The following is a 56887-nucleotide window of genomic DNA, read 5'->3' as shown; positions in this document are numbered from 1 at the left end:
TAGCTGTGTTCGATGAGGATGCCGACCAGCTTGCGGTCGCCGACGTAGATGTCGTTCGTCCACTTGATGCGGGTGTCGATGCCGAAGTCGGCGAAGGTGTCCGTGAGGGCCAGCGCCACGGCCTCGGAGAGCAGGAACTGTTCGCCGACGGGCAGGAAGCGGGGTTCGAGCACCAGCGAGAAGGTGAGGTTCTCGCCCTCGGCGCTCGTCCACGAATGGCCCCGCTGGCCGCGTCCGGCGGTCTGGCGTTCGGCCCAGACGATGTCGCCGTGGCGGTATTCGGGGCGCCGGGCGTCGTCGTTGGTCGAGGTGGTCTCCGTGATGCGGCGGATCATGCTGCCTGCGGTCATACCGGAACCCCGAAGTCGCGCAGGGCGTCGTTGAGCGAGGTCTTCTTGTCGGTGGACTCCTTGCGGCGGCCGATGATGAGGGCGCACGAGACGCTGTATTCGCCCGCTGGGAACTGCTTGCGGTAGCTGCCCGGCACGACTACCGAACGGGCCGGCACGTACCCTTTGTAAGTGACGGGTTCGGGCCCCGTGACGTCGATGATGTGCGTCGAACCGGTGATGACGGTGTTCGAGCCGAGCACCGCTTCGCGGCAGATGTGCGCCCCTTCGACCACGATCGAGCGCGAGCCGATGAAGCAGTTGTCCTCGACGATCACGGGAGCGGCCTGCACCGGTTCGAGCACGCCGCCGATGCCCGCGCCGCCCGAGAGATGGACGTGGCGTCCGATCTGGGCGCACGATCCCACGGTGGCCCACGTATCGACCATCGTGCCCGTATCGACGTAGGCGCCGATATTGACATAGGAAGGCATGAGGATCGCTCCCGGGGCGATGTAGGCTCCGTAGCGCGCCACGGCATGCGGCACGGCGCGCACGCCCAGCTCCTCGTAGCCGTGCTTGAGTTCCATCTTGTCGTACCACTCCAGCTCCCCGGCCTCCATGCGGCGCATGGGCTGCATCGGGAAGTAGAGGATCACGGCCTTCTTGACCCATTCGTTCACCCGCCATTCGCTCTTCTCGGGATCGACCGGCTCGGCCGTCCGCAGGAGGCCCTTGTCCACGAGCCCGATCACGTCGCGCACGGCCTGCTGCGTCGCTGCGTCGCGGAGCCGTTCGCGCTCCTCCCACGCCTTCTCTACGGCTGTTCTGAGTTCTTCGTACATGGTTTTCCGTTTTCTTGCGGTTCCGGCGGCTGGAACGGTCGGGCCTTCCCGGGGCCGGAGGATTGCGGAACCGGGTATCCGTACGGCGTCTCCGCGCGGTGTGCCGGTTCCCGGACAAAGGTACGAATAACTTTCGGATCGGCCGCACGGACCGGGAAAATAAATGCCCCCCCCTCCCGGAGCGCCTGCGGCGGGACTACTTTTTCTTCTTCCCGGACTGCAGGTCGGGAAGGCGGACGGCGATGATGCCCAGCAGGGGCAGCAGGGAGCTGATCCGGAAGACGAACCCGATGCTCGTCCGGTCGGCCAGCCAGCCGAAGAAGGCCGAGCCGATGCCGCCCAGCCCGAACATCAGTCCGAAAAAGACGCCCGAGATCATTCCGACCTTGTCCGGCTTGAGCTCGGTGGCATAGACCAGGATGGCGGAGAAGGCCGAGGCGATGATCAGGCCGCTGGCCACGGCCGTCGCCACGGTCCAGCCCAGACCGAGGTAGGGGAGCGCGAGGGTGAAGGGCGCCGCGCCGAGGATGGAGAAGAGGATGACGTACTTCCGTCCGTAGCGGTCGCCGAGGAATCCGCCGAGCAGCGTCCCCGTGGCGAAGGCCGCGAGGAAGGCGAAGAGGCAGAACTGCGACTGCCGGACGGAGATGCCGAACTTTTCGATCAGGAAGAAGGTGAAGTAGCTGGTCATGCACGCCGTGAAGAAGTACTTCGAGAAGAGCATCGTCACGAGGATCGCCAGCGCCCGGCGTGTCTGCCGGGCGGAGAGTCCGCAGCCCGTTTTCCGCAGGGTTTGCCGGAAATGCCGCGTGCGGTCGAGCATCAGGCTGTACCAGGCGCCCACGCGGACCAGGATGAGCGAGGCGGCGAGGGCCGCCGCCGCGAACCATCCCACCGCGTGCTGTCCGTAGGGGAGGATGACCAGCGCCGCCAGCAGCGGCCCGACGGCGCTTCCGCCGTTGCCTCCCACCTGGAAGATGGACTGCGCCAGGCTCTTCCGCCCGCCCGAGGCCATCTGCGCCACACGCGAGGCTTCGGGATGGAAGACCGACGAGCCGCCGCCGATCAGGGCCACCGTCAGCAGGATCGCCGCGTATCGCGTGGAGAAGGCCAGCCCCAGCAGTCCGGCCAGCGAGAGACACATGCCCATAGAGAGCGAATAGGGCTGCGGGTGGCGGTCGGCGTACGCCCCCACGAAGGGCTGGAAGATCGAGGAGGTGAGCTGGAACACCAGCGTGATGAGCCCTATCTGGGCGAAGGTGAATCCGTAGCTCTCCTTGAGAACCGGGTACATGGCCGGAATGACCGACTGGATCATGTCGTTGAGCAGGTGGCAGAAGCCGATCGTGAACAGAATCGGGTAGGCCGTCGCCTCCCCTGCGTGGGGGTGTCCCTGGAGCCTTTGCAGAATGCCTTTCATCGGAGTCGTTCGCTTGTCTGTCGTTTGGCCGCCGCGCGTCCGGCGGGTCGTCCCGCCGGGGCGGGCCCCGGAAGCGCGGTGCGGATCCGGGAGTGCAAAAATACCGTTTTTCCGGACAACGGGCAAACCGGATCCGGAAATTTCCGGGTGCGGAACGTGCCGTTGCGGTTCCGAATCTCCGGATTTTTTCTAACTTTGTCGCAGACATCATTCAAAACTCCGATTTATGAAGCGCGTATCGAGCGGAACCGTCGCGCTGCTGGGTGCGGCGGCGCTATTTGCAAGTTGTGACAATATGAAGCGGATCAAACTCCTGCCCTATCCCGAGACCGAGCGCGGCGGGGTCGTGGACGACTACTTCGGCACGAAGGTCGCCGATCCCTACCGCTGGCTCGAGGACGACCTCTCGGAGGCCACGGCCGCCTGGGTCGAGGCCGAAAACGCCGTGACGGACGACTACCTGTCGCAGATTCCCTTCCGCGACGCCATCCGCGAGCGGCTCACCGAGTTGTGGAACTACCCCAGGGAGGGGGCGCCGTCGAAGCACGGCGACTGGTGGTACTACTATTATAACGACGGGTTGCAGAACCAGTCGGTGCTCTACCGCACGCGGGAGCCGGGCGGGGCGGGCGAGGTGTTCCTCGATCCCAACCGCCTGTCGGAGGACGGCACGGTGGCCGTGGCCGCCGCCTCGTTCTCGAAGGACGGTCGCTATTTCGCCTATGCCGCCGCGGCGTCGGGATCGGACTGGGTGGAGATCCGCGTGATGGACACCGCCGACGGGACGCTCACGGAGGACCGGATCGAGTGGGTGAAGAACTCGGGGGCGCAGTGGTCGCCCGACTCGGAGGGATTTTATTACAGCGCCTACGACGCACCGGAGAAGGGCGTCTATTCGTCGCAGAACCAGTACCAGAAGATCTATTACCACCGCATCGGCACGCCGCAGTCGGCCGACCGGCTCATCTACGAGGACCGCGAGCATCCGCTGCGGTACTTCGGGGCCTGGCCTTCGGAGGACGGTGAATGGCTGTTCATCTACGCGTCGGACGGCACGTCGGGCTCGGAAATACTCTACCGGAAGACTTCGGAGACGAAGTTCCGCACGCTGCTGCCGGGCTTCGACGCCGACTACGGGCCGGTGACCGTCGAGGACGGCTGGCTCTACTACGTGACCAACCGCGACGCCTCGAACTACGCGCTGCGGCGCATCGACCTGAACGATCCGTCGAAGACGCAGACCGTGATTCCCGAAAGCCCGGAACACCTGCTCGAGGGCGTGGGCACGGCCGGCGGCTACCTCTTCGCGCAGTATCTGGAGGATGCGCAGAACAAGGTGGCGCAGTATGACCTCGACGGGAAGAAGGTGCGCGACGTCGAACTGCCCGCCATCGGCACGGTCGGCGGATTCGGCGGCGAGAAGGAGGACACGGAGCTGTACTACGTGCTGACGAACTACACGTCGCCCGCCACGATCTACCGGTACGACCTCGCGACGGGCGAATCGACGCTCTACAAGGCCCCGGAGGTGCGTTTCGATCCCTCGCTCTTCGTCACCGAGCAGATCTTCTACACCTCGAAGGACGGCACGCGGGTCCCGATGTTCGTCACGCACCGCAAGGACATGAAGCTCGACGGCGAGAACCCCTGCCTGCTCTACGGCTACGGCGGTTTCCAGATCAACATGACGCCCGGCTTCAACCCCTCGGCGCTGATGTTCGTCGAGCAGGGCGGCATCTACTGCGTGGCCAACCTGCGCGGCGGCTCGGAGTACGGCGAGGCCTGGCACAAGGCGGGAATGCTCGCCGACAAGCAGAACGTCTTCGACGATTTCATCGCGGCGGCCGAATACCTCATCGCCCGGAAGTACACCTCGAAGGAGCGGCTGGCGATCAACGGCGGCTCGAACGGCGGCCTGCTCGTGGGAGCCTGCGAGGTGCAGCGTCCGGACCTGTTCGCCGTCTGCCTGCCGCAGGTGGGCGTGATGGACATGCTGCGCTACCACAAGTTCACGATCGGCTGGGGCTGGGCCGTGGAGTACGGCACGTCGGAGGACGAGGAGCAGTTCGGCTATATCTACCGCTACTCGCCGCTGCACAACATCCGCGAGGGGGTCGAGTATCCCGCGACGCTCGTGATGACGGCCGATCACGACGACCGCGTCGTGCCGGCGCATTCGTTCAAGTTCGCCGCCACGATGCAGCACTGCCAGGCGGGCGACAAACCCGTGCTCATCCGCATCGAGTCGAAGGCGGGGCACGGAGCCGGGAAACCCACCTCGAAGCGGATCGACGAGGCGACGGACATGTACGCCTTCCTGTTCCAGAATATCGGTGTCCCGTACAGGCCCGTGACGGAGCGGAAGTAAGCGGCGGAAACGCGGTCCGGGCGAATAATCCGGACAAACAGGGAAAATGCGGCCTCCGGACAGTCGGAGAAGCCGCATTTTTCGTATCTTTGCCTCCGGATTCCGTTACGTAAAACCCTGACCCCACCGAACTCCGCATGTCCCGTATCTCCGCCGCCGCGTTCTCCGACACGAAACCCCACTACGATCTGCTCGACGGATTGCGCGGGGTCGCGGCCCTCACGGTGGTCTGTTTCCACCTGTTCGAAGCCTATGCCACGAGCCACCTGGACCAGCGCATCAACCACGGCTACCTGGCCGTCGATTTCTTCTTCATCCTCTCGGGTTTCGTCGTGGGGTACGCCTACGACGACCGCTGGACGAAGATGACCGTCAGGGAGTTCCTCACGAGGCGGCTCGTCCGCCTGCAACCGATGGTCGTCATCGGGGCGTTGATCGGCGCCGTCATGTTCTACACGCAGGGCTGTCCGGTCTGGGACGTTTCGGCGGTCCCGGTGGCGATGCTGCTCGTGGCGACGCTGATGAACGCCTTCATGATCCCTGCGACGCCCGGTGCGGAGATCCGCGGCGTGGGCGAGATGTATCCGCTCAACGGCCCCGCGTGGTCGCTCTTCTTCGAATATATAGGCAATGTGCTCTACGCGCTGTTCATTCGCCGGCTGTCCACCCGCGCGCTTGCCGTGCTGGTCGCCGCGGCGGGCTGCGGGCTTGCCGCCTTCTCCGTCTGGGGGCCGCTGGGGGACATCTGCGTCGGGTTCTCGCTGACCGGGGAGAACATCGTCGGCGGCTCGCTGCGGCTGCTGTTCGCCTTTCCGGCGGGCCTGCTGCTCTCCCGCGCGTTCCGTCCGGTCCGGGTCCGCGGGGCGTTCTGGATCGGCACGCTGGCCGTCGTCGCCCTCGCGTCCGTGCCGCGGATCGGAGGAAGCGAACACCTGTGGATGAACGGCGTGTACGACGCTTTGTGCGCCGTCGTCCTCTTCCCGCTGATCGTCTGGATCGGGGCTTCGGGAAAGACCACGGACCGCGTGACTTCGCGCATCTGCAAATTCCTGGGGGACATTTCCTATCCGCTCTACATGGTGCACTATCCCTTCATCTACCTCTACTACGCCTGGGTCAAGAACGAGAACCTGACCTTCGGACAATCGCTGCCCGGGGCCGCGGCGCTCGTCGCGGGTTCCGTCGCGCTGGCCTGGCTCTGCCTGAGGTTTTACGACGAACCCGTGCGGCGCTTCCTCTCGAAGCGGCTGCTGCGGCGATGACGGCCGGAGCGGTCACCTCCGTCCCGTGTACTCCATGGCATAGAGGTCGAATCCTTCGGCCCAGTAGTCCCTGCGCACCTCCCGCAGGACGAACCCCCGTTTTTCGTAGAACCGGTGGGCCTGTCGCGACGTCCGGACGGTGATGCGGCGTATGCCGCCGAGGGATTCGAGCTTTTCGATCCGGTATTCGAGCAGCCGGGTCCCCAGCGACCGGCCCTGCCAGGCGGGATGGACGATGTCCCAGCTGATCTTTGCGGTGGTTCCGCCGTCGGCGAAGTTGATTCCGCCGCATCCTGCGATCGTGCCGTTTGCGAGCAGGACGTAGTAGAGCTCCCTCCGGTGTTCGAGGTATTCGTCCAGATCGGCCTCTTCGGCCGGGGCGAAACTGGCGGGGGTGTTGAGCCGGATGAGGCGCAGTACGTCCGCTTTGTCTGCGGGCGTGTATTCCCGGATGACGACCGGGTCGGGCCGTCCGGCGGCGTGCGGATGATTCGGGGTTCGGGAGTCCATACGGCAAAGATACGGATAATCGGGGACGATCCGCCGTCGCGGGACGGATTTCCTGCGGAGGGGACCTTCCGGCCGCGTACCCGCCGCATGTCGCGCTCCGTCCGTCGGTTTCCGGGGCGGATTTCCGGACGGAACGTTCGGCGGGGCCGGTTCCGGGAGCAGACCCGGGCTGCCGCGGCGGCAAAAGGGGCCGCGGGGCGAAAAAATGCGGCGGCATGCTCCCGGTCCGCATTATTTTTCGTATTTTTGCACCGATTCGGAATGCCCGCCGGACCGTGTGCCGGGCGTTTTGCCCTCCGTGCGCGGCCGGGCGTTCCGGACACCGGATTTTCGAACGACAAAGCCCTTTTACAGATCATGAAAGTATATAAATTCGGCGGCGCTTCGGTCCGCAATGCCGACGGCGTGCGGAACCTGCGCAAGATCATCGACGACGAACAGAACCTCTTCATCATCGTTTCGGCGATGGGAAAGACGACCAACGCGCTGGAACGCGTGTTCGGTGCCGTGCAGCGGCACGATCCGCAGGCGGCCGGGGACGAGATCGCCTCGCTGCGCGAGTACCATGCCGCGATCATCGACGAATTGTGGCACGGTCCCAAACGGCTGGAGGCGGTCGAGCGGCTCTTCGGCGAGCTGGAGCGCGTGGCGGCCGGCGAGGGCTACGATCCCCGCGATGCGGAGTTGTGGTACGATACGATCGTGGCCTTCGGCGAGCTGGTCTCGACGACGATCATCTCCGAATACCTCAATTACGCCGGGGTGGCGAACCGCTGGATCGACATGCGTCGTTGCCTGCGCACCGAGCAGCGGCACAAGGACGCCGGCGTCGATCTGGCGGCGTCCGAAGCGTTGCTGAAAGGGGCGCTGGAGGGATGCGCGGAGCGGATTTTCGTCGGGCAGGGCTTCATCGGCGGCGCGCCCGACGGTACGACGACGACGCTCGGCCGCGAAGGCTCGGACTACTCGGCCGCCGTGGTGGCCAATCTGCTCGACGCCGAGTCGATGTCGGTGTGGAAGGATGTGGACGGCGTGCTGAACGCCGACCCGAAGATCTTCCCCGACGCCGTGCAGATCGCCGAACTGAACTACCTCGATACGATCGAACTGGCTTACAGCGGCGCGCAGATCATACACCCGAAGACGATCAAGCCGCTGCAAAACAAGAACATTCCGCTCTATGTGCGGCCTTTCGGCGACAAGCGCAAGCCGGGTACGGTCATCCGCGGCATGTCGGCGCCGGTGGACGTGCCGATCCTGATTCTCAAGAAAGACCAGGTGCTGCTGACGATCCGTTCGCGCGACTTCTCGTTCGTGCTCGAGGAGAAGTTCGCCACGATCTTCTCGCTGCTCGAGCGTTTTCGCGTGAAGACCAATCTGATCCACAATTCGGCGGTCAATCTGAGCCTCTGCGTCGATAATTCGTGGCATATCGACGAGGCGGTCGGGGCGCTGCGCGAGGCGGGTTTCGACGTGATGAAGGCCGAGCGGATGGAGCTGCTGACTGTGCGCGGTTACACTCCCGAATTGTGGCGGCGTTACGCCGTCGGGCCGCAGGTTTTCGTCCGGCAGGCTACGCAGGCCACGGTGCGCATCGTGCGGAAACGCGAATAGGCGGATTATGAAACGCGGGACGTTGCGCGGGCTGTTGCTTGCTTCGCTGATCCGGGCCTTTTCCCTTGCCGGCTGTTCGGACGGCGGCCGGACAGACGACGGGCGGACGGTGTACGCCTTCGCCGAGCGGGACACGATCGCCCTTTCCGAGCTTTTCGGGACGCGCGGGGTGCGGCGCGTGCGGCTGCAGGCGCCGGACAGCGTGCCGGCTGCCGCGGAGGGGTCGATCCTGCGCCTGGCCGGCGGCCGTCCGGTCGTGTGCGAACCGTTCGGAGCGGGACAGGGCGTCTGGCTCTTCGGCGAAGACGGCCGCTACATCGGCCCCGTGGGACGGGTCGGGCGCGGTCCGGGGGAGTATGTCGTTCCGATGAATGCGCTCGTAAGTCCCGGAGCGGATACCTTGTATGTCCTCGACGGTGCCACGCGCCGGATACTGACCTATTCGCTTCCCGAACGGACTTTTTGCGGAGAAAGCCCCTGTCCGTTCAACGCGCTGTTCACCCATATCGACCGTGCCGGAAACTTCGTGTGGTACGTCTCCGCGGCGGGCCGGAATGCGGAGCGGTTCGAAACGCTCGTTGTGACGCGTCCCGACGGGACGCTGCTCGGACAGGCGACGCCCGTGGAGCAACTGGACCGTTACAGCGGGGCGTGGCAGGTGCTGACCCTTTTCCATGATGCGCCCGGCGGGGTGATGGCCCACCACCAGTTCCAGCCCGAATTTTTCTCCGCTCCCGGAGGCGAACCCCGGATCGGCGAGCTGCGGTTCGAGAACCACGCCTTCGCTCCCGCCTCCTATGCGTGGGACCGGGCGGATTTCCGGGAGGCGTGGCGGAAATCCCCCTTCGTGCAGTATTACGACCTGCTCGAGACCGCCGACCGGATGTACGTGCGCTTCGGCGCCGGAGAGAAACGCTATTTCGGCGTTTACGACAAGTCGCGGGGCAGGGGCGTTTACTGCGAGGCGTCGCGCATCGGCGACGATCTGGGACTGGGCGGCGTTCCGTGGATGAGCGGCGTGGACGGCGACCGTTTCTTCGGCCGGGCGACCGATCCCGAAACGATGGCCTCGGAGGTGGTCTGGCTGTAAGCGGCGGTCTGCAACGACGCTGCTGCACGGGCGCTCTTCCTCAGGGAGGAGCGCCCGCCTCATTCCGGGAGAAGGAGACGATGCCGGCGATCCCGGCGTGTCCGGGTCCGGCGGGGCGTCACTGCCCCTGCCGCAGGTTGTGGAGAATGGCGACGACCGACTGGTCGCGGATTTCGCCCCGGCGGCGCATTTCGAAGATCGTGCGGACGATATAGCGTTCGATGTCGCGCTGGAGGCGGCGGTAGAGCGGGCATTTGGTGTAGTTCTCGTTATCGAGCAGCACGTCGCGGATCGACCGCAGCGAGTTGGTGTAGTTCGCCATTTCGTTCTTGAGCGCCACGCCCCGTTTCTCGGAGGCGGTGATGCGGGCGATGGACATCTGCCGCAGTTTTTCGCACACGGTGTTCAGCAGCACGAGCACCACGTTGTCCATGAGCGTGTGCCCGTGCATGAAAAGATAGGTGTTCTCGGGCTTCAGCCCGCGGCTGCGGAGCTGCTCCTCGAACTCCCGCATCGGTTCGATCATCCGCGCGTTGCGCTGTTGCAGCAGGCGTTCGCGCTTCTCGACGTTGCGGCGGAGCCAGGCGAGCGTCCGTGCGCCGTTCTCCTCGAGGTCGAGGTAGCCTATGCGCACCGACTGCTTGAAATCCACGAGCGGGAAGACGTTTTCCGAGGCCAACTGCGCCGAGAAGGCGTACCAGAGGAACAGCGGGTAGATCGTGCACGAGTACTCGTGCATGAAGCGCACGAAGTCGAAGATGTGCGTGTCGTTCTTGGTGGCCTTCACGCAGACGTTGTGCAGCGACGGGGCGTAGCAGAGGTAGTTCTCGGTGGCATAGGCGTAGGTGTGGAACATGTAGCGGGCGCCGTTCACCTCCTTCGACTGTTCGGTGCGTCCGGCGAAGAGGTAGTCGAAGTCCGAATCGACGCACAGCAGCAGCTCCTCCGACGAACGGGGAACCATCCCCAGCAGCACCTTCTTGCCTTTCGGCAGGTCGCCGCGGTCGGGGACCGAGATTTCGAAACGCAGGTAGGGATTCTGGAAATGGTCGAAGATGCCGCGCCAGAAAGCCACGTCCTCGTAGCCTTCGACGTACACCCGCACGAGCCGCTGGTCGGGGTCGGCCGGGAGCGGCTGCGGCAGGTCGCCGGCCGTCCCGCGTCGCCGGGCGAAGGGGTTGAGCGTGCGGAGTTTTTCTCGAATCTTGCCAGCCATACGTCCCAAAGATAAATATTTTCGTATTTTTGCGCAAAATAACGGCGCCGATTCGGCGTTTTATTCCTACTTTTCGAACAACGGATATGGCGGACAACGATTGGAAATCGCGGCTCGGGATGGTCTATTCGACCGATCCCGATTTCGAATACAGGACCGACGAGCGGCCCGAGACCGAGACGCTCCCTCCGGCGCGGCAGCAGTTGCGCGTGTGGCTCGACCGCAGGCAGCGGGCGGGCAAGGTCGTGACGCTCGTGCGGGGCTTCGTGGGCCGCAGGGCCGATCTGGCCGACCTGGCGCGCCTGCTCAAGACCCGCTGCGGCGTGGGCGGCGCGGCCAAGGAGGGCGAGATCGTCATTCAGGGCGACCACCGCGACCGCGTCGTGGAGATACTCACCAAAGCCGGCTACGGCTGTAAAAAAGCGGGGTCGTAGGTGAAACGGGGGTGGCTTCTCGCGCTGGCGGCGGCGTGCGTCTTGGGCGGCGTGCGGCATGCGGCGGCGCAATATTACACGTGGGGTGCGGACGCTCCGATGAAATGGTCCGCGATCCGCACGACGGACGTGCGGATGATCTATCCCGACACGGCGTCGGGGCTGGCCGCGCGCACGCTCCACTACATCCGCTCCGTGCAGCCCTCGATCGGCTACGGGTTCCGCCACGGTCCGATGCGGATTCCCTTCGTGATGCATCCCGAGAATTTCCAGTCGAACGGACTGGTCATGTACCTTCCCAAGCGCGTGGAGTTCCTCTCTTCGCCGGCCATCGACTCCTATTCGATGCCGTGGTACAAGCAGCTCGTGGCCCACGAGTACCGCCACGCCGTGCAGTACAACAACCTCGACCGGGGGCTGATCCGCGTGCTGAGCCGTCTGCTGGGACAGCAGGGTTCGACCGTGGGGCTGCTTTTCATGCCCCTCTGGGCGCTGGAGGGCGATGCGGTGATGTCCGAAACGATGATGTCCTCCTACGGCCGCGGCCTGCAGCCGTCGTTCACGATGGCCTACCGGGCGATGGGCCGCGTGGGACGCAACCGGCGGGACACGCGCGACCGCCGCAATACGGACAAGTGGTTCTGCGGTTCCTACCGCGACTACATTCCCGACCACTACGAGCTGGGCTACCAGCTCTGCTCCTATGCCTACGACCGCTACGGGGAGAATGTCTGGGACAAGGTGGCGTGGTACGGTTCGCGCAATCCCTACGTGATTCTGACGACGCACGCCGCGCTGCGGAAATATTATCGCACGAGCGTCGGCGAGCTGTTCCGCGAGACGTTCGACGATCTGGAGCGGTTCTGGGATTCGCTCCCGGAGAGCGGGGACAGCGCCTCGACGCTCACGCCGCTTCCCGAGGGCAACCATACGACCTACCAGTGGCCGCTGCCGCTGGGCGATACGGCGGTGCTGGCGTTGAAGACCGATTTCGACCGCTCGACGCGCTTCGTGCGGATCGACCGCCGCACGGGCCGGGAGCGGACCGTCTGCCGCACGGGGATGGTCTCGACGCGGCCGACGATGGCCGGCGGCCGCGTGTGGTGGACCGAATACCGCCGTTCGCTGCTCTTCGAACAGCGGGTCAATTCGCAGCTCTGTTACATGGACCTCGCCGACGGGCGTCCCCGCACGGCCGGGGGATACCGCAGGGCGCTCTATCCCACGGCGGCGGACGGGGCGCTGGGGTGGATCGAGTACGCTCCCGACGGCCGTTACACGGTCGTCGTCGAACGGGACGGTGCGCCGGAGGAGCGCTTCGAAGCGCCCGAAGGGAAGGAGCTGCACGGGCTGGCGTGGGACGACCGCACGGTGGCGTGGTACGTGCTGGTGACCGACGACGAGGGCATGTGGCTCGGGCGGATCGACGCCGAGGGGCTGCATCCCGTGACGCGGGGCGCCCGGGTCACGCTGTCGGACCTGCGGGCCGGTGGCGGGAAGCTCTATTTCGGGTCGATCGCCTCGGGCAAGGACGAGGCGCACTGCTACGACCTCGTCGCCCGCCGCGAGTACCGTCTCACCGCCTCCGAATACGGCTCGTTCGACCCCGCGCCGGCGGGCGGACGGCTGCTCGTGACGACCTACGACAGGCTGGGCTACCGCGTGGCGGAGCAGGCGGCCGATACGCTGCTCGTGCCCGTTGCGCCGTCGGCGCTTCCGGTCGATCTGGTCAATCCGCCGCGCAGGCGCTGGGCGGTGGTGAATCTCGACACGGTGCGCTTCACGCCGGCCGATTCGGTGCGGCAGGGGGAGCGGTTCCGCGCGAAGCGTTACAGGAAGGGACCGAACCTGGTGAACGTGCACAGTTGGATGCCGCTGGCATTCAATCCGTTCGCGGCCGTGGACGAGCACGTGATCGACCTCAATCTGGGCTTTACGCTCATGTCGCAGAACCTGCTGTCGAGCGCCGAAGCCTACGCCTCCTACGGCTGGAACCGCAGCGAAGGGTCGCTCGTCAAGCTCGGCGTGCGCTATTTCGGGTTGGGACTCCGCTTCGACCTGGACGTGTCGTACGGAGGCAACCAGCTCTTCTATTCGCTCGCCTCGTACGACCCGGTGACCGGGAATCCGGTCTATCAGTCGCAGCCCGCGCCCGACCGGTACTATTCGGTGGGGCTTTCGGCCACGCTGCCGCTCTATTTCCAGCGCGGCTACCATACGCGGCAGCTCTCGCTCTCGGCCGGGTGGAACTATTCGAACGGCATGGTGGCCGACCTGAACAAGATCGAGTGGGAGAACGGCAGCATCCACAACATCCAGCGCATCGGCTTCAACGAGGGGTTGCACAAACTTTCGTTCGGGGCCGGATTCTCGGACCAGGTGCGCCTCGCGCACCGCGACTTCGCGCCCCGCTGGGGATATGCGCTCAACGCCTCCTACACGTTCGATCCGGCCAATGCCGACTTCAGCAACCTCGTCTCGTTCTACGGACAGAGCTACCTGCCGGGCTTCGCGCCGCACCATTCGGTGCTGCTGGCGGCGACGTACCAGACTTCGGTGGGCGGTTACAAGTTCCCGGCGGGGTATGCGCCGCTCAGCTACAAGTCCACGCGGCTCATTCCGCACGGCTTCACCTCGTCGGAGATCGTTTCGAACGACTATACGGCTCTTTCGCTCGATTACCAGTTGCCGGTGTGGTATCCCGAGGGCGGCATCGGTTCGGTGCTCTACTTCAAGCGCATCCGCCTGAACGCGGGGGGCGACTACGCGCAGTTCCGCCGCCCGGCGGGCAGCGGAATGGAGTGGCGGCGCATCTGGTCCGTGGGCGGCGATCTGGTCTTTGACTTCAATGCGTTCCGACAGCCCGCTTCGGCCACCTCGACCTTCAAACTCTCCTGTTACCGGCCCTCGACCGGCGGCGTGTGGATTGCCGGTTCGCTGGGACTTCCGTTCTGATTTTTTTCGTACCTTTGCCCAAAATTCCGTCCTATGTCACAACCGAAGAAGCGGGGCGTCAGCCCGAAGACGATAAAATGGATCTGGTGCGCGGCCTTCGCGCCCTTCGCGCTGGTGGCCGTGATGCTGCTGCTCACGGCGCTGGGAACTTTCGGCCGCATCCCGTCGTTCGAGGAGCTGGAGAACCCGCGCAGCAACCTCGCCACGGAGGTCTATTCGGAGGACGGCAAGGTGATCGGCACGTTCTTCGTGCAGAACCGCTCCTACGTGCAGTATGCCGACCTGTTCCCCTCCGATTCGACGCTCCGTATCCGGCTCGACGGACGGGAGGTGCCGCCCATCGTCGCGGCGCTGATCTCCACGGAGGACGTGCGCTTCCGCAACCATTCGGGCATCGACATCCCCTCGCTGGCGCGCGTGGCGGTGAAGACCCTGCTGTTGCAGAACACCTCGCAGGGCGGCGGTTCGACGATCACGCAGCAGTTGGCCAAGAACCTCTTTCCGCGCGACACGGCCCGCAACCGGGGCCGCATCGCACGCACGGCGAAACTCGTGACGTCGAAATTCAAGGAGTGGATCACGGCGCTCAAGCTCGAATACAACTACACGAAGGAGGAGATCGCCGCCATGTACCTCAATACGGTGGAGTACGGTTCGAACGCCTACGGCATCAAGTCGGCGGCGCACACCTTCTTCAACAAGGAGCCCGACGAGCTGAACGTGCAGGAGGCCGCCGTGCTGGTGGGCGTGGTGAACGCCCCGACGCGCTACTCCCCCCTGCGCAACTACGACAACGCCGTGGCGCGCCGCAACCTGGTGCTCTCGCGCATGGCGAAGGCCGGGGCGCTCACGCGCAAACAGTGCGATTCGATTTCGGCGCTGCCGATCGTGCTCAATTTCAACCCCGTGTCGCACAATGCCGGCACGGCGACCTATTTCCGCGAGATGCTGCGGCTGGTGATGAACGCCGAGCGGCCGCGCCGCAACCAGTTCTACACCGAGTGGGACTACGACGAGGCGGTCCGGGAGTACGAGAACAACCCGATCTACGGCTGGTGTCACAAGAACCGCAAGGCCGACGGCAAACCCTACGACATCTACCGCGACGGACTGAAGATCTACACCACGATCGACTCCCGGATGCAGGCCTACGCCGAGCAGGCCGTGCAGCGGCAGCTCGAGAAGGTGATCCAGCCCGGCATGGACCGGCAGTACCGCCAGACGCGGAGCATCTTCGTGGATGCCACGCGCGAGGAGCGCGAGCGGATCATGCGGCAGGCCGTCCGCTATTCGGACCGTTACCGCGAGATGAAGAGCGCGGGCTTCAGCGCGAAGGAGATCGAAGCGTCGTTCGACAAGCCGTGCCGGATGAAGATCTTCACCTACGGGGGCGACCGCGATACGCTGATGACCCCGCGCGACTCGATCCTGCACCACAAGGGGATCATGCGCGCCGCGATGGTGTCGGTGGACCCCCGCACAGGGCATGTGAAGGCGTACGTGGGCGGTCCGAATTTCCGCTATTTCAAGTACGACATGGCCAAGCAGGGCAAGCGGCAGATCGGCTCGACGATCAAACCCTTCGTCTATACCTTCGCCATCGACCACCTCGGGCTGACGCCCTGCACGATGGTCCCGAACCTGCCCGTCACGATCGAGACGGCCAACGGAACGGCCTGGTCGCCGAAAGAGGCCGGGAAGGTCGTTTACGACGGTGTGCCCCATCCGCTCAAATGGGGCCTCGCGCGCAGCCGCAACAACTACTCGGCGTGGATCATGAAGCAGGCCAAGCAGCCGGCCGCCGTGGCCGACTTCATTCACAACATGGGCATCCGCAGTTTCATCGACCCCGTGCCGGCGCTGTGCCTCGGCTCGTCGGAGTCGAACGTCTTCGAACTGGCGAGCGCCTTCTCGACCTTCGCCAATGAGGGCGTGCACACCGACCCGATCTTCGTGACGCGCATCGAGGACAGGCAGGGCAACCTCATCGCCAGCTTCATTCCCCAGTCGCAGGACGCCGTGAGCGAACGCACGGCCTACACGATGCTCACCATGCTGCAAGGCGTGGTCAATTCCGGAACGGCGGGCCGCCTGAAGTGGCAGTTCGGCTTCGAGGACATGGAGATCGGCGGCAAGACCGGTACGTCGAACAAGAACCGCGACGCGTGGTTCGTCTGCGTGGCGCCGAAGCTCGTGACGAGTGCGTGGGTCGGCGGCGAGGACCAGTCGGTGCATCGCATTTCGGGCGGCGAGGGCAGCGTGATGGCGCTGCCGATCGTCGGGGAGTTCATGAAGTCGGTTTACGGCGACGGCCGTCTGGGCATCAGCCGCGAGGACAAGTTCGCACGGCCGACGCTGATGCCGCGCTACGACTGCGACGAGCAGCCGGAAGGCGCGGACGAGCGCGCTTCGGAGACGGGGATCGCCGAGGACGACGCCTTCTTCGATTGATGCGTCCCGGCCGCTTTCGGGAAATCGCACGGCCGGAACACCCCTTCCTCGGGGGAAGGGGCGGCCCGGACTGCGGCGGAGAGGTCCGGTTCCGGGCGGATGACGGATATTGTTGTACCATGTAAAGTAAATACGCAAGACTATGAAAATCGCAATCGTGGGCGCCAGCGGCGCCGTGGGCCAGGAGTTCCTGAAGATTCTCGGGGAGCGGCCGCTGCCGATCGACGAGTTGCTGCTGTTCGGATCGCAGCGCAGCGCAGGGCGCACCTACCGGTTTCGGGGACGGGACCTGACGGTGAGGTTGTTGCAGCACAACGACGATTTCCGCGGCGTGGATTTCGCCCTCACGTCGGCCGGGGCCGGCACGTCGCGCGAGTTCGCCGCGACGATCACGAAGCACGGCGCCGTGATGATCGACAATTCGAGCGCGTTCCGCATGGACGCCGACGTGCCGCTGGTCGTACCGGAGGTCAATCCCGGGGATGCGAAGAACGCCCCGCGGCGGATCATTGCCAACCCCAACTGCACGACGATCCAGATGGTCGTGGCGCTGAACGCCATTGAGCGCCTTTCGCACATTACGCGCGTGCATGTCTCCACCTACCAGTCGGCCAGCGGCGCCGGGGCGGCGGCCATGGACGAGCTGGTGCGGCAGTACGCCGAGCTGGGGGCCGGCAGGGAGGCGACGGTGGAGAAGTTCGCCTTCCAGCTCGCCTACAACGTCATTCCGCATATCGACGTCTTCACGGAGAACGACTATACGAAGGAGGAGATGAAGATGTTCCACGAGACGCGCAAGATCATGCACTCGGACATTCGCGTGTCGGCCACGTGCGTGCGCGTTCCGGTGATGCGGGCGCACTCGGAGAGCGTCTGGCTCGAGACCGAGCGTCCCGTTTCGGTGGAGGAGGCCCGCGAGGCTTTCGCGGCGGCTCCGGGTGTGGTGCTGATGGACGACCCGGCGCGGAAAAGCTATCCCATGCCGCTGTTCGCCGCCGGCAAGGATCCCGTCTATGTGGGACGTATCCGGCGGGACCTGACAGCGGACAACGGCCTTGCGTTCTGGTGCGTGAGCGACCAGATCAAGAAAGGCGCGGCGCTCAACGCCGTGCAGATTCTCGAGACGCTGCTCTGACGCCTTGCGGCGGCTGACGGTCCGGTCCGGGACGCCTGCGGGTGTTCCGGACCGATTTTTTCGGGGGGGGGTAGATCCGGAAAATTTTTCGTATATTGGCTTCCGAACAAATGATTTGCAGGATGAACGAGGTATGGTTACGGCGGCTGCGGCGGCTCGAGGAGCTGCCCGGACCGGTTTGGGTGTTCGGAGCCTATGTGGTGGCGTGTGCCGCCCGGTGGGCGTTCGAGCGGAGCGTGATGCTTGTCAAGGGCAGTCTGGACTGGCAGACGCTCTGGGTCGAGGGACTGGTGCTGCTGGGGGTCCTTCTTCCCGTCGCGGTCTTGTGGCTGCTCGTGTCAGGCTCTTCCCGGGCGCTGTCGCTGGCCCGGTGGTACGCCGGATTGCGGGCCGTGTTGCACTTCGTTTCGTTGTTGTACCCGTTGGTCGTCGGCTACGGTCCCGAAACGGTAAGCGAGGTGGGACACGAATTCCTGGCGCGGGGACTCGTCTCGGTTGCCGTGGGCTGCGGCCTTTGGTTCGTCTTTCTGCTCTATCTGGAACGGTCGTCGCGGCTGCGGGCCGTGCTGCCTGCCGGACAGCGTCCGGCGCCGTGGTGGGCGGTCGCGGTGCTGCTCTGCGTGCTGCCTTTCGCGGGCTGATACCGTATCCGGAGCGTCCCCGGCATGAAACGACCGGGGCGGAACGCAGCCGCGTTTCCGCCCCGGTGCTTTTTTCGGGAGTGCCTTTAGATCTTCTCCAGCTCCACGGTGAAGTGGCGCAGGATGGGCGCTTCGAAGGAGATACGGTAGCCGGTCGTGATCGTGTGGCACCGCTCGTAGATGTTGCGGCAGGCGGCGGCGATCACGCGGATGTGGTTGTCGGTGTATACGCGGCGCGGAATGGCCAGCCGCAGCAGTTCGAGCGCGGGGTAACGGTTCTCGTGCGTCTCGGGGTCGCGGTCGGCGAGGATCGAGCCGATCTCCACGCCGCGGATGCCTGCTTCGAGGTAGAGCTCTACGGCCAGCGTCTGGGCGATGAACTGCTCCTTCGGCAGGTTGGGCAGCACCCGTTTCGCATCGACGAAGATGGCGTGGCCGCCGGCCGGCCGCTGGTACGGCACGCCGTACTCGTCGAGCAGGTCGCCCAGCAGCTTCACCTGCCGGATGCGGGCGTCGAGCTGTCCGAACTCCGTGTTTTCGTCCAGTCCCACGGCCAGCGCGTCCATGTCGCGGCCCGACATGCCGCCGTAGGTGACATAGCCTTCGAACATGATGCAGAAGGACATGGCCTTGCGGAACAGCTCCTCGGAACGCATCGCCACGAAGCCTCCCATGTTCACCACGCCGTCCTTCTTGGCCGAAATGGTCATGATGTCGGCGTATTGGTAAATTTCGCGCACGATCTCCTTGATCGACTTGTCGGCGTAGCCCTCCTCGCGGGTCTTGATGAAGTAGGCGTTCTCGGCGAAGCGGGCCGAGTCGATGAGCAGGGGCACGCCGTAACGGCGGCACACCTCGGCCGTCTCGCGGATGTTGCGCATCGACACGGGCTGTCCTCCGGCCGTGTTGTTGGTGATCGTCAGCACGACGCACGGAACCTTCTCGCGGGGATTCTCGCGCAGCACCTTTTCGAGCTTGGCGGTGTCCATCTCGCCCTTGAAGGGGATTTCGAGCTGCGTGTCGGCCGCGGCGTCGATCGTGCAGTCCACGGCGTGACAGCGGCGGTATTCGATATGTCCCTTCGTGGTGTCGAAATGGGAGTTGCCCGGCACGATGTCGCCCTCGCGGAGCAGCGCCGAGAAGATGACGTTCTCCGCCGCGCGGCCCTGATGCGTGGGCAGGAAGTGGGGCATGCCGAACAGCCGTTCGATCGTCTCCCGGAGCCGGAAGTAGGAGGAGGCTCCGGCGTAGCTCTCGTCGCCGGTCATCAAGGCGGCCCACTGGCGGTCCGACATCGAGCCGGTTCCCGAATCGGTCAGCAGGTCGATCGTCACCTGGTCCGAACGCAGCTTGAAGAGGTTGTAGTGCGCCTGGCGAATCCACGTCTCGCGCTCGGCGCGGGTCGAGGTCCGGATCGCCTCGGTCATCTTGATCCTGTAAGGTTCGCAATAGGGTAGTTCCATATCGGAAAGTTTTTTAGGTTATGGATTTGTGGTTTTACCCTCAAAAATACGAAAAATTTTCGAAAAAACGCCTGTCGCGGCTTTTAATTCGTTGCCGTCCCGCGGTTCCGCTTCGGATCGCCGGGCATCCCCGGTTTCGCCCCTGCGCCGGGTCGCCGTCCCGTTCTGCCGTGTCGCCCCGCCGCGCCGGTCCTCCGCGCTGCCGGGCCGAACGCGTTCCGGGACGCTCCGGAAACGGCCCGGCGATCGTTCGGTATGGGGGTGGGCGATCCGGGGGCGGAACGTCCGTTTCCCGCGGTTTTGCCGGGTTTTCGGCGGATCGCGGCGGCGTCCGGAATCCCCCGGAGAATCTATTTTTTGGCCCCGTGTTGTTTTTTTTCGCCGAAAAACCGTATCTTCGCGGCGCGGAATCGTCATTCGCAGGATGTTGCTCAGAATTCAATATGCGCTGTTCGTGCTGCTCTTCGTGCTGTTGAGCGCCGTCGTGCCCGCCTCCGATGGGATGCGGGTGCGGGACGAGGCATGCGCCACGCTGTGCGAACAGCACGTGGTTCCCGTTCCGGCGCCCGTCCGCTTCTGCTTCGCCACGGTCTGCTCCCTTCCGGACATGGCCGGGCTGCCCGATGCGGCCGGCGGATCGAAGTCTCCTGTGCGGATTCCCGCCGATGTCCGTCCGTCGGCCTGTGTGGCCGCCGCTTTCGGAACCCCGGTTGCCCTGCACGGCCCGGAGGTCCGTTTCCGCACGGTGGATTACTACGTCTTCTCGCTGGGGCATATTCTGATATAGCCCCGCCGACTGCGGCCCGTCCGGCGGGCCTGCCGGCTCCCGCGCACGGGAGCGCCGCGGACCTCTTCCGGGGTCCGTCCGTACTACGGATAATTCTGTAAATTGGATTCGATATGTACTTCACGTTGTTGGTGGTCGTCATTCTTACGGCCATAGCGTTGGTGGCGGTGGCGCTGGGTATCGCCCGCGGCATCTCCCCCCGCTCGTACAACTCGCAGAAGGGCGAGGCGTACGAATGCGGCATCCCCACGCGCGGAAAGTCGTGGATGCAGTTTAAGGTGGGCTACTACCTGTTCGCCATCCTGTTCCTGATGTTCGACGTCGAGACGGTGTTCCTCTTCTCGTGGGCCGTGGTCGTGCAGGAGCTGGGCATGTACGGACTGGTGAGCATCCTCTTCTTCCTGTTGATACTGGTTTTGGGCCTGGCGTACGCCTGGCGGAAAGGAGCGTTGGAATGGAAATAAAGATGCCGGAAATCAAGTCGATGAAATACGAGGATTTCAACGACAACGAATACCTCGAGAAGATGGCGCGCGAGCTGCGTGAGAACGGCACGAACGTCGTCGTGGGGTGTCTGGACAACCTGATCGAGTGGGGGCGGAGCAACAGCCTCTGGCCGCTGACGTTCGCCACGAGCTGCTGCGGCATCGAGTTCATGGCCGTGGGCGCCGCGCGCTACGATTTCGCCCGGTTCGGGTTCGAAGTGGCCCGCGCCTCCCCGCGTCAGGCCGACTTCATCATGGTCGCCGGGACGATCACCCACAAGATGGCCCCGGTGCTCCGGCGGCTCTACGACCAGATGGCCGACCCGAAGTACGTGATCGCCGTGGGCGGCTGCGCCATCAGCGGCGGGCCGTTCAAGAAGTCGTATCACGTGGTGCAGGGCGTCGGCGAGATTCTGCCCGTGGACGTCTATATTCCGGGCTGTCCGCCGCGTCCCGAGGCGATGCTCTACGGATTGATGCAGCTCCAGCGCAAGGTGCGCCTGCAACGCTTCTTCGGCGGCGTGAACCGCCAGATCAGCGAGAAGGAGTACGAGGAGCTGCTCCGGCGCGACCTCACGGCCGAAAAGAACGAGTTGAACGTGGAAGAAGGAGGAAAACGATGAATACGACCCTGAAAGATAAGATTACGGCCTGGGAGCCCGCGGCCGTATGGAGCGAGGCGGGCGACGGCCTGTTCACCGTCCCGGCGGATCGGCTGCACGCCCTCGCGGCCCGGCTGAAGGAGGAGGGGTTCGACTTCCTGCGCAGCCTGACGGGCATGGACTGGGGCGAGGAGGGCCTCGGGACGGTTTACCACCTCGAAGCCACGCGCACGGGCGCGAACGTCGTGCTGCGGACGCTGACGGCGGACAGGGAGAACCCCGCGCTGCCGACGGTCTGCGATCTGTGGAAGGCCGCGGAGTTCAACGAGCGCGAGGCGTTCGACTACTTCGGCATCCGTTTCGTGAACCACCCCGACATGCGCCGTCTCTACCTGCGCGACGACTGGGTGGGCCACCCGCTGCGCAAGGACTACGACCCGGCGCTCAACCCGCTGCGGATGAGCAACGAGGTGGCCGAGGATACGGCCGAAAGTTTCGAGCTGACGCACGACGGAAGTTTCATCCGCCACCGCAAGCCGATTTTCGAGGAGGACGAGTACGTGATAAATATCGGTCCCCAGCACCCGGCGACGCACGGCGTGCTGCGTTTCCGCGTCGCGCTCGAAGGCGAGATCATCCGCAAGCTCGACGTGCACTGCGGCTACATCCATCGCGGCATCGAGAAGATGTGCGAGAGCCTGACCTATCCCCAGACGCTCGCCCTCACGGACCGACTCGACTACCTCGGGGCCTCGCAGAACCGCCATGCGCTCTGCATGTGCATCGAGCGGGCGATGGGCGTCGAGGTGCCGGAGCGCGTGCAGTATATCCGGACGATCATGGACGAGTTGCAGCGCATCGACTCGCACCTGCTCTTCTTCTCGTGCCTCTGCATGGACATGGGCGCCCTGACGGCCTTTTTCTACGGATTCCGCGACCGCGAGAAGGTGCTCGACATCCTGGAGCAGACCACGGGCGGCCGTCTGATCCAGACCTACAACACCATCGGCGGCGTGCAGGCCGACATCCATCCCGACTTCGTGCGCAAGGTCAAGGAGCTGATCGCCTACCTGCGGCCCACGCTGCGCGAGTACCACGAGGTCTTCACGGGCAACGTCATCGCCCGGCAGCGGCTGGAGGGTACGGGCGTGCTTTCGCGCGAGGACGCCGTGTCGTTCGGCGCGACGGGCGGCACGGGCCGCGCCTCGGGCTGGGCCTGCGACGTGCGCAAGCGCCATCCCTATGCCATGTACGGCAAGGTGGACTTCGAGGAGGTGCTCTTCACCGAGGGCGACTGCTTCGCCCGCTACATGGTCCGCATGCGGGAGATCGAGCAGAGCATGCGCATCATCGAGCAGCTCATCGACAACATTCCCCAGGGGGAGTTCCGGCTGAAGATGAAGCCCGTGATCCGCATTCCCGAGGGCAGCTACTACACGGCCGTCGAGGGGAGCCGCGGCGAATTCGGCGTCTTCATCGAGAGCCGCGGCGACAAGTCTCCCTACCGCATGAAGTTCCGTTCGACGGGGCTGCCGCTCGTGTCGTGCATGGAGACCGTCGCGCGGGGAGCGAAGATCGCCGACCTGATCGCCATAGGCGGTACGGTCGATTACGTCGTTCCGGACATTGACCGTTAAACGCAAAAATCCGAAAGTATGTTTGATTTCAGCGTAATAACAAGTTGGATCCACGGGCTGCTGACCTCGTTCCTGCCCCTCGGGGTGGCGACGTTCGTCGAGTGCGTGGCCATCGGCGGGTGTCTGCTGCTGATGTACACCGTGATCGCCATTCTGATGATCTTCATGGAACGCAAGGTCTGCGCGGCGTTCCAGTGCCGGCTGGGCCCCGTGCGCGTCGGCCCGTGGGGCACGTTGCAGGTGATCGGCGACGTCTTCAAGATGCTCACCAAGGAGATCATCACCATCCGCCATGCGGACCGGTTCCTCTACAACCTCGCGCCCTATATCGTCATCCTGGCTTCGCTGCTGGCCTTCGCCTGCCTGCCGGTGAACAGGGGGCTGGAGGTGCTCGACTTCAACGTGGGCGTCTTCTTCATGATGGCCGCCTCGTCGATCGGCGTGGTGGGCATCCTGCTGGCCGGATGGAGTTCGAACAACAAGTATTCGCTCATCGGCGCCATGCGGAGCGGCGCGCAGATGATCTCCTACGAGCTGTCGATCAGTCTCTCGATCCTCACGATCGTGGTGCTGACCGACACGATGCAGTTCTCGGAGATCGTCGAGCGGCAGGCCGACGGCTGGTTCCTGTTCAAGGGCCACCTTCCGGCCTTCGTGGCCTTCGTGATCTACCTGATCGCCGGCAACGCCGAGGTGAACCGCGGTCCGTTCGACCTCCCGGAGGCCGAGTCGGAGCTCACGGCGGGTTACCATACCGAATATTCGGGCATGCACTTCGGTCTGTTCTACGTGGCCGAGTTCGTCAATCTGTTCATCATCTCGGGCGTGGCGGCGACGATCTTCCTCGGCGGCTGGATGCCGCTGCACATTCCGGGCTGGGAGGGCTTCAACGCCGTGATGGACTGCATTCCGGGATTCCTCTGGTTCTTCGGCAAGGCCTTCTTCGTGGTCTGGCTGCTCATGTGGATCAAGTGGACCTTCCCGCGCCTGCGGATCGACCAGATCCTGACGCTCGAGTGGAAATACCTCGTGCCGATCGGTCTGGTGAACCTGCTGCTCATGGTCGTAGTCGTCGTATTCAAACTGCATTTCTAACTATGTCGAATTATATCAAAGGACTTTTTCACGGGCTGGGGACGCTGCTCACGGGCATGAAGGTGACCGGGCGGGAGTTCTTCACGCCCAAGGTGACGGAACAGTACCCCGAGAACCGGGCGACGCTGAAGATGTACGACCGCTTCTGCGGCGAACTCTCGATGCCGCACGACGCCGAGGGGAAGAACCGCTGCATCGCCTGCGGGCTCTGCCAGACGGCATGCCCCAACGGCACGATCCGCCTGACGACCGAAAACGTCGTAGATCCCGAGACGGGGCGTCCGAAGCGGCGGCTGGTGCGTTACGAGTACGACCTGGGGTCGTGCATGTTCTGCCATCTGTGCGTGAACGCCTGCCCGCACGACGCCATCCGCTTCTCGACCGGATTCGAACACGCGGTCTATACGCGCGAAAAGCTGGTCAAGGTCCTCAATAAACAGTAAGTCATGGAGATAACACTCGAAACGATCGTCTTCGCCGCGCTGGCGCTCTTTACGACGGTGAGCGCCGTGCTGGCCGTCACGACGCGGCGTATCCTGCGTGCGGCGACCTACCTGCTGTTCGTGCTCTTCGGCACGGCGGGCATCTATTTCCAGCTCAACTACTCGTTCCTCGGAGCCGTGCAGTTGCTCATCTACGCGGGCGGCATCACGGTGCTCTACGTCTTCTCGATCCTGCTCACGTCGAGCGAGGGCGACAAGGCCGAACGCCTGAAGGGCTACAAGCTCTTCGCCGGACTGGCGGCGACGCTGGCCGGGCTGGGCGTCTGCCTCTATGTCACGCTCCGGCACGACTTCCCGCCGTCGCACTTCGAACACGGCGAGCTGGCCGTGCGGACGATCGGCCACGCGCTGATGGGCGGCGAAAAGTACGGCTACGTCCTGCCGTTCGAGGTGATCAGCATCCTGCTGCTGGCCTGCATCGTCGGCGGCATCCTGATCGCGCGCAAACGTTAAAAAACAGAGAGCCTTATGATACACATGGAGTACTACCTCGTCGTTTCCACGATCATGATGTTCGTGGGAATCTACGGCTTCGTCACGCGCCGCAACCTGCTGGCGATGCTCATATCGGTCGAGCTGATTCTCAACTCGGTGGATATCAATTTCGTCGTCTTCAACCGCTTCCTCTTTCCCGGCCAGCTCGAAGGCTTCTTCTTCGCGCTGTTCGCCATCGGGGTCAGCGCGGCCGAGACGGCCGTGGCCATCGCCATCATCATCAACATCTACCGCAATATCCGCAACATTCAGGTCCGGAACCTGCGCGAGATGAAGTGGTAACGTAAAACAGACGCTTTTATGGAATATACGATTCTCCTGCTCGTCCTGCCGTTCGTGAGCTTCCTCGTGCTGGGCATCGCCGGCATGAAGCTCCGTCCCGCGGTGGCGGGAGCCGTCGGTACGGCCGTCCTGGCCGTCGTGACGGCGGTGAGCTACTTCGCGGCCTGGGAATACTTCTTCGGCATCGGCCGCGACGCTGCGGGGCTCTATCCGACCCTCGTGCCGTGGAATACGGTCTGGCTGCCGATTTCCGATGCGCTGCATATCGACCTGGGCATTCTGCTCGACCCGATTTCGGTGATGATGCTCGTCGTCATCTCGACCGTCTCGCTCATGGTCCACATCTACTCGCTGGGCTACATGAAGGGCGAACGGGGCTTCCAGCGCTACTACGCCTTCCTGTCGCTCTTCACGATGAGCATGACGGGACTGGTCGTGGCGACCAACATTTTCCAGATGTACCTCTTCTGGGAGCTGGTGGGTGTCAGCTCCTACCTGCTCATCGGCTTCTACTACACGAAGCGGGAGGCGGTGGCCGCCTCGAAGAAGGCCTTCATCGTCACGCGCTTCGCCGATCTGGGCTTCCTCGTCGGCATCCTCTTCTACGGCTACTATGCCGGGACGTTCTCCTTCACGCCCGATGCGAAGCTGCTCGCCGCCGCCGGAGGGATGATCCCGCTGGCGTTGGGACTGATGTTCGTCGGCGGCGCGGGCAAGAGCGCCATGTTCCCGCTGCATATCTGGCTGCCCGACGCGATGGAGGGTCCCACGCCCGTGTCGGCGCTGATCCACGCCGCGACGATGGTCGTGGCGGGCGTCTATCTCGTGGCGCGCATGTTCCCGCTCTTCGTCGGCTATGCGCCCGAGGTGCTGCACTGGACGGCCTACGTCGGGGCCTTCACGGCGCTTTACGCCGCCGCGGTGGCCTGCGTGCAGAGCGATATCAAGCGTGTGCTGGCGTTCAGCACCATTTCGCAGATCGGCTTCATGATCGTCTCGCTCGGGGTTTCGACCTCGGCCGATCCCCATGCGGGAGGGTTGGGCTACATGGCCTCGATGTTCCACCTCTTCACGCACGCCATGTTCAAGGCGCTGCTCTTCCTCGGGGCGGGCTGCATCATCCACGCCGTGCACTCGAACGAGATGTCGGCCATGGGCGGACTGCGGCGCCACATGCCCGTGACCCACGCGACGTTCCTCGTGGCCTGTCTGGCCATCGCGGGCATCTGGCCGCTGAGCGGCTTTTTCTCCAAGGACGAGATCCTCTCGGCCGCCTTCGCCTTCAGCCCCGTGATGGGATGGACGATGACCTTCATCGCGGGCCTCACTGCGTTCTACATGTTCCGGCTCTACTACAATATCTTCTGGGGCCGCGAAAACCGCACGCCGCACGACGGACATGCGCCGCACGAGGCGCCCGCGACGATGACTCTGCCGCTGGTGTTCCTCGCGCTGGTGACCTTGGGGGCGGGATGGATTCCCTTCGGGGAGTTCGTTTCGAGCGACGGGGCGGCCTACGCGATCCGTCTCGACTGGTCGGTGGCCGGCGTGAGCCTCTGCGTCGCCGCGGCGGGCATCGCGCTCGCCACGTGGATGTACGCCCGTCCCGCGCAGCCCGTGGCCGACCGGCTGGCCGCGCGTTTCGGCGCCCTGCACCGTGCGGCCTACCATAGGTTCTATATCGACGAGGTGTACCAGTTCGTCACGCACCGCGTGATCTTCGCCTGCATTTCGACGCCGATCGCCTGGTTCGACCGTCATGTCGTGGACGGCTTCATGAACCTGTTGGCCACGGCCACGAACGGTGCGGCCCGTGCCGTCCGCGAGATGCAGAGCGGCAGCGTGCAGCGCTACTGCATCTGGATGCTGGGCGGTGCGCTGGGGCTCGTGATCCTTGTTTTCATCATCTGTTAATCCGACGCTGTTATGAATATGTTATCCCTGTTCCCCCTCATCCCGCTTCTGATGATGCTGGGGCTTTGGATTTCGAAATCGACGCGGCAGATCCGCGCCGTGATGGTCGCGGGATCGTCGCTGCTGCTGGTGCTGGCCGTCGTGCTGGTCTTCCGCTTCCTGGGGCTGCGCGAGGCGGGCGAGACGGCGGCGATGCTCCTGACGGACAGCCACGTGTGGTATGAGCCGCTGAACATTCACTACGCCGTGGGCGTGGACGGCATTTCGGTGGCGATGCTGCTCCTGTCGGCCGTCATCGTCTTCACCGGGACGTTCGCCTCGTGGCGGATGGACCGCGACGTCAAGGAGTATTTCCTCTGGTTCTGCCTGCTGAGCGTCGGCGTCTTCGGGTTCTTCGTCTCGGTGGACCTCTTCACGATGTTCCTCTTCTACGAGGTGGCGCTCATCCCGATGTACCTGCTGATCGGTGTCTGGGGCAGCGGCCGCAAGGAGTATTCGGCCATGAAGCTGACGCTGATGCTCATGGGCGGCTCGGCCTTCCTGCTGATCGGCATACTGGGCATCTATTTCGGTTCGGGTGCCCAGACGATGAACGTCGTGGAGATCGCCCGGCTGCACAACATACCCCTCTCCGAGCAGCTCGTCTGGTTCCCGCTCGTCTTCGTGGGCTTCGGCGTGCTGGGGGCCCTGTTTCCCTTCCACACCTGGAGCCCCGACGGCCACGCCTCGGCCCCGACGGCCGTGTCGATGCTCCACGCCGGGGTGCTGATGAAGCTCGGCGGATACGGCTGTTTCCGCGTGGCGATGTACCTGCTGCCCGAGGCGGCGCACGAGCTGAGCTGGATATTCATCGTCCTGACGACGATTTCGGTGGTTTACGGCGCCCTTTCGGCCTGCGTGCAGACCGACCTCAAGTATATCAACGCCTACTCTTCGGTGTCGCACTGCGGACTGGTGCTCTTCGCCATCCTGATGATGAACGAGACGGCCGCCACGGGCGCCGTGCTACAGATGCTGAGCCACGGTCTGATGACGGCGCTCTTCTTCGCGCTGATCGGCATGATCTACGGAAGGACGCATACGCGCGACATCCGCCAGTTGGGCGGTCTGATGAAGATCATGCCCTTTCTGGCGGTGGGCTATGTGATCGCCGGCCTGGCGAACCTCGGCCTTCCGGGGCTGAGCGGCTTCGTGGCCGAGATGACGATCTTCAACGGCGCGTTCATGCATGCCGATACGTTCCACCGCGTGGCGACGATCGTCGCCTGCACGTCGATCGTCATCACGGCGGTTTACATCCTGCGCGTGGTGGGCAGGATCCTCTACGGGACGTGCGACAATCCCGAACACCTCGCGCTGACCGACGCCACGTGGGACGAGCGCTTCGCGGTCGTCTGCCTCATCGTGGCCGTGGCCGGCATGGGACTGGCTCCGCTCTGGGTGAGCGATCTGGTCCGGGGCGGCGTCGGGACGGTTATCACTCACCTAATGAATTGAGCGAAGTATGAATTACACGAATCTGTTTTCCTGCATGCAGGCCGAAGTGACGCTCGTGGGGGTGATCGTCCTGCTCTTTCTGTTCGACCTGTTCGCCGGGGAGCGGGCGCGCCGCCGTTTTTCGGCCGTGGCCTGCGGCCTGCTGCTCGTGCAGTTGCTGGTCAATATCCTGCCGCACGGCGAGGGCGAGCTGTTCGGCGGCATGTTCCGTTATGAGCCGATGCACGGCATCGTCAAAAGCATCCTTACGGTCGGCACGCTGCTGGTCTGCCTCCAGGCGGACCGCTGGCTGCGGCGCGACGATACGCGCCACAAGCAGGGGGAGTTCTACCTGCTGACGCTTTCGACGCTGCTCGGCATGTTCTTCATGATCGGCGCGGGCAATTTCCTGATGTTCTTCCTCGGGCTGGAACTGGCGTCGGTTCCGACGGCCTGTCTGGTGGCGTTCGACAAGTACCGCGGCCATTCGGCCGAGGCCGGAGCCAAATACATCCTCTGCGCGCTGTTCGCCAGCGGATTGATGCTCTACGGCATCTCGCTCTTGTACGGCGCCGTCGGCACGCTCTATTTCGACGACGTGGCGCAGCGGCTCTCCGGTTCGCCGCTCGAGGTCATGGCGCTGGTCTTCTTCTTCGCGGGGCTGGCCTTCAAGATTTCGCTCGTGCCCTTCCATCTCTGGACGGCCGACACTTACGAGGGCGCTCCGACGGCCGTGACGGCCTACCTCTCGGTCATTTCGAAAGGTGCGGCGGCGTTCGTGCTGCTGACCGTGCTGGTGAAGGTTTTCGCCCCGATGACCGCCGTGTGGCAGACGATGCTCTACGTCGTGACGGTGCTGAGCATCACGGTGGCGAACCTCTTCGCCATCCGGCAGAGGAACCTCAAGCGGTTCCTGGCCTTCTCGTCGATCTCGCAGGCCGGATACATCATGCTCTCCGTGATCGGGGGCAGCGCCTTCGGCATGACCTCGCTCGTGTTCTACGTGCTGGTCTATCTGGCGGCGAACCTCACGGCGTTCGGCGTCATCGCCTCCGTCGAGCAGCATAGCGGCCGCGTGGGGCTGGAGGATTACAACGGGTTCTATCGGACCAATCCCCGCCTGACGCTGGCGATGACGCTGGCGCTTTTTTCGCTGGCGGGCATTCCCCCGTTCGCGGGCTTCTTCTCGAAGTTCTTCGTCTTCGCGGCGGCCTTCCGGGGCGGTTTTCATCTGCTGGTGTTCATCGCTTTGGTCAATACGGTCGTTTCGCTTTACTACTACCTGCTGGTGGTCAAGGCGATGTATATTACGCCTTCCGATGCGCCGATCGCGGCCTTCCGCAGCGACCGCGGCACGCGGATCAGTCTCGTGTGCTGTCTGGCCGGCGTGTTGCTGCTGGGCGTAGTGAGCGCGGTCTATGACGGCATCAATCTCTACGCCTACGGGCTTTGACCTGCGGGCGGATTTCGCGGCGGCGCGGATCGACTCCGCGCCGCCGTCGTTTTCCGGAGGGCGGCGGATCCGGACGGACGCGCCGCCGCAAATTTCGGCCTGTCGTTCGTAATTCCGGCGAATTGCCTTATCTTTGCACCCGCAATGACGAAATCACGATTTACGGGGCGCATGGACCCCTCCCCGATTAACTCCGCCGAGCGGAGGCGCACCGGCCGGATCATGTTGGCCGGGGTGCTTTTCACGCTGCTGTTCGCCCTGCTCTGCCGGGGCTTCTACCATCCCGACGAACATTTCCAGATTCTCGAGTACGCCCGCCTGAAGCTTTTCGGCGCGGAGACGACGGATTACATGCCGTGGGAGTATCACGCCATGATGCGGCCGGGCATACAACCCTTTATCGCCTGGGCGCTGGGACGCCTGCTGCTCGCCGCGGGACTATATACGCCTTTCGCGCTGGTGGCGCTGTTGCAGTTGCTGAGCGCGGCCCTCTCGTCGGCCGTGCTGATCGTCCTGTTCCGCACGGTGCACGGAGAACTGGGCACGGAGTGCCGCCGGAGGTGGTTCCTGTTTACGGGTTTCTTCCTCTGGTGCATGGCCTACCTGCACGTGCATTTCACGGCGGAGCTGTTCGCGGGTAACCTGCTCGTCCTGCTCGCGGCGCTCACGCTGCGCAGCCGGCAGGCGGCCCGGGAGCGCGAGTTCCGGTGGGGGGCGGCGCTGGGTCTGGTCGCGGGGCTGACGTTCGCGGTGCGTTATCAGGCGGGCTTCGCACTGGCCGGGTACGGGATCTGGCTGCTGATCTACGACCGCCGTCGGAGGCTCTTCGCCGGAATGGTTCCGGGCGTCTGTCTCGCGCTGGCCGCGGGACTCTGCGCCGATTACTGGCTCTACGGCGAGTGGACGCTCGTGCCGCTCAACTACCTGCGCGAGAATATCCTGAACTCCCACATGGACGAATTCGGCGTGTCGCCGTGGTGGTACTACTTCACGGAGGCGTTCTCCGAAGGCGGTTACGTCACGGGGGCTGTGCTGCTCGCGGCGACGGTGTGGTTCTTCGTCCGGCGGCCGCGGCACGTCGTGACGTGGATGCTGCTGCCGTTCCTGTTCGTGCATTTCCTGCTGGGACACAAAGAACTGCGCTTCTTTTTCCCGGCGCTCTTCTTCGCGCCTTATTTCCTCGTGCTCTTCGCCGGGGCGTTCCCGCAGCGGATTTTCGCCGGGCGGGCCTGGCGCTGGACGGTGGGTGCGGCCGCTGCGGCGAATCTCTGCGCCTGCGTCTATGCCGTCGCCACGGGACGCGAAGATATGGCCTTCCACCGCATGATGAGAGACTATTGCCGCGGCGGGGCCGCGGTCGTGGCGCTGGACGTGACCGGCGACTGGAACCTCTATTCCTACCTGCAACTGGTCAAGAAACGCTGCATGGTGGATGCCCGGTTCTACATGCCGCAGAATCTCACCCTGCGGCACACGGATTCGCCGGAGCAGCTCGAACGGACGGCACGCGAGCTGGCGGCGGCCGGCGAACGGGTCGTCGTGCTTTCGGGGGATCCGGCGCTGGCGGAGAAGTCGGCGTTGCCGCTTCGGAAACTTTGGTGGAACCCTTATCCCGGCTGGATACGCCGCTGGTTCAACTTCAACGACTGGACCCGTTTCCCGGTGCAGAACAAGAACGTCTATGAGGTGCGCCTGCCTGCCGCGGAGCGGCCGGACGGGACGGTCCGCTCCGCTCCGGAGGGTTCCGGTGCGGCCGGATAGTCCGGAAACGGTCCGGACCGAAACGGATTCACCCCTGCTGCGAACCGGATCGCGGCAGGGGTGAAGCGTTTTTCCGGAGACGGAACGAGCGACGCGCCGGAAGGTTACAGGTGCTCCAGCGTGTAGTCGATCATCTTCTGCCGGACGTTCCGCGTGTCGTCTGGCATCATCGAGTGGTTCTGGTCCGGATAGACCATCATGTCGTACTGCTTGCCGGCACGGTTGAGTGCGCGGGCCATCTCGACGGTGTTCTGGAAATGCACGTTGTCGTCGGCCGTGCCGTGGATGAGCAGCAGGCGGGTCTTCGTGTCGTCGAGCATCCGGGCGAAGTTGATCGGCGAGTTGTCGTCGTAGCCTGCGGCGTTGTACTGCGGCAGGTTGTTGTAGATTTCGGTGTAGATCGTGTCGTAGTAGCGCCACGAGGTGACGGGGGCCACGGCGATGGCCATCCTGAACAGCCCGTGCCCTTTCAGGGCGCAGCTCGCGGCCATGAATCCGCCGTAGGACCAGCCGTAGATGCCGATGCGTGCGGGGTCCACCCACGGCTGCGAAGCCATGTAGCGGGCCGTCGAGAGCTGGTCCTCGACCTCCAGCGCCCCGAGGCGTCCGTAGGTCTGCTTCTTGAACCGCTCGCCCCGGAAACCCGTGCCGCGGCCGTCGGCGCATACCACGATGTAGCCCTTGTCGGCGAGCGCGTCCTCCCAGTCGAGCGACCAGCGGTCGGCGACCTGCTGCGACCCGGGGCCCGAATACTGCGTCAGCAGCACGGGGTAGCGTTTCGAGGGGTCGAAGCCGCGCGGTTTGACGATGTAGGCGTTGAGCGTGTCGCCGCGTTCGGTCGTGAAGGTGAAGAACTCCTTCACGGGACGTCCCGAGGCGGCCAGCTCCTCGCGCAGCCTGCGGCTGTCGCAGAGCGTGCGGACCGTATTGCCCTCGGCGTCGCACACCTCCACGCGGTTGGGCGTCGAGGCGTTCGAGAAGGTCGAGATGCAGTATTTCATACCCCGGCTCGGTGCGATCGAGTAGTAGCCTTCGCCCTGCGTGAGGCGGCGCTTGTCCTTGCCGTCGAGCCGCACGCTGTAGAGGTTGCGGCGCAGGGGCGAGGTCTCGGTGGAGAGATACCACACCCGTTTGCCGTCCGTGCCGACCACGGCGGTCACCTCCCACGCCCCTTTGGTCACCTGCGCGAGGAAACCCCGGCGGATGCTGTAAAGGTAGAGGTGCATGTAGCCCGTGTGGCTCTCCTGCCGCACGAGAAAGCGGTCCTTGTCCACGAAGGTCACCGTGCCGTCGTCCACGCGCTCGACATACTGCTGCGCGCGCTCCTCGTAGATGACGCGCTGGCCGCCGTGAGGCTCGCACAGCACCATTTCGAAGGTGTTCTGGCGGCGGTTGAGGCGGTAGAACCACAGCCGTCCGTCGGGCGTGTAGCCGATGCGGGGAATGTATTGGTCGGTCTCTCCGCCCGTGTCGATGCGGTGTTTCCTGCCCGTCGCGAGGTCGGCGACCCAGAGCTGGACGGCGGAGTTCTTCTCCCCGGCCTTGGGGTATTTGAACGAGTAGGCCTCGTTGTAGAGCTTGCCGTCGAAGCGCATCATCTCCATCAGCGGCACTTCCGATTCGTCGAAGCGCAGGAAGGCCAACTGCCCTCCGTCGGGCGAGAAGGCGTAGGCGCGCGTCGTGCCGAACTCCTCCTCGTAGACCCAGTCCGTCGTGCCGTTGATGACTGCGTTCCACGCCCCGTCGTCGGTGATGCGTCGCGTTTTGCCCGTAGCGATGTCCCAGACGTAGAGGTCGTTGCGGTCGGAGTAGGCGATCTTCCGCCCGTCGGGCGAAAAGGAGGCGTCGCGCGGCGCTTCGGCCTCCTGAAGAACCGGCCGTATGCGGCCGTCGGCGAGCAGGTGGTACTGCGTCGTGTAGGAGTGGCGGTAGATCGGCGTGCGGCCCGAGGCGATCAGGATCATCCGCTCGTCGGGCGAGAAGGCGTAGTCGGAAATCGCGAGGTTCGGCGCGGGCGAGGGGAGCAGCGATACGCCTTCGGAGGCCGTGGCGTAGGCATAGCGCCGGATGTCGTTGTTCTCGAGCGTGGTGTAGTGTTCGCCGTCGGCCATCGAGCGGATGCCCTGCACGCGCTCGTTCATCGCCTGAAGACGTGCGATTTCGTCGTATTCGCCCCGGGCGGAGAGCGAGCCGGCGCTGAGGGCCGCGAGGGCCAGAAGGGTGAGAGTCTTGTTGTTCAAAGCGGATGAAAGATAAGGTTGTGTCAAATGTCCTCGACGTCGAAATCGTAGCCGAGGCGTTTGCCCGTCACGAATTTCGAGTTGTCCATCTTGGTGTTGAACTGGTCCACCGTGACGCGCTTGTTACCCTCGTAGGGGGGCATCAGCAGGTCGAATTCGAGCGAGAAGGCGATGGCCGATTCGAGTACCGGGATCAGCGCTTCGCGGTCGATCTCGTCGCGTCCGAAATCCATGGCCCGCAGCGAGGTCTGCCGTTTGCCCTCGACGAAGTAGCGGCGCTCGCGGTTGATGAAGATGCGCCCGATGAGGTAGCCTTCGTCGGCGTTGCGGTTGAACTTGAACGAGTCGGAGAGGAAGTTGTAGATGTTGATGACGCCGCAGTAGGAATTTTCGCGGTCGGCCTGCACGTAGGGCGTCTGCCAGACGAGGTGGTTGGCGTCGAACTCGAAGACGTCGGTGTGCATCTGGAAGATCAGCAGGTCGTTGGCCACCTGCAACTGGGCCTCGAACTTGCCGCGGTCGCGGTATTCGATCCGCACGCGGCGGTCGAGTTTGCCGTCCAGTTCGTCGTCCATCTCCGAGGCCATTTCCAGCAGGGTGTCCTTCAGCAGGTTGAATGCCCAGAAGGTGTTGTCGAAGACCTTCTGCTTGAGGGTCGATTTGCGGACGATCGTATCGAGGATCCGTCGCCGCAGGGGGATTGTTTCCATTTTTCGGTTCGAACGTATGTGTGTTTACTTGATGCGTATCTGCCGGTTTTTTTCGAGCTTCTCGCCCCGCTTGAGGCGGTTGAGCTTCTCGACCGAACGCGTGCGGATGCCGTAGGACTGTCCTATGGAGTAGGCCGTCTCGCCGTCGCGGCAGATGTGGTGCTGGGCGTTGCCCTCCCAGCGCTTCTTCTTGCGCTCGATGTAAACCGTCTCGCCCGGCAGGGGCTGCGCCTTCTTGTCCTTCAGGTCGTTGAAGCGGCGCAGGTTGCGCGGCGAGATGCGGAACTTGCGGCCGATGTTCTCGAACGTGTCGTCCGCCTTGGCCAGCACGTAGTGCACGCCGTTGGTCGCATAGACGTTGTAGCCCTCGTGGGCGTTGATCGTCACGCGGTAGTTGTCCGGATCCACGGCCGACGTTTCGGCGGGACGCTCCAGGCTGCTCTGCGACGAGAACCACTCCTCGGGGTCGCGCGAAAGTCCGTACCGCTGGGCGTAGAGCCTCTCGCCGTCGGGCCGGTCGAGCAGGTAGAGCTGGCTCTCCTCGATGATCCGCACGAGCCGCTGCGCGTAGTCGGGGGCCGTGGCGTACCCCGCGGCCTTCAGTCCGCGCGCCCAACTGCGGTAATCGTCCGAGGCGTAGGCGAAGAGCGAGTCGTAGCGGGGCTGCGAGTCGAGAAATTCGGCGTGGTCGAAGTAGGAGGCTTCGACCGAAGGGTAGGCGCGGAAGCACTCCCCTTTGGCGTCGTCGTCGTGATAGACCTTTCCGCCCCGCCAGTTGCTCTTGCACTTGATGCCGAAGTGGTTGTTCGAGCGGAGCGACAGCAGGCTGTTGCCGCAGTCCGATTCGAGAATGCCCTGGGCCATGGTGATGCTCGCCGGGATGCCGTAGCGTTCCATCTGCTCCACGGCGATATGTTTGTAGCGGTCGATGTACTCTTCGCGCGTCTGGCGCACCTGCGCCCGCAGCAGACCGGGCAGGCAGAAGAGCAGGATTCCCGCGAGGAATATTGCTTTTCTGGAAATATTCATTAACTTTGTTTAATCTTTTCGGACAAAGATAGGATTTTCCGCTGAAAATAGCAACATAAAATAAAGACTGCGAACCATGTTTACCGAAAACGCCAACCGGATTTTCGACCGGGCCATCGGGGAGTACCACCGCTGGGACGACGTGGACCGTCCGATCGAGAATCCCTTCGAGCAGGGTACGATCGACCGTCTGCTTTACCACAAGAACTGGATAGACACGGTGCAGTGGCATCTCGAGGACATCATCCGCGACCCGCAGATCGACCCTGCGGCGGCGCTCGGGATCAAGCGCCGCATCGACCGCTCGAATCAGGAGCGGACGGATATGGTCGAGTATATCGACTCCTACCTGATGGACAAATACCGGGACGTCCGTCCCGCGGCCGATGCGCGGCTCAACACCGAGACGCCTGCCTGGGCCATCGACCGGCTGTCGATCCTGGCGCTGAAGATCTACCACATGGAGCGCGAGACGGAGCGCGGGGACGACGCCCACCGCGACGCCTGCCGCCGGAAGCTGGCCGTGCTGCTCGAACAGCGGGCGGACCTGTCGCGGGCCATCGAGGAGCTGATCGAGGACATCGAGGCGGGCCGCAAGTACATGAAGACCTACAAACAGATGAAAATGTATAACGACCCGGCATTGAATCCAGTGCTCTATGCCCGGAAAAAATAGACAAACGCCGCCCCGTCACCTGCTGGTGTTCCGAACTTCGGCGATGGGCGACGTGGCGATGCTGGCGCATGCCGTCCGGGCGCTGAAGTCGGCTTATCCCGCGTTGCGGGTCACGGTGGCCACGCAGGCGATCTTCCGTCCCTTTTTCGCCGGACTGGAGGTCGGATTCCTGACCGTGGCCGTCAAGGGGCCCCACCACTCCCTCTACGGCATGTGGCGGCTGGCCGCCACGGCCAAGCGGCTGGGGGTGGACGCCGTGGCCGACGTGCACGGCACGCTGCGGTCGAAGACCTTCGGGCTGGCGATGCGGCTGCGGGGCGTCCGCGTGGCGGACATCCGGAAGGGCCGCGACGAGAAACGCGAGTTCATCCGCTGCGGAGGCCGCGGCGCCGAACCCGTGCGTCACACCGTACTGCGCTATTGCGACGTCTTCCGGCAGCTCGGATTCGAATTCGCCGATCCCGGGCCGGCGGCGCCCGCCGTGCGGCCCAATCCGTTCGGTCCCAAACAGGGCGTCTGGGTCGGATTCGCCCCCTTCTCGGCCCAGCAGGGCAAGACCTATCCCGAAGCTCCTGCGCGCGAGGTCGTGCGGCTGCTGGCCGGACGTTACGACCGGGTTTTCGTACATGGCGGCGGGGGCGTCGAGGCGGGATTCGCCCAGGAGATGGAACGCATGTATCCCAATGTGACGGCCGTGTACGGCAAGGTGCGTCTGGCGGGGGAGATGGACCTCATTTCGCATCTGGACTGCGTGGTGTCGATGGATTCGCTGGTCATGCACCTCGCCTCGCTCGTGGCCACGCCCGTGGTTTCGGTGTGGGGGGCCACCCATCCCGGGCTGGGATTCCTGGGCTACGGCTGCTCCGCGGAGCATGCCGTGCAGGCCGACATGGCATGCCGCCCCTGTTCGGTCTTCGGCAACCGGCCGTGCCGGTACGGCGATTTCAGGTGTATCGCCTCGGTGGCGCCCGAACGGATCGTGGACGAGGTCGCACGGCTGCTCGGCCGGTAAAGGAACGAATGCCATGCGGGTCCGGATCGAAGAGAGTTGGCGGCGGCGTTTGCAGCCGGAGTTCGACAAACCCTATTTCGCCCGTCTGGCTGAGTTCGTGCGGGAGGAGTACCGCACGCAGCGGGTCTGTCCCGTGAACCGGGACCTGTTCCGTGTCTTCGACCTCTGCCCGTTCGACCGCGTGCGGGTGGTGATTCTCGGGCAGGACCCCTATCCCGATCCCCGCTTTTATTACGGCATCTGTTTCTCCGTGCCCGACGGCCTGCCCGTTCCGGGCTCGTTGCAGAACATCTTCCGGGAGATTCACGACGACACGGGGCGGCCCGTCCCTGCGTCGGGACGCCTCGAGCGGTGGGTCGTTCAGGGCGTGCTGCCGATGAACTCGATCCTGACCGTGCGTGCTTTCCGGAGCGGTTCGCACCGCGACCGCGGCTGGGAGACGTTCACCGATGCGGTGATCCGACGCCTGAATGACGAGCGCGAGCACCTGGTCTTCATGCTTTGGGGATCGTACGCCCAGCGGAAGGGGGCGATCATCGACCCCTCGCGTCATCTGGTGCTCTCGGCCGCGCACCCTTCGCCGCGTTCGGCCGACCGGGGATTCTTCGGATGCCGTCATTTCAGCCGGGCGAACGACTATCTGCGACAACACGGAATCCCCGAAATCGAGTGGTGATTCCGGGGATCATTCCTTTTCTTCCGTTTCTTTCGGTGCAGACCTTTTTTCTCGGCGTCCCGGGGGCCCGTGGCGTCTTGGGGTTTCTGAGGTGTCCTCGGGTTTCCGCGGCGTTCCGGGCAATGCCCGGTTACCGTCTCGCCGGGCTGTCCCGGGCGACGGTTACCGGCGGAATACGACGATTCCGTTCGGTACGGCGCGCTCGCCTTCGTGATCGAAGCGTTTGTTGTCGGTGGGGTGGTTCAGCACGCCCAGCCGCCGGGTCCAGAGCGACGAGGAGCCGCCGCCGTCGAGGTTCAGCGCTTCGGTGAGCCCCAGTTGCCGTGCGATGTAGGCCGTCTCGGCGATGGTCGCGCCCGCGGCCCGGCCGGGAAACCGGCCGTCGATGACGAGCAGCACCACGCTGCCGTCGGAACGGGTTCCGATGACCGATCGGGGGTGGCGGCCCGTGTAGAACGTGTCGTCGGTGTCGTAGATGAAGATTTCGCCTTCGTGCACCAGCATCGGTCCGGCTGCGAGCGCCGAGCGGTAACGTCGGGCGATGCGGGGGTAGTCGGCCGTGTCGCAGGGGAGGATTTCGACCCGGCGACCCTTGCGTCCCCGAACGGCGGCGACGCCGTTGGTGAGCGGCGAGGGTTTCATCGTCCCGCGGTTTCGGATCTCGCCGTCCGAGAGGACGAAGGTGATCGGTTCGGCGCTTTTCATGTGGAAGTAGCTGCCGTTGATGGCCATGTCGGCCCCGGCCTCCTCACCCAGCCGGCTCGTGGCCCGGGCCGCGCCTTCGGGTTGTACGACGAGCGTGGAGAATCCCCGCCGGGGGTAGATCGCCACGGAGAGGGTCTGCTGCGTGCCGAAGAGCTCCGTCTGCGTCCGGCGGGCGACGGCGCCGCCGCCCAGGTCGGTGGTCTGCCATTCGGCCTGCGCCAGGGCGGCCGAGTCGCGGGGCGTCTGGGCCGCCGCAGGCAGGGAGGCGAGGAGCAGCAGGGCTCCCGTCAGTTTTCTCAGAAGATTCGTCATGGCGTGTTTTCGTTCGGGTTCCGCGAATTTACGCAATTTAATCCGTTCGCCCAAGCTCCGGCCCGTGAAAAAGGCCGCCCTTCGGAAAGGACGGCCCTGGAGGACGGCGTGCGGGTCACTGCGCTTTGGTATAGACCGTGCCGGTTCCCTCGATCGAGAGGGTGTAACGGCCTGCGGCGTCCTTCGAGATGACGCCCGTTTCGGTGAACCCGATCGTCTGGCCGTTGCCGATGCTCTGTCCCTTGAGCAGGATCTTGCCGGCCTCGCCCTGCAACTCCCAGCCGGTGTAGATCAGCGTGGCCATGTTGATCGACTGTGCGCGGCCTTCGGTCTGCAACTCGACGCCCATGACCTTCGCAGGGGCGATCGGGTCCGGCACGGTCCAGCGGCCGACGGCTTCGGCATAGGTCCGGTCGGCCGAGATCTTGACGGCCTCGGGGTTTTTCTTCAGGTCGCCCGTGTACTCCACGATGGCCGGCGAACCGACGAGCAGCCCGTAGGCCTCGCTCTTGTCCGCTTCGGCGGTGGCGAAGGTGTAGGTCTGCTCCGAGGTGAGCGCCTGGAGGGTGACGGTGTTCATCGTCGCATCGGCGATGAAGCCCGCTACGCTTTCGGGCGCAGGGGCGGTGCAGGCGGCCAGACCGCAGAGGGCCAGTGCCGCGAAGGTGGTTTTGAGTGTTTTCATAATCGGATTAAATGGATTTTCCGGGACAAAGGTAGGAAATCGGTCGGGAATCCGCTTCTCCCGTTGTGTCAGTTTGTATGTGTCCGGGGTTTTCGGACGCTCCGGGACGTCAATCGAATCGGTTGTAGAGCACGACGGGGCGTTCGCGGCGCACGCTCATCGAGGGGAACCACATGTCGTCGGCCGTGAGCCCGCACCGTTCGACGGCTTCGAGGCAGTACTCCAGCCGGCCGAAGTCGGCATCGACGTTGTTGGTCCCGAACGTGAAGCGGATACCCCGTTCCCTGGCCCGGCGGATGATGTCGAAGCTCGGAATCCGGTAGCGTGCGTTGATCTCCAGCGCGATGTCGTACCGTTGCAGGACGTCCAGGACGCGGTCCACCCGTTCGTCGGTCCAGTACCGGTCGTAGTCGGGCTGCATGTCTTCGGGCAGGTACGTGGGATTGGCGTAGATGTCGGCCGGTTCGTTGGTGAGGATCAGTTCGGTCTGTGAGACCAGACGATCCATGTACTGCTCGCGCGTCACGCCGTCGTAGTGCACCTCTTCGGGGCGGTAGATGCGTGCGTTGCGTCCCTTGTGGTCGATGATGGTCATGGCGTCGGTGAACAGGTAGTCGAATACGCCGAGAGCCTCCTGCGAGAAGGTCGCCGTCCACCTGCGTCCCTCGCCCTGCACGCCGCGCAGGAAGGGCATCGCCCGCACTTCGTCGAAGTAGGCGTACACCTCCCCGTCGTCGGCCAGCATCCGCCCGACGCCGCCCTCCCCGGCGTTGGGGGCCACACCGTAGTTGATGCCGTAGTTCATCGACTTGGCGTGCGCCTGCTCCTTCGTCAGTCCGCCCTTCAGGTGCACGTGGTAGTCGATGACGGGAAAATCGCGTTGCTGGAGGCGGATCACGCCGTCCGTGAGCTCGTCCGCGGGCGGCAGCGTGTCGGCCTCGTTGCGGGCTCCGTCGCCGAGGCGCTCGACCTCGAGGCCGCGGAACGCGACCTCGCCCTGCAGGCCGCGCAGCGCGAAGGCGCCGTGGCCGAGCCGTTGGCGGGCGTGGGCTTCGGTGCGGTAGGGCTGTCCGGGCTCGGTGTAGCAGACGACTTCGGTGCTGTCGATGCGGACGACGATGTTGTTTCCGCGCACGGCGATCTCGAACCGGAACCACTCCCCGTCTTCGGCCAGCGAGCGGTAGAGGTTGCGGACCGAGGCGAGCGACCCGCTCTTGCGCGTGCCGTCGATGGCGCCGTTGCGGAAGAGCACGTCGTAGCCCGACTCGCCGTCGGTGTGGAAACGCAGCGCCGCTTCGGCGCCGGGCTGCGTGAGGGCCTCGCCCGTGAGGCGGAAGTTGCGGTAGTCGCCCTCCGAGAGGAGCGTTTCGCCCGCACGGACGGCGGGGGACGACGTGCGGAGCGTGCGCTCCCCGTCGTGCCACCTGTCGAGCGGCGCGGGGGAGTGGGCCGTGCGGCAGGCCGTGAAGAGGCCGAAGCCGCAGAGTGCGGCGGCGAGCCGGAGGAGGATGCGTTGTCCGGGGATCGGACGGGCGGATGGATTCATCTTGAAAACGGATTGCGGGTTTGTCATTCGGTCCGGGCGGTCTCTTTGCCGCGCAGGTATTCGTCGATGGCGCGGGCGGCGGCGCGTCCGGCCCCCATGGCCAGAATCACCGTGGCGGCGCCCGTCACGGCGTCGCCTCCGGCGAAGACGCCCGGGCGCGAGGTGGCGCCCTGCGCGTCGGCCTCGATGCAGCCCCGGCGGTCGGTGCGCAGCCCTTCGGTGGTGGAGGCGATCAGCGGGTTGGGCGACGTGCCGAGCGCCATCACGACCACGTCGCACGGGAGGTCGAACTCCGAGCCGGGTTTCGCCACGGGCGACCGGCGGCCGCTCTCGTCCGGCTCGCCCAGCTCCATTTCCACGCAGCGCAGGCCGCGGACCCAGCCCCGTTCGTCGGCGAGCACCTCCACGGGATTGGTGAGCATCCGGAAGCGGATGCCCTCCTCGCGGGCGTGGTGCACCTCCTCGGCGCGGGCCGGAAGCTCCTTCTCCGAACGGCGGTAAACGATCGTGGCCTCGGCTCCGAGCCGCCGGGCCGTGCGCACGGCGTCCATCGCCACGTTGCCGCCGCCCACGACCGCCACGCGGCGGCCGACATGGATCGGCGTGTCGTACCGTGCGTCGTAGGCGTGCATCAGGTTGGCGCGCGTCAGGAACTCGTTGGCCGAGACCACGCCGTTGAGGTTCTCGCCCGGGATGCCCATGAACCGGGGCAGTCCGGCGCCCGAGCCGATGAAGACCGCCTCGTAGCCCTCCTCGTCGAGCAGCGAATCGACGGTCACCGTGCGGCCCACCACGACGTCGGTCTCGATCTCCACGCCCAGCCGTTTCACCGCCTCGATCTCGCGCGCCACGATCCGCTCCTTCGGAAGGCGGAATTCGGGGATGCCATAGACGAGAACCCCGCCGACCTTGTGCAGGGCCTCGAAAATCTTCACTTCGTAGCCTGTCTTCGCCAGATCGCTCGCGCAGGCCAGCCCTGCGGGACCGCTGCCGATGACGGCGACCTTGTGCCCGTTGCGGGGAACGGCCGCTGCGGCGGCTCCGGAGGCGTTCTCCAGTTGCCAGTCGCCCACGAACCGTTCGAGCTTGCCGATCGCCACCGGTTCGCCTTTGACGCCGAGGACGCACGCCCCTTCGCACTGGGTCTCCTGCGGGCAGACGCGGCCGCAGACCGAAGGCAGCGAGCTGTCGCGGGCGATGATGCCGGCCGCCTCGGCGATACGCCCTTCGTGCAGTGCGGCGATGAAGTCGGGAATCGCGATCCCCACCGGACAGGCCTCGACGCAGCGGGGCTTGCGGCAGCGGAGGCAGCGCGACGCCTCGAGCAGCGCCTCCTGCCGGTCGTAGCCGTGGCAGACCTCTTCGAAATTCGCGGCCCGCACCTGCGGGTCCTGTTCGCGCACGGGTACGCGCGGTATTCTGTTCGCCATAGTCTCTTATTTGTCCAAACCGATTTTACATTGGTGTCCCGCCTCGCGTTCGGCCTCGATCGCCGCGGCGCGCTGCTCCTCGTTCCGGTACATGCCCTGACGGCGCATGGCCTCGTCGAAATCCACCTCGTGTCCGTCGAACTCCGGGCCTTCGACGCACGTGAAGCGCGTCCGTCCGCCCACCGTCACGCGGCAGGCGCCGCACATGCCCGTGCCGTCCACCATGAGGGTGTTGAGCGACACGGTGGTTTTCAGTCCGTATTTCTTCGTGGCCAGGGCGACGAACTTCATCATCGCCATCGGTCCGATGGCGATGCACTCGTCGTAGCGGCGGCCCTGTTCGCCGACGAGGCGTTCGAGGACCTGCGTGACCAGCCCCTTGTCGCCCTCCGAGCCGTCGTCGGTGGCGATATGGAGCTGCCCGGCCACGGCGCGCATGGGTTCCGTGTAGATGAGCATGCCGCGCGTCTTGGCGCCCACGATGACGTCGGCCGCGACGCCGCGTTCGTGCAGCCACTTCACCTGCGGATAGACCGGGGCTGCGCCGACGCCGCCGGCCACGAAGAGGAAGCGCTTGCGCCGCAGCTCCTCCGGAGGCGTCGAGACGAACTCCGAGGGGCGGCCCAGCGGTCCGGCGAAGTCGGCGAGCGCGTCGCCTTCGCCGAGGGCGCAGATTTTGCGCGTCGAGGCGCCGATGGCCTGGATGACCAGCGTGACGCTTCCCTCCGCCGCGTCGTAGTCCGAGATGGTGAGCGGGATGCGTTCGCCGCGTTCGTCCGCGCGGACGATGACGAACTGTCCGGGACGGGCCGAACGCGCGACGCGCGGCGCGAGAATTTTCATCAGCCAGATCTGTTCGGCCAAAGCGCGTTTTTCGAGAATGGGGTACATCGTTATCGTGTCGTTTCCGTTTGTGTGTCGTTTCTGCGGGGGCGGGGTGTCACTCTTCGATGACGGCCGTGGCCCGGATGCGCCGCATCGGCCGCAGGGGGTCGTTGGTCACCAGCAGCAGGAAGGAGCTTCTGGCGCCGTAGCCGTCCGCGGAGGGATCGAGACGCACCTCGATGCGGGCCGAACCGCCGGGCGGGACCGCAAGACCCGGTTCGAGCGGGGTGGAAAGCCCTTCGCCGCACTCCACGGCCCGGACGATCAGGTCGCCGCGGCCCGTGTTCGAGAGCGTCAGCGACTGCGAAGGGCGGGGACCGCCGTGTTTCACGGGGCCGAACTTCACCACGTTGGTCGATACCTCGCTCCGGGGTGCTTTCTCCTCGGGCATGTCGGAGGGGTTGTCCGCTCCGATGCCGTGCGCCACGATCGTCGTGCCGCGGCTGCGGCCGTCCACGAAAAGCTCCAGCGCGTCGCGCAGCGTGCCGTAACGGGGGGTGTCGGCCGGGACGAGATAGGAGATGTTGATCGCGCCGCGTGCACCCGGGGCGATCCGTTCGGGTGCGTCGATACGCAGCAGGCCGCTGCGTATCGCGGGATCGGGACGGAGCTCGAGACTTACCGTGCGGTCCGACGTGTTTACATAGCCCACGGACGACTGCATCCGGACGCCGGGATATATGTAAGTGAAGGCGCAGAGCGTCGTGTTCAGACGCAGTCCGCCGCCGGCATCGACCGGATAAAGCTCTTCGACGCTCTTCGCCCGCGGGACGACTTCGCCGCGGATCGTGAGCGTGGCGATGCGTTTGCGGTCGGAGGAGTAGATCCACAACTCCTTGTCGAAGGCTCCGGGGCGGTTCGTCGGATCGTAGCTCACGGTGATCTCCGTCCTGTCGCCGGGCAGGACCGGCCGCTTCGAGAAGCGGGGAACCGTGCAGCCGCACGTGGTCGTCACATCGAGAATCACCAGCGGCCGGTCGCCCCTGTTTACTCCCGTGAAGGTGTGCCGCACCGGCCCGTCGGCCTCGCGGACGGAGCCGAAGTCCCAGACGGCCGGTTCGAAGACCAGCTCCGGCCGTTCCTCCTGCGCTGCGACGCCCGTGGCGGCCAATGCGCAGACAATGAGCGTTATGATCGTTTTTCTGTTCATGTTTCTACGTTCGGTGTCCTTGCAAAGGTACATTTTTTGCGAAAAAAAAGAGCAATAATTTTGCGGGATTGAAAATTTGCCCTATATTTGCACTCCGAAAACGATAGACAACGTTCTTCGAAAAGCCTGAATAGCTCAGTTGGTTAGAGCACATGACTGTTAATCATGGGGTCCTAGGTTCAAGTCCTTGTTCAGGCGCAGATGCGCGAGGGTTGCGTAAGGTTCTTTCAAAAACGCCTGCAAGCGGGTGATCGGAAAACGAAAAATTTCCGCCGGAAATTTGGAGTTTGAAAAAATTGAATTACCTTTGCAGTCCCAAGCCATTTTTAACGGGAGCTTAGCTCAGCTGGTTCAGAGCGTCTGCCTTACAAGCAGAGGGTCGGGGGTTCGAATCCCTCAGCTCCCACAACATCGAAACCATCCCCGAATAGGATGGTTTTTTCATGTGACGACGAAGGGAGCATAGCTCAGTTGGTTTAGAGCGCCTGCTCGACAAGCAGGAGGTCAGCGGTTCAAATCCGCTTGTTCCCACAAATCCCGCATGCGGTCGGAAAGGTGCGCAGAGCCCGTTTCCGGCCGTTTTTCGTTTTATCCTCCCTCGCTTCCGCATTCGGGAATACGCCGGAATGTATGTCCGTGCGGCCGGGGTCGTTCCCATCCCCGCCGGAATTTCTGGATTCCGGGACTTCGTCGGGCGTTTCCGGTCCCTCGGACGCTGCGGGCGGATATAAAGAAGACAGCCCGGCGTGAAGCCGGGCTGTCTAGCGTTCTGCCGCTTCGGCGGCGGGATTACCACATCACGCTGATCCTGTAACTTTCGATGCCGTTGGCGATCGTCTCGGTTTCGACCTTGTTGAAACCCCAGAAGCGCTCTTCGGTGAGCAGGAAGATCGTGTACTGCGATCCTTTGCTGACTTCGAAGACGTTGAATCCGTAACTCGTGCCGGCGGACTGCCCTGCCGCCTGCAGCGATTCGAAGAGGTCGTTCTTGACCGTGCCGATCATCAGCAGCGGCATGTTCGTGTCGTAGAACGAGCGCAGCACGCCGTCGCCGCCGCCGAAGGCCGAGATCTGGTCGGCCGTTTCGAACCGAGCCGTCAGCACGTTCACGTCGAACGACACTTCGGTCGTGCCCGTGACTTCGCCCAGGTCGTTCTTGTCGGTGCGCACGCCCTTCATGCCCGTCGTCAGTCCGGTGACGTAGCAACCCGCGCCGCAGGCTTCGCCCCTCGACTCCGTGAGGCACCGGTTCACGAAGAGCATGCTCCCCTGGTAGGCGGTTTGGGACTGAATCCGGTTGAATGCGAAGGTCGTCCAGCGGTAGGAGTCGAACGCGGTGCCCATAAGCGACCGGAGATCGCCGTTGTCCGCACGGTCGAGGACCGTCAGCCACGAGCCGTTCCTGCCGTCGAGCGTCGTGACGATATAGTCGTGCACGGCTTCGTAATCGGACGCTCCGGAGCAGAGTGCGGCATCGCTCAGCCGCGAGACGAACTGTATTTCGGTGGTGAATTTGTCCGACGGAGCGGGAATCTGGGCGTCCGAGGGGTACTCGTCCAGCCCGTTGTCGCACCCCGTGAACGTCGGTGCTGCCACTGCGAGGGCCAGCAAAGCCGAAAGGTATTTCTTTGCGTTTTTCATCGTTTCTGGTTGTTTCCGTTGTTCTAATTGTTCAGTACGGCCGTGCCGATGATGGCGTAGTGGTCGGAAAGCTCGTAATATTCTTGGGAGTCGAGCACCCGGAAATCCGAACAGCTCCACTCGTTCTGCGGGAAGCCGATGAAATAGTCGAGTTTGCTGCCGCCGAACGTGCCGTCGTTGTTGCACAACTTCGTGCCGTAGGCCTGGTACTCCTTGATCGCATCTGTTCCCGGGCCGCAGTTCATGTCGCCCATCAGCAGCGAGGGGATGCCCGCTTCGGTGGCCGGGGCGACCGCGTAGGCGATCACCTCCTTGGCCTGTTCGTAGCAGGTTTCGTCACCGCCGAAGGCGTCGAGGTGGGTGCAGACGATGCGTACCTTCACGCCGTCGGGAGCGGCGTCGGTCGGTACGAGGATGTCGGCCCAGCCTACCGAACGCTGGTCGGCTCCCGTGAACATGCCGAGCAGCTCGGATTTCGAATTGACGATCGGGTATTTCGACAGAATGCCGTTTCCGTAGTAGCCGTTGTCCTTGTCGTAGGACCAGATGAAGAAGGGGAACATGCCGAGGGCTTCGGCGAACTCGGTCAGTTTCTCCTTCGAGCCCATCGTGCCGCTCGCGGTTTCGAACTCGTTGAAGCAAACGATGTCGGGATCCTCTTCCCGGATCGCCTCGGCGAACCGGGTGATGTCGCGTGTCACGTTGGTATTGGCCCGCAGCTCCAGCGCCTTGACGTTCCACGACATGCACTTGAGTTTCACGTCCTGGGCCTGTGCGCCGGCCAGCGGCAGGAGCGTGCCCAGCAGCATGGCCGCTCCCAGTATCTTATTTTCGATTTTCATAATCCGTGCGAATTTTCTCGGTTAATAACCTTTGTTCTGCGTGAGGTTCACCGTGCCGTTGAAAGCCGTTTGGGGAATCGGGAACACCTTGTTGTAGGTCGGATTGAACGTGCGGCCGGGATACACCTCCACCTCCTCGGTTTCGATCCTGCCATCGACCATCTTCGAAACGACGCTGTGCAGCGGTTTGGAGTAGTACTCTTCGGCCAGCCCCCAGCGTACCACGTCGATATGGCGGCTGGGCTGGAATTCGAAGGCCAGTTCGCAGCGGCGCTCGTTCTGCAACTGTGCCTTCGTGGCCCGGCTGTCGCGCGGCAGGCCGGCGCGCTCGCGGATGTCGTCGAGCAGATTCTTGGCCTCGGCGTCGCCTTCGCCTTTGGTCCAGATCAGGGCCTCGGCCTTCATCAGCATGACGTCTGCATAGCGCATCAGACAGCAGTTGAGCGTGTTCCAGAGTTTGTCGCGCTGGTTCGAAACCTCCGAATAGCTGCCCGTCTCCCATGGCGAGATGAACTTCTGGTTGATCAGGCCCGCCGAGACGTGGCTGGTCGTGTACGAGGTGATCGAGCCGTCGGTGCAGTAGCCGCCGAAAGTGATGTCGCGGCCCATGAACCGTACGTGGTTGCCGGGGTAGAGAATCGTGGCTTCGCGGCGCTGGTCGCCCTCCTCGAAAGCGTCCCAGAGCTCCTTGCTCGGCGTGTAGTATCCCCACGTGTTGTAGAGGCCCCAGCCGGCATTGACGAACGTCACGCCGTGGTAGCGCGCGCCGTTCGTGACGTCGCCTTCCAGCGAGAAGATGTATTCCGAGCTGTGGTTCTGCTCCTTGCGCCAGAGGTTGGCGAAAGACTTGGACTTGTCACTCGGGTCGATGTAGAGCGAACGCTTGTCGGCTCCGGTCAGGGACATTACCTTGTCGCACATTTCGATCACGATGTCGTAGTACGACTGGTCGTATTGCGCGGCATAGAGCGCGGCGCGGGCGGCGAAAGCCCATGCGGCGGCTTTGTGCGGCAGGCCGTACTGGTCGGCGGAGAGCTCCGAGAAGTAGGGCAGCTCCTCGGCCGCGTCGCGGAAGTCCTGGATGATCTGGTCGTAGTTCTTCAGCACGTGGTCCGGACGCGGCGAGTCCATGGCGTCCATGGGCGTCGTGTCGAGGATGATGGGAATGCCGCCGTTCGTATCGTCGCCGTAGTAGGGAACCATCCAGAGCATCGAGAAGCCGCGGAAGAAATAGGCGGATCCGAGGGCCAGCTTCTTCACCGACGGGGTGATGCCCAGGTCGGGAACCAGCTTGATGATGTTGTTGGCCTTGGCCACGTTCTGGTACATGACGCCCCAGACCTCCTGCACGTCCTGGTCGTTGGAGGGGGACATGCGGAATTCGCGGATTTCGTCCACGGCCGGACGGTCGCGGCCGATGAGGATGTTGTCGCTGGCGCATTCGAACCACATGTGTCCGCGGCCGCAGATCTGCTCGCTCCAGTTGGGCGATACGAAGTAGTAGAGTGCATATACGGCCTTCATGACGTCTTCGTCCGTTTTCCACGACGTGTCGCGGCCGTAGGATTCCCGGTCGAGGAAATCGGAACAGCCCGAGAACGATAATACGCTGACGGCCAGACAAATATTCATTAATATCTTTTTCATGGTCGGTTGAGGTTTAGAAATTGACGTTCACACCAAAGTTGAAGAAACGCGACACGGGATACACGCCGGAGTCGATGCCGTAGTTGCCCACTTCGGGGTCGATGCCCGAATAGCCGGTGATCGTGGCCACGTTGTCGATGCTCATGTAAACACGCAGCGAGCCCTTTTCGAGACCGATGTGGCGGGTGACGTGTTTGGGCAGCGTATAGCCCAGCGTGATGTTTTTCAGACGCAGGTAGTCGCCCTTCTCGAGGAAAACGTCGGAGAACTTCACGTAGTTGCCGTTGTTGTCGTCCACCAGACCCAGCCGCGGATATTTGCTGCCGGAGGGGTTGAAGTCCCACGTGTCATAGACGTCGGAGATGAGGTTGCCCATGTCCGCACGGCCGTTCATGGCCATTTGCTTCGTGCCGTTGTAGATGTAGTTGCCTGCGACGCCCTGGAACATGAAGCTGAAGTCGAATCCCTTCCAGTCGAACGAGCCGCCGAACGAGTAGGTCTGTTTCGGGGTGTAGCAGCCCGTCAGCACGCGGTCGTCGTCCGTGATTACGCCGTCGCCGTTCGTATCGACGAACTTCAGGTCGCCCACCTTGGCGTCGGGCTGCACCTGCGTCACTTCGCCGGTCTCGGCGTTCTTGCTGACGTAGCGGTCGATCTCCTCCTGCGAGCGGAAGATGCCGTCCGTGCGGTAGAGGTAGTAGGAGTACCACGGATACCCGGCCGCCGAGTAGAGGATCGGCGTGCTGTTGATATTCGGGTTCTCATGCTGCACGAGTTCCTGGGCGCCGTAGTCGTCCACCCAGCCCTTGTTGGTCGAGAACGTTCCCCATACGCTGTAGTTGAACTTGCCGTCGGCCGCGCTGTTGCGGTAGGAGGCCGAGAACTCCCAGCCGCGGTTGATTACTTTGCCCATGTTGCCCAGCGGCGGGTTCTCCACGCCGATTTGCGGGGGAGTGGGTATGTAGTCGATCAGGTCGCGCGTCTCCTTGTAATAATAGTCGGCGCTGATTTCGAGTTTGTTCTCGAACATCTGCAGGTCGAGACCGGCGCTGGTCTGCACGGTGGTCTCCCACGTGGCGTCGGTGTTGGCGATCGTCTCCAGGTAGGTTCCATAGACGGTGTTGCCGCCGATGAGCGAGCCGTTCGGGTAGGTGAGCAGCGGGATTTCGGTGGGGTTGGGCAGCGAGTAGAGCGTCACGTTGCCGACCTTGCCCCAGCCCGCACGCAGTTTGACCAGATCGAACACCTTCGCGAGCGGGGAGTTACGGAAGAACTTCTCCGAGGAAATCTTCCACGATCCCGACACCGAGGGGAACCAGTCGTAGTTCTTCGCCGAAGGGAGTTTCGACGAGGCGTCGCGGCGGATGCTGCCGACGAGGAAGTAGCGGTCGTCGAACGAATAGCCGATACGTCCCAACACGGAGACCATGGCGTAATCGCGCAGCTTCTCCGTCGGGTTGCTGGCCCATTCGTCGGCCGAGTCCCAGACCATGTTGTGGTCTGTGGCGTCGATGTAGCCCTTCGTGCGGAACTCCCGGTAATGGTTCTTCTGGTAGTCGGTCGTGAAACCGGCCATGGCGCTGATGTGGTGCTTGCCGAAGACCTGCGCGTAGGTGGCCGTGGTCTCCCAGAGCGTGTGGAAGTTATTGAAGTAGTACTGGTCGCGTGTTCCGGTCGTCGAGCCTCCCGGCACGTCGATTGCGGGCGAGAATTCGTCCTCCTCGCGCGTATCGAGGTCGGCGGTGAATTCGGACTTGATCGTCAGCTCGGTGATCGGCTTGATCTCCAGCGAGGTGGTCGAGAAGACCTTCGTCCGCGGGTAGCGGCGGCGCATCGTTTCGAGCTGTGCGACCGGATTGACGATGTTCGGGCCCGTCACGCCGGCCTCCATGTCGGCCGACGAGGCGATGCCTCCGTATTTGGGCTTTCCGTTGTCGCCGTAAACGAGGTTCCCTTCGGCGTCGCGGTCGTACACCGATGCCGATGCGGGGAACCACATGGCGCCCAGGATGGGACCCGTGTGCGAGGTGCTGACGTTGCCCTGTCCATTCGAATACTCGAACGAAACGCGTTCGGAGAGTTTCAGCCACTTGACGGGTTTGAACGTCGTGTGGAGCTTGGCGCCGAGCGACTGGCTCCACGTGTTGAGCAGCGTGCCCTCCTTGTCGTCGTAGGTTACCGAGAGGATCGACTGGAGTTTTTCGGTTCCGCCGCTCACCGACACGCCGTAGTGCTGCGTGAATCCGGTCTGGAAAATCTCGTCGAGCCAGTCCGTGCGCGTGACGTTGGCGCCGGCGTAAACCTCCGGATTGGCGAGGTTGGGCAGCGAGCCGTTGTCCGAATTGGCGACCGCCTTGGCCCATACGTCGCAGAACTGCTGTGCGTTGAGCATCGTCGGCAGATTCATCGTCCGTTCGAATCCGAGCGATACGTTCACATTGACGCGCGTCTTGCCGGCTTCGGCCTGGCGGGTGGTGATCAGCACGACGCCGCTCGATCCCACCGAAGCGCCGTAGATGGCGGCCGAGGCGGCGTCTTTCAGGACCGTGATGGTCTCGATGTCCTCGACCATGTAGGGCGCATTGGGTACGCCGTCCACCACGACCAGCACGCCGTCGCCCGACGAAGGACCGTCGTTTCCGCGGTCGGTTCCCTGATCGTTGCCCTTCGATCCGCGGCCGCGGATCGAGAACGAGGCCTTCTGCATCGGGTCGCCCGACTGCATCACGGTCACGCCCGGCATGCGGCCCTGCAACAGCGTTCCCAGGTCCGAGGCGCGGCTGCGTGCGGCATCGTCCACCTTGACCGTCGTCACGGCCATCGAGAGGTCCTCCTTGCGCTGCGAGCCGTAGCCGATCGCCACGACCTCGCCGATCATCGTCGTCTCCTCTTCGAGGGTCACGTTGATCTCCGTGCGATTCATCACCTCGATCCGCTGCGGCTTGTAACCGATATACGAGAATTCGAGGGTGGCGTCCCTGCCGACGGAAATCCGATACGATCCGTCGGCGGCGGTCGTCACGCCGTTGGTCGTTCCCGCCTCGATCACCGAGGCGCCGATCAGCGGATTCTGGCCCGTGTCGGTCAGACGCCCCGAAACCGTGACGCGTTCCTGCGCCCTGACAGGAAGCATGAGTAAGCCGAACAGCAAACTCATCAGAAGCCGGCGGGCGAAATCCCGTCTCTTCCCTGAGAAAGTCAAATTCATTTTCATAGGTTTGAGGTTAATAATTAAATGTTAAAAGGTCTGCGGTTTGGAGAATTATTATTAAAATATTTTATAATTATTCGGGCTTCGTAACTTCTTTGAAATATTTCGGCATTCCGATATTCAAAGTTACTCCCTCCGTTTTCTCCGGCGGGTGCTTTTTGCGTACTATATTCCTCGGATTCCGCAGAATTGATTCCGGGGCAGACCGTGCGGGGCGTATCGGTATCCGCAGGCGTCGTAGAGGTCCGTCAGGCGCCGCAGACGACGCAGGAAGTCGTCGTAATCCTTCTCCTGCGGATTCCAGCCTGCCTCGGCGAGCGCGCTCAGCCGGGGCAGCAGCATGTATTGCGCCTGACCGAAGTCGGGGATGTATTCGGTCCAGAGATTGGCCTGCACGCCAAGCACGAAACGCGCCTCGTCGGAGGTCAGCCCCTCCAGCGGATCGAAGGAGTAAACCTTTTCGAGCGGCAGGAATCCGCCCCAGGCGAGCGGTTCGGCGGCCGTGTCGGCCGACTGGTAATAGTCCAGATAACAGTGCGTCGTCGGCGCCATGATGACCCGGTTGCCCTGTTTCGCGGCCCGGATGCCGCCTTCGGTTCCGCGCCACGACATGACGACGGCCGTGGGCGATACGCCGCCTTCGAGCAGCTCGTCCCAGCCGATGAGCCGGCGGCCGTGGCGTTGCAGAAACCGCTCCACGCGCGCCGTGGCATAGCCCTGCAACTGCCGGGGCGAGTCGAGTCCTTCGGCGCGCATCCGCGCCCGGCAGCGGGGGCAGCGTTCCCACAGGGTCGTCGGGCACTCGTCGCCGCCGATGTGGACGTATTCCGAGGGGAAGAGGCCGATTACCTCTTCGAGGACGTGTTCGATGAATTCGAAGGTCGTTTCGCGGCCCGGGCAGAACACCCGGTCGTCGATGTCCCACGTCTGGCGCACTTCGTACCGTTCGCCCGTGCAGCTCAGCCACGGATAGGAGGCCAGCGCCGCGACGGCGTGCCCGGGGAATTCGATTTCGGGAATGACGGTGATGAACCTCCGGGCGGCGTAATCGACCACCTCGCGGATCTCCTCCTGCGTGTAATAGCCGCCGTAGGGCGTTTCGTCGTAGCGGCATGTCGCGTCGTACTCGCCGCCGGGGTCCCTGCCGATGAGTGTCCTCCGGCGGACGGCCCCCGTGCGTGTCAGTTCCGGGTATCGTTCGATCTCGATGCGCCATCCCTGGTCGTCCGTCAGATGCCAGTGGAAGACGTTCATCTTGTGCAGCGCCAGCAGGTCGAGCGTGCGCTTCACCTCTTCGACCGTGAAGAAATGGCGCGCCACGTCGAGCATCAGTCCCCGGTAGGCCAGGGCGGGGCGGTCGTCGATCGTCGCGGCGGGCAGTTCCACGGCACGGATCTTCGCCGTGCCCGCCGCCTTCTGCGGCAGGAGCTGCCGCAGCGTCTGCACCGCATAGAAGGCTCCCTGCGGTCCGCCGGACACGATGTCGATCCGTTCCGGAGCAATCGTCAGCCGGTATGCGTCGTGCGGGAGAGTGTCCGCCCGGAGGAAGTTCACCGCTCCGGCCGCGGCCTCCGCCGCTTCGGAGGGTGTCGGCGCCGTGCCGAAGAACGGCAGCATCGCTTCGCCGAGCGCATCCGTCGCCCGGCTCCACGCCTTCAGTTCGTCCGGCGTAGCGTCGGCGGGGACGACGTATCGGACGGGCGTTCCCGCCGAGAGACGGAACGTGCCGTCGCCGCGTTCCGCTGCCGCGGGGCGCGGCACTACGGCGATTTCCGGATCGGCGTACAGCGTCCGGTCGCACGCTCCGGTGAGGAGCAGGCAGCCGATTCCGGCGAGCAGGCGGTTGTACGGGCGGTTCGTTCTCATCGTCGTCCGGTCATTCGCAGGCCGAAGCGCCCAGCAGTCCGACGTGTTCGATCTCCGAACGGTAGATGCGCAGCCGTTCGACGGTCCGGGCGTAGGGGAACTCCCGGAGGCTTTCGAGCATCGCGGCCCGAAAGAAGCCGAAGGCATGCGAAATGCTGCCTCCGAAGACGATCGCCTCGGGATCGTAGGCGTAGAGCGTCAGCATGACCAGCCGTCCGACGTGGCCTCCGAACTCGTTCCACAGCGCCAGCGCTTCGGGATCGCCCGCCGCCGCCCGTTCGCAGGCCTCCTTGCCCGACGTGCCCCGGCCGACGAAGAAACGGCTGCTGCAATAGTATTCGTAGTCGCGGTCCAGATAGGGAATGCAGCCGATCTCGCCCGCTCCGGTGTTGGCGCCCGAGTAGAGTTTGCCGTCGATCACGATGCCGGCCCCCACGCCCGTTCCGAGCGCGATGCACGCCACGTTGCGGCAGTCGTGGGCCTCGCCGAAGCGGCAGACGCCCAGCGCGAAGCAGTTGCAGTCGTTGTTCACGTGCACCGGCAGGCCGAACCGCTTTTCGAACCGCTCCTTGAGATGCACTTCGCGCCACGAGGGGATGCCCGCCACGTTATATACGATGCCCCGCACGGCATCCACCACCGACGGCACGCCGATGCCGATGCACGTCACGCCGGGCGTTACCAGCGCTCCGACGAGCGAGGCGATGTGTTCCAGCACCTCCTCCTCCGGACGGTTGGCCCGGCAGGGCTCCGAAAGCAGACGCACGATGCGTCCGCGGTCCACCAGGCCGGCACGTACGTTCGTGCCGCCCAAATCCACGCCTATTCTCATCGCTTCGCAGGGATTTCCGTGATTCGGCCGTCGGCGAAACGGGCATGATCGACCTTGCGGCCGTCGTCTTCGCGGATCCATGTCTCGAATCCCCGTTCGCCTTCGGTGAGTACGAGCAGCCGCACGCCGGGTCGCAGGTTGTTGTATGTGGTGTCGTCGCCCGAGAAGCGGCCGTAGCCGAGACAGATTCCCCGATCGGCCGCCAGATAGTCGATGTCGTGGTCGTGTCCCGCGAAGGTGGCCATGACGCTGCCCGTTTCGACGAGCGCGGCGAACATGCCCGGATTGAGCGCCCCGGGGCACTCGTCCTCGGCGGCGCGGCCGATCCGGCTGTTGTCGGGGTTCCGCCATGCCGCGGCGTATTCGGGCAGTGCGATATGGAAAAAGGCCAGCGCGGGCATCGGACGGCCGCCGTTGGCCGCTGTGCGGGCTTCGCAGCGCGTCCGCAGCCAGGCGATCTGCTCCTCCCGGAACCAGTCGTAGCCTTCGATGCCCGCCATCTGCGATTCGGCGTGCGAATCGAGGCAGTAGAGCAGCAGGGCGGGCGCTCCGGAGTCGCGGCCCAGCACCTCCAGTTCGAGGTCGGACAGTTCGCCGGAGACGCCGGTCGTGTTGAGCGAATGCGGGCCGGACGCGGCGAGACGTCCGATCTCGGCGCGCGTGAGGTCCTGCTCGGCGTCGTGGTTGCCCAGCACCGTGCAATAGGGAATCCCGCGGCGTTCCATCGTGTCGAACAGGCGGCGCCACATCGTTTCGGCGGGGGCGCCCGTCACCACGTCGCCCGTGAAGACGACCAGATCGGGGCGTTCCCCGGCCAGGATACGGTCCAGCCGTGCGAAGGTCTTCCCGGCCTGCGCGAGTCTGCGGGGCGTGGAGGGATCGAGGTGCATGTCGGTAAACTGCGCGATTTTGAACGTTCGGTTTTCGCCGAAACGCAGTGTCGCGGGCTGTGCCTGCGCGGAGACGACGCTCCAGACGGCGGCGCAGGCCAAAACGATCGGTCGTTTCATGTTCGGGGAATGATTCGGGTTAATCGAGTTTCACTTCGCCGCTCTTTTCGACGTGCACGGTGCGGCTCTGTCCGTCGCCCCACAACACCGTGAGGTCGAAAGGCACGTCGGTCGATACGGTCACGGCGGGAACTTCCGAAGACGAGCCGCGGCGGCGGACCTTCAGGTCCACGACGCCGTTCGGACCGAACGGATACCGTTCGATACCGTGCGCCTCGGTGTGGGTGACGTCCCATTCGATCCGCCGTTCCGAGTAGTCGGACTTGATGCCCAGCACGTACTCGATGAAGACGGCGATGGGCGGCAGGCCGGTCCAGCCCACGAAGTCTTTCCGGGCCATGAATCCCGGTTCGGGCCGCTCCGGGGCGTAGTACTCCCAGAACGTTCCCGTCTTTTTCCATACCTCGAAGACCGAAGCGTAGTGATTCGCGGCGATTTCACGCGCCTGTGCGCGATAGCCCTTGCGCCAGAGTCCGTCGATGACCATGTAGTTCGTGCCGGGCCATACGCCGCCCTGCCAGTAGCGTCCGACGGGGTTGTACTTGGCGTGGTCGGCCGA

47 protein-coding genes and 3 tRNA genes (2 of these 50 running past the window's edge) are annotated in these 56887 nt (G+C 64.2%); 27 read left to right on the top strand and 23 right to left on the bottom strand.

The annotated features are described in order from the left end of the window. The 3 genes from KB554_RS09220 to KB554_RS09210 all read right to left on the bottom strand — a co-directional run. Positions 1–335 carry the 5' end (the start) of a biotin--[acetyl-CoA-carboxylase] ligase gene (locus tag KB554_RS09220; protein ID WP_141429994.1) on the bottom strand. Its footprint begins 397 nt before the window's first position, so the window shows 335 of its 732 coding nt (coding positions 1–335); the start codon lies at positions 333–335; the stop codon falls past the left edge of the window. A gap of 11 nt (positions 336–346) precedes the next feature. Then, positions 347–1174, bottom strand: a complete 828-nt coding sequence (locus KB554_RS09215) for a 2,3,4,5-tetrahydropyridine-2,6-dicarboxylate N-succinyltransferase (RefSeq protein ID WP_211035722.1) — start codon at positions 1172–1174, stop codon at positions 347–349. 196 nt (positions 1175–1370) lie between these two features. Next, on the bottom strand, positions 1371–2594 hold the full coding sequence (locus KB554_RS09210; RefSeq protein WP_211035721.1) for an MFS transporter: 1224 nt from the start codon (positions 2592–2594) through the stop codon (positions 1371–1373). A gap of 226 nt (positions 2595–2820) precedes the next feature. Here KB554_RS09210 and KB554_RS09205 point away from each other — a divergent pair, with 226 nt between their 5' ends. Continuing rightward, positions 2821–4962, top strand: a complete 2142-nt coding sequence (locus KB554_RS09205) for a prolyl oligopeptidase family serine peptidase (protein WP_211035719.1) — start codon at positions 2821–2823, stop codon at positions 4960–4962. Between the two features lie 137 nt (positions 4963–5099). Beyond that, the gene (locus KB554_RS09200; protein WP_211035717.1) at positions 5100–6224 is read left to right on the top strand and encodes an acyltransferase; all 1125 of its coding nucleotides are present in this window, start codon (positions 5100–5102) and stop codon (positions 6222–6224) included. A 12-nt stretch (positions 6225–6236) separates the two neighbouring features. On the opposite strand, the gene KB554_RS09195 is transcribed toward KB554_RS09200, so the two are convergent. Continuing rightward, positions 6237–6734 (bottom strand): GNAT family N-acetyltransferase, encoded by a 498-nt coding sequence (locus KB554_RS09195; RefSeq protein ID WP_211035715.1) that lies wholly within the window; start codon positions 6732–6734, stop codon positions 6237–6239. Positions 6735–7091: 357 nt separating this feature from the next. Between KB554_RS09195 and KB554_RS09190 the strand changes: the two genes are divergently transcribed. Further along, positions 7092–8348, top strand: a complete 1257-nt coding sequence (locus tag KB554_RS09190) for an aspartate kinase (protein WP_141428905.1) — start codon at positions 7092–7094, stop codon at positions 8346–8348. 7 nt (positions 8349–8355) lie between these two features. Continuing rightward, positions 8356–9438 carry a 6-bladed beta-propeller gene (locus KB554_RS09185; protein ID WP_211035713.1) on the top strand — a complete coding sequence of 361 codons (1083 nt, stop codon included), beginning with the start codon at positions 8356–8358 and terminating at the stop codon, positions 9436–9438. Between the two features lie 118 nt (positions 9439–9556). Here KB554_RS09185 and KB554_RS09180 read toward each other — a convergent pair whose 3' ends face one another. Next, positions 9557–10654: a DUF4435 domain-containing protein gene (locus KB554_RS09180; RefSeq protein WP_211035712.1), complete on the bottom strand. Its 1098-nt coding sequence runs from the start codon at positions 10652–10654 to the stop codon at positions 9557–9559. Between the two features lie 86 nt (positions 10655–10740). On the opposite strand from KB554_RS09180, the gene KB554_RS09175 reads away from it, so the two are divergent. The 5 genes from KB554_RS09175 to KB554_RS09155 all read left to right on the top strand — a co-directional run bounded on the left by KB554_RS09175 (position 10741) and on the right by KB554_RS09155 (position 18270). Then, the gene (locus KB554_RS09175; protein WP_211035710.1) at positions 10741–11088 is read left to right on the top strand and encodes a translation initiation factor; all 348 of its coding nucleotides are present in this window, start codon (positions 10741–10743) and stop codon (positions 11086–11088) included. Beyond that, positions 11089–14043 carry a hypothetical protein gene (locus KB554_RS09170; protein ID WP_242116250.1) on the top strand — a complete coding sequence of 985 codons (2955 nt, stop codon included), beginning with the start codon at positions 11089–11091 and terminating at the stop codon, positions 14041–14043. 33 nt (positions 14044–14076) lie between these two features. Continuing rightward, a complete protein-coding gene (locus KB554_RS09165) occupies positions 14077–16494 on the top strand; it encodes a transglycosylase domain-containing protein (protein ID WP_211035709.1) in 2418 nt (805 codons plus the stop codon). Positions 16495–16636: 142 nt separating this feature from the next. After that, positions 16637–17629, top strand: a complete 993-nt coding sequence (locus KB554_RS09160) for an aspartate-semialdehyde dehydrogenase (protein ID WP_141428915.1) — start codon at positions 16637–16639, stop codon at positions 17627–17629. Positions 17630–17751: 122 nt separating this feature from the next. Further along, on the top strand, positions 17752–18270 hold the full coding sequence (locus KB554_RS09155) for a hypothetical protein (protein WP_211035708.1): 519 nt from the start codon (positions 17752–17754) through the stop codon (positions 18268–18270). Between the two features lie 86 nt (positions 18271–18356). On the opposite strand, the gene KB554_RS09150 is transcribed toward KB554_RS09155, so the two are convergent. Beyond that, complete coding sequence (locus KB554_RS09150; protein ID WP_211035706.1) at positions 18357–19733, bottom strand: tryptophanase; 1377 nt, start codon at positions 19731–19733, stop codon at positions 18357–18359. A gap of 424 nt (positions 19734–20157) precedes the next feature. Between KB554_RS09150 and KB554_RS09145 the strand changes: the two genes are divergently transcribed. The 12 genes from KB554_RS09145 (at position 20158) to KB554_RS09090 (ending at position 32223) form a co-directional block, all read left to right on the top strand. Then, positions 20158–20520: a hypothetical protein gene (locus KB554_RS09145; protein ID WP_211035704.1), complete on the top strand. Its 363-nt coding sequence runs from the start codon at positions 20158–20160 to the stop codon at positions 20518–20520. A gap of 113 nt (positions 20521–20633) precedes the next feature. Next, positions 20634–20984: an NADH-quinone oxidoreductase subunit A gene (locus tag KB554_RS09140; protein ID WP_141428921.1), complete on the top strand. Its 351-nt coding sequence runs from the start codon at positions 20634–20636 to the stop codon at positions 20982–20984. After that, positions 20975–21628 (top strand): NADH-quinone oxidoreductase subunit B, encoded by a 654-nt coding sequence (locus tag KB554_RS09135; protein ID WP_141428923.1) that lies wholly within the window; start codon positions 20975–20977, stop codon positions 21626–21628. Before KB554_RS09140 ends, KB554_RS09135 begins: the two co-directional genes overlap by 10 nt. Then, positions 21625–23244, top strand: coding sequence for an NADH-quinone oxidoreductase subunit C (locus KB554_RS09130; protein WP_211035703.1), 1620 nt, complete (start codon positions 21625–21627; stop codon positions 23242–23244). The genes KB554_RS09135 and KB554_RS09130 overlap by 4 nt, the downstream gene beginning before the upstream one ends. An 18-nt stretch (positions 23245–23262) precedes the next feature. Further along, a complete protein-coding gene (nuoH, locus tag KB554_RS09125) occupies positions 23263–24339 on the top strand; it encodes an NADH-quinone oxidoreductase subunit NuoH (RefSeq protein ID WP_141428927.1) in 1077 nt (358 codons plus the stop codon). 2 nt (positions 24340–24341) lie between these two features. Further along, positions 24342–24782 carry a 4Fe-4S binding protein gene (locus KB554_RS09120; RefSeq protein WP_211035702.1) on the top strand — a complete coding sequence of 147 codons (441 nt, stop codon included), beginning with the start codon at positions 24342–24344 and terminating at the stop codon, positions 24780–24782. Positions 24783–24785: 3 nt separating this feature from the next. After that, positions 24786–25295, top strand: a complete 510-nt coding sequence (locus KB554_RS09115; RefSeq protein WP_141428931.1) for an NADH-quinone oxidoreductase subunit J — start codon at positions 24786–24788, stop codon at positions 25293–25295. A 15-nt stretch (positions 25296–25310) separates the two neighbouring features. Next, on the top strand, positions 25311–25619 hold the full coding sequence (gene nuoK, locus KB554_RS09110; RefSeq protein ID WP_141428933.1) for an NADH-quinone oxidoreductase subunit NuoK: 309 nt from the start codon (positions 25311–25313) through the stop codon (positions 25617–25619). An 18-nt stretch (positions 25620–25637) separates the two neighbouring features. Continuing rightward, positions 25638–27533, top strand: coding sequence for an NADH-quinone oxidoreductase subunit L (nuoL, locus tag KB554_RS09105; protein ID WP_211035701.1), 1896 nt, complete (start codon positions 25638–25640; stop codon positions 27531–27533). A 12-nt stretch (positions 27534–27545) separates the two neighbouring features. Further along, the gene (locus tag KB554_RS09100; RefSeq protein WP_211035700.1) at positions 27546–29030 is read left to right on the top strand and encodes an NADH-quinone oxidoreductase subunit M; all 1485 of its coding nucleotides are present in this window, start codon (positions 27546–27548) and stop codon (positions 29028–29030) included. A 7-nt stretch (positions 29031–29037) separates the two neighbouring features. Then, complete coding sequence (locus KB554_RS09095; RefSeq protein WP_141428938.1) at positions 29038–30462, top strand: NADH-quinone oxidoreductase subunit N; 1425 nt, start codon at positions 29038–29040, stop codon at positions 30460–30462. A 144-nt stretch (positions 30463–30606) separates the two neighbouring features. After that, positions 30607–32223 (top strand): hypothetical protein, encoded by a 1617-nt coding sequence (locus tag KB554_RS09090; RefSeq protein WP_211035699.1) that lies wholly within the window; start codon positions 30607–30609, stop codon positions 32221–32223. Positions 32224–32327: 104 nt separating this feature from the next. On the opposite strand, the gene KB554_RS09085 is transcribed toward KB554_RS09090, so the two are convergent. The 3 genes from KB554_RS09085 to KB554_RS09075 all read right to left on the bottom strand — a co-directional run bounded on the left by KB554_RS09085 (position 32328) and on the right by KB554_RS09075 (position 36202). After that, positions 32328–34364 (bottom strand): S9 family peptidase, encoded by a 2037-nt coding sequence (locus KB554_RS09085; protein WP_232522963.1) that lies wholly within the window; start codon positions 34362–34364, stop codon positions 32328–32330. A 122-nt stretch (positions 34365–34486) separates the two neighbouring features. After that, a complete protein-coding gene (locus KB554_RS09080; RefSeq protein ID WP_141428944.1) occupies positions 34487–35173 on the bottom strand; it encodes a hypothetical protein in 687 nt (228 codons plus the stop codon). Between the two features lie 24 nt (positions 35174–35197). Continuing rightward, positions 35198–36202, bottom strand: coding sequence for a glucosaminidase domain-containing protein (locus KB554_RS09075; RefSeq protein WP_141428946.1), 1005 nt, complete (start codon positions 36200–36202; stop codon positions 35198–35200). A gap of 76 nt (positions 36203–36278) precedes the next feature. On the opposite strand from KB554_RS09075, the gene KB554_RS09070 reads away from it, so the two are divergent. Genes KB554_RS09070 through ung form a run of 3 tightly spaced genes read left to right on the top strand, consistent with a single transcriptional unit; the run spans position 36279 to position 38566 of the window. Next, the gene (locus tag KB554_RS09070) at positions 36279–36878 is read left to right on the top strand and encodes a DUF4254 domain-containing protein (protein ID WP_211035698.1); all 600 of its coding nucleotides are present in this window, start codon (positions 36279–36281) and stop codon (positions 36876–36878) included. Then, positions 36862–37890: a glycosyltransferase family 9 protein gene (locus KB554_RS09065; protein ID WP_211035697.1), complete on the top strand. Its 1029-nt coding sequence runs from the start codon at positions 36862–36864 to the stop codon at positions 37888–37890. The genes KB554_RS09070 and KB554_RS09065 overlap by 17 nt, the downstream gene beginning before the upstream one ends. A gap of 13 nt (positions 37891–37903) precedes the next feature. Further along, complete coding sequence (ung, locus tag KB554_RS09060; RefSeq protein WP_141428952.1) at positions 37904–38566, top strand: uracil-DNA glycosylase; 663 nt, start codon at positions 37904–37906, stop codon at positions 38564–38566. A 162-nt stretch (positions 38567–38728) separates the two neighbouring features. Here the strand turns inward: ung and KB554_RS09055 are convergent, their stop codons facing one another. The 6 genes from KB554_RS09055 to KB554_RS09030 all read right to left on the bottom strand — a co-directional run bounded on the left by KB554_RS09055 (position 38729) and on the right by KB554_RS09030 (position 45279). Further along, positions 38729–39583 carry a phosphodiester glycosidase family protein gene (locus tag KB554_RS09055; RefSeq protein WP_211035696.1) on the bottom strand — a complete coding sequence of 285 codons (855 nt, stop codon included), beginning with the start codon at positions 39581–39583 and terminating at the stop codon, positions 38729–38731. A gap of 115 nt (positions 39584–39698) precedes the next feature. Then, positions 39699–40268, bottom strand: a complete 570-nt coding sequence (locus KB554_RS09050) for a lipocalin family protein (protein WP_211035695.1) — start codon at positions 40266–40268, stop codon at positions 39699–39701. A gap of 109 nt (positions 40269–40377) precedes the next feature. After that, on the bottom strand, positions 40378–41814 hold the full coding sequence (locus tag KB554_RS09045; protein ID WP_211035693.1) for a family 16 glycoside hydrolase: 1437 nt from the start codon (positions 41812–41814) through the stop codon (positions 40378–40380). Positions 41815–41837: 23 nt separating this feature from the next. Continuing rightward, complete coding sequence (gene gltA / locus KB554_RS09040; RefSeq protein ID WP_141428960.1) at positions 41838–43244, bottom strand: NADPH-dependent glutamate synthase; 1407 nt, start codon at positions 43242–43244, stop codon at positions 41838–41840. A 6-nt stretch (positions 43245–43250) separates the two neighbouring features. Beyond that, positions 43251–44135 (bottom strand): sulfide/dihydroorotate dehydrogenase-like FAD/NAD-binding protein, encoded by an 885-nt coding sequence (locus KB554_RS09035; RefSeq protein ID WP_141428962.1) that lies wholly within the window; start codon positions 44133–44135, stop codon positions 43251–43253. A 49-nt stretch (positions 44136–44184) separates the two neighbouring features. Further along, complete coding sequence (locus KB554_RS09030) at positions 44185–45279, bottom strand: DUF1573 domain-containing protein (protein WP_211035691.1); 1095 nt, start codon at positions 45277–45279, stop codon at positions 44185–44187. A gap of 124 nt (positions 45280–45403) precedes the next feature. On the opposite strand from KB554_RS09030, the gene KB554_RS09025 reads away from it, so the two are divergent. From KB554_RS09025 to KB554_RS09015, 3 genes are all read left to right on the top strand, one after another. Further along, positions 45404–45477 (top strand) — tRNA-Asn (locus tag KB554_RS09025). A 133-nt stretch (positions 45478–45610) separates the two neighbouring features. After that, a tRNA-Val gene (locus KB554_RS09020) sits at positions 45611–45685 on the top strand. Between the two features lie 50 nt (positions 45686–45735). After that, positions 45736–45810 (top strand) — tRNA-Val (locus tag KB554_RS09015). A gap of 258 nt (positions 45811–46068) precedes the next feature. On the opposite strand, the gene KB554_RS09010 is transcribed toward KB554_RS09015, so the two are convergent. The 8 genes from KB554_RS09010 to KB554_RS08975 form a co-directional block, all read right to left on the bottom strand. Continuing rightward, entirely contained in the window at positions 46069–46920 is an 852-nt protein-coding gene (locus KB554_RS09010; protein WP_211035690.1) for a hypothetical protein, read from the bottom strand. Between the two features lie 23 nt (positions 46921–46943). Next, complete coding sequence (locus tag KB554_RS09005) at positions 46944–47762, bottom strand: endonuclease/exonuclease/phosphatase family protein (RefSeq protein WP_141428968.1); 819 nt, start codon at positions 47760–47762, stop codon at positions 46944–46946. A 21-nt stretch (positions 47763–47783) separates the two neighbouring features. Beyond that, on the bottom strand, positions 47784–49409 hold the full coding sequence (locus KB554_RS09000) for a RagB/SusD family nutrient uptake outer membrane protein (RefSeq protein WP_141428970.1): 1626 nt from the start codon (positions 49407–49409) through the stop codon (positions 47784–47786). A gap of 13 nt (positions 49410–49422) precedes the next feature. Beyond that, the gene (locus KB554_RS08995) at positions 49423–52566 is read right to left on the bottom strand and encodes a TonB-dependent receptor (RefSeq protein ID WP_232522857.1); all 3144 of its coding nucleotides are present in this window, start codon (positions 52564–52566) and stop codon (positions 49423–49425) included. A 219-nt stretch (positions 52567–52785) separates the two neighbouring features. Continuing rightward, positions 52786–54486 carry a beta-N-acetylhexosaminidase gene (locus tag KB554_RS08990; RefSeq protein ID WP_141428974.1) on the bottom strand — a complete coding sequence of 567 codons (1701 nt, stop codon included), beginning with the start codon at positions 54484–54486 and terminating at the stop codon, positions 52786–52788. A 10-nt stretch (positions 54487–54496) separates the two neighbouring features. Beyond that, complete coding sequence (locus KB554_RS08985; RefSeq protein ID WP_211035688.1) at positions 54497–55318, bottom strand: ROK family protein; 822 nt, start codon at positions 55316–55318, stop codon at positions 54497–54499. Beyond that, positions 55315–56328, bottom strand: a complete 1014-nt coding sequence (locus KB554_RS08980) for a metallophosphoesterase family protein (RefSeq protein WP_211035686.1) — start codon at positions 56326–56328, stop codon at positions 55315–55317. The genes KB554_RS08985 and KB554_RS08980 overlap by 4 nt, the downstream gene beginning before the upstream one ends. A 19-nt stretch (positions 56329–56347) precedes the next feature. After that, positions 56348–56887 carry the end of a trehalase family glycosidase gene (locus tag KB554_RS08975; protein WP_211035684.1) on the bottom strand. 1068 nt of this gene lie beyond the right edge of the window, so 540 of the gene's 1608 nt are visible here — the last part of the coding sequence; its start codon lies off the right edge, out of view; it ends in the stop codon at positions 56348–56350.

The organism is Alistipes sp. Marseille-P2263 (assembly GCF_018101075.1).
Taxonomy (GTDB): domain Bacteria; phylum Bacteroidota; class Bacteroidia; order Bacteroidales; family Rikenellaceae; genus Alistipes; species Alistipes dispar.
The sequence above is the reverse complement of the archived record's forward strand: the minus strand, read 5'-3'. Positions and strand labels throughout refer to the sequence as shown.

What these genes read in the sequence shown, in the direction of transcription:
- KB554_RS08990 (WP_141428974.1), bottom strand. Translation starts at nt 54,486, where the DNA reads ATGAGAACGAACCGCCCGTACAACCGCCTGCTCGCCGGAATCGGCTGC.
- KB554_RS09165 (WP_211035709.1), top strand. Translation starts at nt 14,077, where the DNA reads ATGTCACAACCGAAGAAGCGGGGCGTCAGCCCGAAGACGATAAAATGG.
- KB554_RS09085 (WP_232522963.1), bottom strand. Translation starts at nt 34,364, where the DNA reads ATGAACGAGCGCGTGCAGGGCATCCGCTCGATGGCCGACGGCGAACAC.
- KB554_RS09045 (WP_211035693.1), bottom strand. Translation starts at nt 41,814, where the DNA reads ATGAATCCATCCGCCCGTCCGATCCCCGGACAACGCATCCTCCTCCGG.
- KB554_RS09185 (WP_211035713.1), top strand. Translation starts at nt 8,356, where the DNA reads ATGAAACGCGGGACGTTGCGCGGGCTGTTGCTTGCTTCGCTGATCCGG.
- KB554_RS09175 (WP_211035710.1), top strand. Translation starts at nt 10,741, where the DNA reads ATGGCGGACAACGATTGGAAATCGCGGCTCGGGATGGTCTATTCGACC.
- KB554_RS09055 (WP_211035696.1), bottom strand. Translation starts at nt 39,583, where the DNA reads ATGACGAATCTTCTGAGAAAACTGACGGGAGCCCTGCTGCTCCTCGCC.
- KB554_RS09010 (WP_211035690.1), bottom strand. Translation starts at nt 46,920, where the DNA reads ATGAAAAACGCAAAGAAATACCTTTCGGCTTTGCTGGCCCTCGCAGTG.
- KB554_RS09065 (WP_211035697.1), top strand. Translation starts at nt 36,862, where the DNA reads ATGCCCGGAAAAAATAGACAAACGCCGCCCCGTCACCTGCTGGTGTTC.
- KB554_RS09135 (WP_141428923.1), top strand. Translation starts at nt 20,975, where the DNA reads ATGGAAATAAAGATGCCGGAAATCAAGTCGATGAAATACGAGGATTTC.
- KB554_RS09130 (WP_211035703.1), top strand. Translation starts at nt 21,625, where the DNA reads ATGAATACGACCCTGAAAGATAAGATTACGGCCTGGGAGCCCGCGGCC.
- KB554_RS09050 (WP_211035695.1), bottom strand. Translation starts at nt 40,268, where the DNA reads ATGAAAACACTCAAAACCACCTTCGCGGCACTGGCCCTCTGCGGTCTG.
- KB554_RS09180 (WP_211035712.1), bottom strand. Translation starts at nt 10,654, where the DNA reads ATGGCTGGCAAGATTCGAGAAAAACTCCGCACGCTCAACCCCTTCGCC.
- KB554_RS09120 (WP_211035702.1), top strand. Translation starts at nt 24,342, where the DNA reads ATGTCGAATTATATCAAAGGACTTTTTCACGGGCTGGGGACGCTGCTC.
- KB554_RS08985 (WP_211035688.1), bottom strand. Translation starts at nt 55,318, where the DNA reads ATGAGAATAGGCGTGGATTTGGGCGGCACGAACGTACGTGCCGGCCTG.
- nuoK (WP_141428933.1), top strand. Translation starts at nt 25,311, where the DNA reads ATGATACACATGGAGTACTACCTCGTCGTTTCCACGATCATGATGTTC.
- KB554_RS09100 (WP_211035700.1), top strand. Translation starts at nt 27,546, where the DNA reads ATGAATATGTTATCCCTGTTCCCCCTCATCCCGCTTCTGATGATGCTG.
- KB554_RS09075 (WP_141428946.1), bottom strand. Translation starts at nt 36,202, where the DNA reads ATGAATATTTCCAGAAAAGCAATATTCCTCGCGGGAATCCTGCTCTTC.
- KB554_RS09200 (WP_211035717.1), top strand. Translation starts at nt 5,100, where the DNA reads ATGTCCCGTATCTCCGCCGCCGCGTTCTCCGACACGAAACCCCACTAC.
- KB554_RS09140 (WP_141428921.1), top strand. Translation starts at nt 20,634, where the DNA reads ATGTACTTCACGTTGTTGGTGGTCGTCATTCTTACGGCCATAGCGTTG.
- gltA (WP_141428960.1), bottom strand. Translation starts at nt 43,244, where the DNA reads ATGGCGAACAGAATACCGCGCGTACCCGTGCGCGAACAGGACCCGCAG.
- KB554_RS09000 (WP_141428970.1), bottom strand. Translation starts at nt 49,409, where the DNA reads ATGAAAAAGATATTAATGAATATTTGTCTGGCCGTCAGCGTATTATCG.
- KB554_RS09030 (WP_211035691.1), bottom strand. Translation starts at nt 45,279, where the DNA reads ATGAACAGAAAAACGATCATAACGCTCATTGTCTGCGCATTGGCCGCC.
- KB554_RS09155 (WP_211035708.1), top strand. Translation starts at nt 17,752, where the DNA reads ATGAACGAGGTATGGTTACGGCGGCTGCGGCGGCTCGAGGAGCTGCCC.
- KB554_RS09005 (WP_141428968.1), bottom strand. Translation starts at nt 47,762, where the DNA reads ATGAAAATCGAAAATAAGATACTGGGAGCGGCCATGCTGCTGGGCACG.
- nuoH (WP_141428927.1), top strand. Translation starts at nt 23,263, where the DNA reads ATGTTTGATTTCAGCGTAATAACAAGTTGGATCCACGGGCTGCTGACC.
- ung (WP_141428952.1), top strand. Translation starts at nt 37,904, where the DNA reads ATGCGGGTCCGGATCGAAGAGAGTTGGCGGCGGCGTTTGCAGCCGGAG.
- KB554_RS09115 (WP_141428931.1), top strand. Translation starts at nt 24,786, where the DNA reads ATGGAGATAACACTCGAAACGATCGTCTTCGCCGCGCTGGCGCTCTTT.
- KB554_RS09210 (WP_211035721.1), bottom strand. Translation starts at nt 2,594, where the DNA reads ATGAAAGGCATTCTGCAAAGGCTCCAGGGACACCCCCACGCAGGGGAG.
- KB554_RS09160 (WP_141428915.1), top strand. Translation starts at nt 16,637, where the DNA reads ATGAAAATCGCAATCGTGGGCGCCAGCGGCGCCGTGGGCCAGGAGTTC.
- KB554_RS09205 (WP_211035719.1), top strand. Translation starts at nt 2,821, where the DNA reads ATGAAGCGCGTATCGAGCGGAACCGTCGCGCTGCTGGGTGCGGCGGCG.
- KB554_RS09070 (WP_211035698.1), top strand. Translation starts at nt 36,279, where the DNA reads ATGTTTACCGAAAACGCCAACCGGATTTTCGACCGGGCCATCGGGGAG.
- KB554_RS09190 (WP_141428905.1), top strand. Translation starts at nt 7,092, where the DNA reads ATGAAAGTATATAAATTCGGCGGCGCTTCGGTCCGCAATGCCGACGGC.
- KB554_RS09215 (WP_211035722.1), bottom strand. Translation starts at nt 1,174, where the DNA reads ATGTACGAAGAACTCAGAACAGCCGTAGAGAAGGCGTGGGAGGAGCGC.
- KB554_RS08980 (WP_211035686.1), bottom strand. Translation starts at nt 56,328, where the DNA reads ATGAAACGACCGATCGTTTTGGCCTGCGCCGCCGTCTGGAGCGTCGTC.
- KB554_RS09150 (WP_211035706.1), bottom strand. Translation starts at nt 19,733, where the DNA reads ATGGAACTACCCTATTGCGAACCTTACAGGATCAAGATGACCGAGGCG.
- KB554_RS09195 (WP_211035715.1), bottom strand. Translation starts at nt 6,734, where the DNA reads ATGGACTCCCGAACCCCGAATCATCCGCACGCCGCCGGACGGCCCGAC.
- KB554_RS09090 (WP_211035699.1), top strand. Translation starts at nt 30,607, where the DNA reads ATGACGAAATCACGATTTACGGGGCGCATGGACCCCTCCCCGATTAAC.
- KB554_RS09145 (WP_211035704.1), top strand. Translation starts at nt 20,158, where the DNA reads ATGTTGCTCAGAATTCAATATGCGCTGTTCGTGCTGCTCTTCGTGCTG.
- KB554_RS09095 (WP_141428938.1), top strand. Translation starts at nt 29,038, where the DNA reads ATGAATTACACGAATCTGTTTTCCTGCATGCAGGCCGAAGTGACGCTC.
- KB554_RS08995 (WP_232522857.1), bottom strand. Translation starts at nt 52,566, where the DNA reads ATGAGTTTGCTGTTCGGCTTACTCATGCTTCCTGTCAGGGCGCAGGAA.
- KB554_RS09035 (WP_141428962.1), bottom strand. Translation starts at nt 44,135, where the DNA reads ATGTACCCCATTCTCGAAAAACGCGCTTTGGCCGAACAGATCTGGCTG.
- KB554_RS09080 (WP_141428944.1), bottom strand. Translation starts at nt 35,173, where the DNA reads ATGGAAACAATCCCCCTGCGGCGACGGATCCTCGATACGATCGTCCGC.
- nuoL (WP_211035701.1), top strand. Translation starts at nt 25,638, where the DNA reads ATGGAATATACGATTCTCCTGCTCGTCCTGCCGTTCGTGAGCTTCCTC.